This window comes from Clostridium algoriphilum (genome assembly GCF_020443705.1).
Taxonomy (GTDB): domain Bacteria; phylum Bacillota; class Clostridia; order Clostridiales; family Clostridiaceae; genus Clostridium_AD; species Clostridium_AD algoriphilum.
Map to the genome: position 1 here is coordinate 57,672 of NZ_JAIZZK010000012.1, position 51,376 is coordinate 109,047.

Below are 51,376 nucleotides of genomic sequence, written 5' to 3' on the forward strand. Positions count from 1 at the left end.
AATTTTTGACGCATCTTAACTGTATTTTTACTATTGCTTGGTGCGAATAAAGTAATATCTGCAATTGGGGTTATTTTTATAATTAACAATAATGATAATAATATGCCCATAGAACATGATATTTTAAATTTTGCATCTCTCGTTCCTTCTTTTAGACATATAACTACAACGAAGAATATTAAGGCTCCTAGAAGGTAAGTGCTCATATACCTTGAATAAGATGCTAAATGTGTAGCTTCTTCTACTGAAAAAGTAAACACATATAATATTAATAGAGATGCACTGTAAATAATTGCTCCTATAAGTATAGTTACAGTTACTACTTTATATCTATTTTTTTCCCCATCAATACAAACAAATTTAATTAGTATAATAGAGATTGTCAGTAACAACGCTATCCACCCAATATACGATAATCGAATTATAGAGTTAGTTAAAATCTGATCAGATAGAAAATAAAAAAAGTTTTTTATTGTTTCTATTTGATAGTCTGGAGCATTTGCCGTAAATAATCTTTTTATGCTTTGAAATCCAATTACACTTGTATTCCAAGATGAATCTGTTTTTGTAACTTTAAGATAATTAGACCAGGACAATTTTGAAATCAGTGTAAATATTATAGGACATATTACTATAACTGTTCTTATAATTATATGGATTATTTTATCAGACTTAATGTATAACATTAATTCCTTTCTTTGTATGAGTAATATATCTATAGAAATTATTACAATAGCTATAATTGCTAAACCAAAGCCTGAGGCTTTCGTAATTGTTATCGTAAATAATGCTAAACTTATATAAATAAATTTAAAAGCACTCATTTTATTGACATAATAATTAATGAGAATACCTGCAAACATAACTCCAAGTATTGCGTCTACTAATATATTGGTATAAAAATCCTGAAAAAACGCCAAAGGCAAAACTAATACCAATATAAGTCTAATAACTATTATACCAGGGTTTTTCCATCGTACATTCCTAAAAATAGGTAACATTAGTGAAAAATATAATATGTTCATAGCTCTATATAAGTTACCCTCGGCATAACCTTTAGATACTTTTATCCAAAAGTATTCAAATAATGCAGTTGCAGGTGGATACCCCTTAAATACAGTAGTTGATGCTGGGTGATTACTTAGAGCATCAAATATCTGCATATTTTTAACTACAAGACCCCAATGTGTAAATTCATCCCAAGATATAAGCATTCTTCCTCTTTGTGCCCACCATGCTACTACAAAAAATAGAATAAACATTACAAATCCAGGTGTTAAGATATTTCTTATAAATCTTTTCATATTAATACAAATGTATAAGCAACATAAAAAGGCACTAATTATCCCAATTGCAATTACAATGTCTACGCCCCTTTTTAATTCGCCCGATATTCCATAAAAATATAAGATAAAAATTATAAAAAAGATCCATAATGACAAAGTTTCTTCAAATTTTCTGTTAAATATCATGGATAATATCGCAGCGCCAGAGCATAACACTGCAAACATGAATATCAAATACATATATTTATAACTCCTTCCAAATTAAACATATTATAAACTTTCTAAATCATATTTTTTACTGAAAACCCATTCCTTTTGAACTTTGAAACTCATAACAGACAAAACACCATCTATTATAACTTTTATAAAAATTTGAGATCCCTTGAAAACAAACCAAGTAGCAGATACACTTAGTCCAGACATTAACATAAGTACTGAGCATAATACATAATATCTATATATCGCTAATCTATCCGGAGTTTTGTGATTAAATACTGCATTTTTGTTTGCATTATAATTAAATAATGATGATATAATTCGAGCAACAATAGTTGATATTATAATAAAATATTCCGGTGTAAATCTATAAAATAATTTTGTAAACATTGAAAATAAAAAGATATCCAATATAAAAGATAAAAAGGATGATGACATAAATTTAAGAAAAACCCCATAAATCTTCATTGAATCTATAAGTGGATTAAAATGAGATGACTTATTTTCTTCTATATAAATAGTATCAATGAAAACTTCATCAATCTCAATATCTTGATTTCTGCATTCGAGTAACATATTAGTTTCATATTCAAATCTATCTCCATGAACACTCATTAATTTATATGCAAAATTATAGGAAATAGCTCTTAACCCAGTTTGGGTATCACTTATTTTTAAACCAGTAAGGAAACCAAACAATTTTCTTGTTAATATATTCCCAAATCTACTCCTGAAAGGAATGTTTGATTCTGAAAAGTTCCTAGAACCTAATATAAGCTTATGAGGATTTTCTATTAACCTTTGTGAAACTTTTATGATATCAGAAATATTATGTTGACCGTCAGCATCAGCTGTTACTATACCAATGCATCCACTACAATTGTTTAAAAAATAATTAAACCCAGATTTAAGTGCTACCCCTTTTCCCATATTTACAGCATGAACCAATACATGACATTGCTTCTTTAGCTTAAGATGGTTAAAAATCGATCTACATTCCTCACTACTGCCATCATCTACTACGCTAATATTTTGAAAACCTGCTTTTATAAGATCCTCTACTAAGACTGTCAATTTTTTATCTGGATTAAAAGCTGGTATCAGAACTGAAATATTGTTGAATACATCTACTTTGTCCTCATTCATGTCACATTCTCCTTATATATCTTTTGTATTATATAACTAAAACTTTGTACCCGCCAAAAAGACCGAAATACATTTCACTGCAATTCGGTAGTCATCTTATTATTAATTTAGGTGATTTATTATAGCTTGTACTCATTAGTACATTACTATTATTACTATTATTACTATTATTACTATTATTACTATTGTTACTATTGTTACCATAATTCATATTATACCATTAAATTTTAACAATTTTCTAATCATAGCAAAATATTGTGAAACAAACACCCTAAAAAATTTAGACGAAATAAATCCCTACACCTTTGATGTAGGGATTTATATATATATATAATTTAAAGACCACTGCTCGATAATATACTTTTTATTGAAAACTTTATATCGCGGTAATATAACACTCCCGTTAATATAATCATTAATAAGCTATAGTAGGCAATATTTAAGTTAAAGAGACCAATAGCTATACTTATAATCGTATATATTACAAATTTTAGATATATTTTGAGCACATTTTTTATGTATCCTTTGTCTATATCCAATATCCACATATATATTATATACTGAATTATAGAGTACACAACGTTTGTGATTAGCGTTGCCAGGCAAACTCCTATTATACCAAAACCAAGTTTTATGAAAATCAGGTTAAATGCAACTGCAAGTATTACGGTTGCTCCCTGAAGGTAAACTAGGTACATTTGTTTTTTATTAGATACAATAAAAACATTTGCAAAATAAGCTATTTGTGTTGCAACAACCCCAAATACTAAGATTCTATATATGTTGATACTTACAAGATATTTTGGGACTACAATAAGAACGAATGGCTCTATTAATATTGCCCCAACCAAACATAAAACAACGCCAAAAGCTTCTATAAACTTAGTATAATTTAATGTTTTCTTTACTATGTCTGCTTTCTTATAATTATTCTCAATATTTAAAGTCTTTATGGCTTTGGGATAGTATAAAAATAATACTGAGGTAATAAACACCAACGTACCATTAACAATCTGATTTGAAAATGTAAAATATCCTAGATCTGTATATCCTAAAAATTTAATAATTACTACTCTATCTACTGTTGTTAATATATAAAACCCTAAATTATAGATTAGTAGTGGAATTCCAACTATTATTAAGTTCTTAAAGATTTCTGGATTAATCTTTAAATGTATTCTTTTGCTACTAAAATATCCAAAGAAAAAAACTATAAAATCCGCAACAGCCATTGCAAATAGGACTGAATATATTTTAAAGCTTTTTATAAAAATAACAATCAAAACAAAAGCTAACACATTATTTATAAGTTCTATATAATTTATCTTTCTAAACTTGTTAATTAATCTGAAATAATTAATATAAAACATTCTAAACTGCTCGAGTACTCCTATTATAAATACTAATAGTATATAAGTTCCTAATGGATCACGATATACAAATTTGCAGCCAATACCGACGAGTATTAATAATACAGATAATATTAAGAGTGAAGTAAACGAGGTACTAATAACTTCTTTTGCTCTCTTTTGATCATCCCTGCTCTCGTATATTACATACTCTCGATTCATAGAATATAATATTCCTAAACTTGAATATGATATATAAGTTAATACTAGGAGCAAGTTTCCAAGGACTCCTAGAAGTTCCGGTCCAAGGACTCTAGCACTAATAATACCCTTCAAGAATACAATTATTAATGCGATGTATTTAATAGAAGAATATTTTAACAGCATAGATATTTTTTCGTTTTTGAGAATCTGCTTTAATTTCATATTATATAGCCCCCCAACCTTAACTTTTCATAATACTATTAAAACAATTTCTGGATCTCTATACATAACTTTTGGACACCATCTTTATTAATTTGTTTTATGGCGCTATTACTCATGTTATTTCTTAAATCAAACCCACTAATCCTATCAATGGCTTCTAAAACTTCACTTCTTTTTACCTTATCAAACCATCCTAGATTTATCATATAGCCGTTTTTGTGCATTTCTTTTGCGACGTCAACTTGATTATCTGCAAGTATAACCCCGAGTGTTGGTACCCCTAAGGCTCCTAGTTCATATAAAGTACTACCAGCAGCTGTTATTGCGATATCGCATATTTTCATCATCTCAACCATATTAACATTGAAATATAATTTGATGTTATCTTTATTTTTTATTTCTTCTTTTATCTCATCAACTTTTGAGAATGAGGGACCAATAACTACATGAAAATTATAATCTAAATCTTTTATGTATTTTAATAACTTAAATGTAAAATTAGCAGGGTCTGCTCCTCCCATAGTAATTAGTATATCTTTAACATCAGTTTTTATTTTATTAGGTTCACACTCTCTAAACTCATCTCTTAACATAACATAATCAGTTCCTAGAAGGAGTGCTGTATCTTTGTTACATTTATATTTATAATTAAGCGCAGTAACATTCTGGTTAACCACAAAATCAACATTATAAAAGAATGCATTAATGTCATCTATATATCCCGTTTTACTAAACATATCTTTAGTTTCATCAAAATAATCTTCATCAACATCGTAACTGTCAGTAATTAAGCAATCTGCATTGATATTCGCTAATTCATCTATTACATTATCCTCATTGATTAAAATTACTTCAAACCCTTCTTTTCTTACCTTGTTTATTCCATTTATATATTTTTCTGTTAAAGGCTTGTCTTTCCTGCACACATAAAAAACAGTATTAGCCTTAGCTAATTCTCTAGCTAAGACTAATGTTCTCATTATATGTCCCATTCCTATAACAGACCCACCATCAGCACGTATAGCAATTTTCATATTTTATTCCTCACTATTTTATGAATTCCCATTTAAGTGGTGTTCCTTTTTTCATGTCCATTGTTGCTGTTTTTCCAAGTACTTCACTTAAATATTTAGGGTGCAGACCATATCCTGGTCTAATAGATCGTACATTTTTTTCTGTAAAAGCTTCTCCACTCATTACATCATTAACAATAAACAAAGACCTTGAAAATTCTCTGCTCTTCATTGATTTAGCGCTAAGCTCATAAGTAACTTTACCTAATGCTTTTTCAGTGTTTCGAATAGCTTGAATCATAGCTTTTAACTCTTGTGGTTCTAGTGAAAAATCTGAATCCACTCCACCATCACTTCTTTTTAAAGTTACATGTTTCTCAATAACTTTTGCTCCAAGCGCAACAGCTGCTACTGGTATTTCTATACCTAAGCTATGGTCAGATAGACCTGTAACTACATTAAAAGTTTCAGACATATTTTTCATAGTATTTAGGTTTATTTCTTCATATGGTGCAGGATAAGCACTTGTGCATTTAAGAAGAATAACATCTTCATTACCAACTTTTTTGCATGCATTAACAGCTAGTTCTATATCCTTTAATGTTGAAATACCTGTTGACATAATAACTGGTTTGCCTTTTGATGCTATGTATTCAATTAAAGGTATATCTGTTATTTCAAAAGATGCTACCTTATAAGCTTCTACATTCATATCCTCTAAAAAATCTACTGCTGTTTTGTCAAATGGTGATGAAAACAATGTTATTCCCAAATCATCTGCGATTTTCTTGAGTTTTGGTTGCCAATCCCAAGGAGTATATGCTTCCTTGTATAAATCATATAAAACTCTACCGTCCCATAAAGTACCTTGATTTATTTGAAAGTACTTATTATCACAATCTATAGTTATAGTATCAGCAGTATATGTTTGAAGTTTTATTGCATCTGCTCCTGCTTCTTTACATACTTTTATAAGTTCAACTGCACGATCAAAACTACCATTATGGTTACCAGACATCTCTGCAATTACATAACAAGGACTATTTTCTGAAATAATAGTTCCATTTATCTTTATTTCTTTCATTCTTATTCTCCTTACTCAATTATAATTTTTTCATATTTAAAGTTTTCACGAGAAGTGTCCCATTTTTGTTTAAGTATTCCCATTGTGACTACGTTATATTTTTGTTCACCTTTTATTATATGTTCTCTTAGTAATCCTTCAGTTTCTGTTCCAAATTTTTCGTGCATTTTAACTACTCTGCCATTTGTCTCGAAAACTTCACAACATAACTTATTAAACTTTAATGTTTCAAAAACATAATCATAGATATTACACTCAAGTGTTACAGCGATACCTTTTCCACGAAAACTTGTATCTCCAATATAATAAGCCCATGAACATCTTTTATTCTTTTTATCTATATCACAAATGTTCATAACTCCTATAGCAACATTATCATATTCAATTATCCAATATAGAACTTCGGCGCTTTTATTAATATCTTTAAGCCATAATTTTTGTCCTTCTATTGTTAGGGTTGGATCAGTATACATATAACTTGTAACTTCAGGACTCATTCTCCATTTCATTATAAGTTGTAGATCATCTTCTTTAATTTTTCTTAATTTTAGTGACATACTCTTACTCCTTTTTTTGCTAAATCATTACGATGGCTTCTCCTACAATAACTTGCTCATCATGTTGATTTGTACAAATTGTTTTAAGTTTAAGCCTACTCTTCTCATACATTATCTCATCAACTGTAACTTCTGCCTTTATTACATCATTATGCCTTACAGGTTTTACAAAACGGAGTGATTGAGATAAATAAATGGATCCTATTCCTGGCAGTATGTTAGCAATTACTGCGGAAATTAAACTTCCAACTAACATACCATGAGAAATACGTCCTTTAAACCTTGTGGTTTTTGCAAACTCCTCATCTAAGTGTAGTGGGTTTTTATCCTCACTAATTTCTGAGAATTGTATAACCATTTCAGTGGTTATCTTTTTTGTAATACTAGCTTTATCTCCAACTTTATACTTATTTATATCCATAAAACCGCCTCTTAAATATGTTTCTGAATTATATTTTCATTTATTTTTGTAAGTTCTGGTTCAGCGACTAATAGTTTTATAATATCTTCCATATTAAAATTGGGATTAGTCTTATATAATCTATCATAGATGATGCTGATAAGCTCAAAATCTTCCTTTGTATCTAGTGTCCATCTATAATTTGAGTAATCAATTTTATTTTTATAACAACCTAACCTAAATTGGTCTTTGTTAGTATAAATATAAGGTGTAACATGTTCACGCTCACGAGTAAGCTTAGCTTCATTATAAGCCCTTTCAAGCGACGCAAAAGTAAATGCTTCTACGTCAAGACCTCTAGGGAATGTAGCCTCTAGTGTGTTACTAACATAATTGTACTTATCAAGATTATCTATTAAATAGCTAATAGTATTTTCAGTTACTTTACTATCAAGTAAAGGACAATCACTAGTTACTCTTACTACTATTTCTGCATTATTTGCTTTTGCTGCCAAGTAGTATCTTGACAAAACATCATTCTCAGATCCTCTGAAATAATTTACGCCTAATCTTTCTGCCTCTTTTACTATTTCAATGTCTCTGTCCTCAACAGTTGTTGCTATTATTATCTCATCTATGTTTTTAACTAGTCTTAATCTATCTATATCATGTTCTAAAATTGTTTTACCACATATTTTTTTTAGAACCTTTCTTGGCAATCTTGTTGAACCTACTCTTGCCTGCATAATACAAACAACTTTCATAAAACACCCTACTTTCTATAATAAGTAATAACTTTTTTCACAGCTACCAGAACATCATTTATATCATCATTTGTCATACCTGGATGTAATGGAAGTGTTATTATTCTCTCATACATTTTTTCTGCATTTGGGCATAAACCTTCTTTATATCCTAATGATTTATAATATGGGAACAAGTATACTGGATAATAGTGTACATTAACTCCAATATTTTCAGCTTTTAATGCTTCAAACACTTCTTTTCTTGTGCAAGTTAATTTCTCTAGTTCTAATTCAACAACATATATATGCCATCCAGAATTAGAAAACTCAGCTTGGTATGGAGTTATTATTTCGCAAACATCCTTGAATCCTTTATTATACGCAGCTACAATTTCTCTTCTTCTTGCTACGAATTTATCAAGTTTCTTTATTTGTGAAGAACCTAATGCACATTGTATATCAGTTATTCTGTAATTATATCCTAGATCTATTTGTTCGTAATACCATGGGCCATCATTTTTTTCCATAAGACTTGCATCTCTTGTAATACCATGAGTTCTAAATAACATCATTCTATTATATAGTTTTTCATTGTTAGTTACTACGAGTCCGCCTTCTCCTGTTGTTATTGGTTTTACAGGATGGAAACTAAATTCTGTCATGTCAGCAACTGTTCCCACTTTATTACCTTTGTACTCACTGCCTAATGCATGTGCACCATCTTCGATAATAATTAGGTTATGTTTATCTGCAATTTTTCTTATAACATCTATATCAACTGATTGACCTGAGTAATCAACTGGTATAATTGCTTTAGTTTTAGCTGTAATATGCTTCTCAATTTCAGCAGGGTCTAAATTATGAGTTCTAGGGTCAATATCTGCAAATACAGGTGTACCTCCACAATATAATACACAGTTTGCAGATGCTGCAAATGTCATAGGTGCAACAATTACTTCGTCGCCAACTCCTATTTCTGCAGCAAAACATGCCATATGTAGTGCAGCTGTTCCGTTTGAAACTGCAACTGCATATTTAGCTCCAACATATTCTGCTACCTTATCTTCAAACTCTTTTACATAAGGTCCTGTTGTAAGAAAATCACCTCTTAAAACTTCATTAACATAACTAATATCTTCTTCATCAATGCATTGTCTACCATATGCAAGCATAGTTTTTCTTACTTGGTTTCCCCCAAAAATAGCGAGTTTCATTAAAATCAACCTCCCAATATATTTAGTAATTTTATTATCCATATAATTAGATTAGATTAAATTTAATTTAATTTAATCTAATCTAATTAATTATTTATTTATTTAAATTTTATTATTTCTTTAATCCATTAGGTGTATAACAATCATATATGTTGTATTTAAGCATTTCTGCTCTTAACTCTTCAACATTTAACCATTGTGCGTTATTAGCTGAGTTATATTCAAAGCCATTTTCTATAAGCTTGCCGCCTGGTGTAAAGTGAGTGTCAAAGTTCCACCATTCAAAATGAGGATATACGATATAATGTTTATCATACTCATATGTAGTTCTTGAATCATCACTAGTAACCATTACTTCATGAAGTTTTTCGCCTTCTCTTATTCCTACTTCTTTTAGCTCAGCATCATCAAGCATTGCTTTAGCTAAATCTGTTATTTTAAAAGATGGTATTTTAGAGATGTATGTTTCTCCACCTTTTGATTCTTCGAGTGCCTTGAAAACAAGTTCTACTCCTTGTTCAAGAGTAATCCAGAATCTAGTCATTTCGAAATCAGTTATAGGTAAATCTTTTCTTCCATCTTTTATTAATGTATCAAAGAATGGTATTACAGAACCTCGACTTCCTGCAACATTTCCGTAACGCACTGCAGAGAATATAGTTCCCTTATCTGCGGCATAAGCATTAGCTGATATAAATAACTTATCTGATACAAGCTTTGTACCACCATATAAGTTTATTGGGTTTACTGCTTTATCTGTAGATAAGGCAACAACTTTTTTAACTCCACGGTCTATCGCTGCTTCAACTATGTTTTGAGCACCGTGTATGTTTGTTTTAATTGCTTCTACTGGGTTGTATTCACAAGCAGGAACTTGTTTCATTGCTGCTGCATGAATAACAAAATCTACTCCGTCAAAAGCTCTATATAATCTATCTTTATCGCGAACATCACCTATAAAAAATCTAAGTTTACTAACATCCTTTGGGAACCTTCTAGTGAATTCATTATTCATTAGATCCTGTTTGAACTCATCTCTTGAATATATTATTATCTTTTTAGGATTGTATTTTTGTAAGATCATCTCAGTAAATTTCTTTCCAAAAGAACCTGTACCTCCGGTAATTAAAATCGTTTTATTGTTTAACATAATATTCCTCCCTACTATTTCTGTTTCTGCATGAAAACTCTCTTTTAACATCTGTGTTATATTCTTATCTATTTTGAAGTCAAATTTTCTTGCAAATAATTTTTGGTTGTCATTTTTCTTTAAGATATCGTAGTCATCGACTAGCAAAGTCTTAGGACTACTTCCACCAGAAGACCAATCAATATATCTTAAGTTATCATTAACTACATCATTTTTAAAATGTGAATTCATAATAATCATTTGAAAAAAATGTTCATCAGAACATGATGTATGATTAAACTGTTTCTTAAACTCTGGATTATCCTCTAAGTACTGTAGTATATATAACATGCACTCATCAGTTATTGTAAACCAAGTAGAGCCATAATATAACTTCATGTTCTTAAAATTACTTCGTCGTACTAACATCTTTTGTGGATATCTTAGTGCACTGTCTATTACCCTCATATAAAGTTTTCTATTATTTTTATTCTCTCTAAAAAAATTATAACACTTTAGTCTCCAATAATGGTGGGCAATATCTCTAAATTCGATAAACTGTTTGCCTTGGTTCTCTGTTAAGTATCTTTTAATTTGCTCATTTGATTTTAATGGGTAATCTTGACCGCTAATAAAACTGATATAATCATATTTTTTACCAATACCTGAAACCATATTCATTAATTTTAAAGTAGCTTCAACCATACTAAATCCAGACCAATTTACACTGCCTCTATTTTCTTCAAAGAACACATTTGGGGTGTTTACATACCGCTCAAGTAAACTCCAGTAAAGCTCATCATTTTTCTTATCTATGTGCAAGAAAATATCCGTATCTATATCCGATAATTGGCTAATTAGATTTATCAATTGGTCTTCACCTGTATGAGCTTGGATTATATATGCTAGCTTCATGGAACTCCTTCTTTCATTATAATTTATCTCATTCTAGTTTAGGTTCTTTTCCAGATGATAAATACAAAACTAATATATATACGAAAATAGGATTGCCCCTAATGGTGAATATAAAGGTGTTTGTTGAAGCATAAATCAATAAAGCTGATACTACGTAAATCATATATTTATCATTCATATCCTTAAAGTACATCGTTGCAACAACGATAATTATAATATAAGCTATTATTCCTCCAAACTGAAGAAGAAATAAACTAAAGTTGTGCGGATTATTTATAATTGTGTCAGTTCTATGTGAAAACTCTACAAGATCTTTTCTTCCTAAAACCCATAGGGCCGTAGTGTTATGCTCTATTAAACCCCAGTACATATTGAACCATATTCTTGCTCTCCAAGTACTACATACATTCAACACATTTTGTAGCTGAAGAGACCCAAAACCGTACATAATGATAACTATGAATTGATACAGCCATAGCATACCACTATATGTAATCTTTGCCACCTTGTTTTTAGTAAAAGGTAATATAAGAAGTGCACCTATTATACTAACAACTGGAGCAAGACTAGAAGTCCAAAGCAATACTATAATACTCAAGGTAATAAAAATGTACTTGTTTTTAGCTTTATTAAGAAATATATTGCTAAGTAGTACAACTAAAAAAAATATATCTGCACCAGCTGGTGTTCCTTCAATTCCTATAAATCTAAATAATAAATGAGGAAAAAATTTATTTTCAATTTGTCTTGGTCCAAACACAGAAAGAGCATTTAAAGATGTATAACCCAATATAACAGAAAGCACAAAGTATACAATTGCTGTTTTATTGATTAAGGCCAGTAGTTCACTCTTGCTAAACCTAAATTCTTTTATAATCATAAACGTTACAGCCAAGTATATAATGTGTACACTAATTGTTTTTACAAACAATGTATTTAGTAAGATGTAAACACCAAATAGAATTAGGATATACTTTGATGGAAGCTCAAATTCTGTCCTCTTAACCTTCATGTATACAAATACAAATAAATACATAACTAATATTGTTGCTCTTACATAACTTACGAAACTAAAGTTTAAATTACTAATAGTAAACAAAGCAAAATGAATCCAATATAGAATTTCTCTTTTGTTAGATGAATGATTGCAATTTATAACTTCTTTCATAAATCATCTTCCTTGTATAATATTTTAACACTTTTAAATGAGTTAGCCAATTAACGTAACTGGCTAATTCATAATATAACATCCTATCTATTATAACATCTCACTTACTACAACTTCTCATATATTACAATATCTCATCTACTATAACATTACATCTGTTATAACTTCTCATTTATTATAATATCTTACTTATCATAATAACCAATCTATCACAATCTCAATCTATCATTTATAATTACCTATAAAATCTTTTTCAGGTTCATCTCCGGATGCTAAATACGTAACTAATACAAAAATAAAAATAGGATTACCCCTGATAGATAATATAAATGTGTTTGTTGATGCATATATTAATATTGCCGACACTATAAATAGCTTATACTTGTTACGTATATTTTTGAAGTATATCGTTGCAATTACCACAATAATGATAAAAGCTATGATTCCTCCAAACTGTATCAGAAATAAGCTATAGTTGTGCGGATTATTAATATTATAATGTGGACTATGTTCAAAATTCACAAGCCCTTTTCTTCCAAAAATCCATTGAAGAAAAGTTGAGTGTCCTATTAAACTATAATACATATTATACCATATTCTTGCTCTCAGAGTACTTGCCGTATTCAGTAGGTTTCTTATTGTCCCTGAGCCATAACTGTAAATGAAAATAACTATAAATTCATACAGCCATAACAAAACACTATATACTGTTTTGCTTATTTTGCTCTTACTAAAAGGCAATATAATAAGCGCTCCTACAATACTTAAAATTGGAGCTAGACTTGAAGTCCAAACCAACATTAGTAAACTCATTGTAATATAGAAATATTTGTTTCTCTTTTTATTAATAACTATGTTGCTAATTAAGACTAGTACGTAAAATATATCAGGACCTGCAGGACTTCCTTCAACCCCTATAAATCTATACAATAGATCCGGAAAAAATCTATTTACTACAAGTCTTGTATCATATATAGATAGAACCCTTAAAGGAGTATAACTAAGTAACACAGATAGTATTAAGTATACTATTGCTGATTTATTAATTATGGACAGTAATTCTTTATTATTAAACCTAAGCCCTCTTATCATAATAAAAGTTATTACACAATATATAATATGTACACTAAAGGATTTTATAAATATTGCATTTAATATAAGATACAGGCCAAATATAACTATAAGGTAAGTAGGTGGCCTTTTAAAATCAGGATTTTTGTATACCATATAAAGAAGTCCTAATACATACATAGCGAGTATTGATGCTTTTATAACATTTTCACCATGGGTATTTATATTGCTCAGAAAAAACAAAATAAATTGAACCCAGAAAAATGCCTCTTTTTTATTACATGAATGAAACCAATCTACAACTTCTTCTTTCATACATCATCTTCCTTGTACAATATTTTTACTCTTTTGTTTATCAATTTATAAACGAAGTTATAAACTCCGAATTATCGTCGCTTTGCTGTTGCGACCAATCATCAACTTTCTTATCTAATTCTACTGTTTCATCTATTTTGATAATAGAAAGTAGCTCTTCTTCATTTAGCGCAACTTTTATTCCATTTGCTTTAAACAGTTCTAATAAATCATAACATTCTAAAAATTTTGTAGCAAAGTATGGCAAGCTAATACAATTAAACTTAAAACTTGATAAGTTTAAAAGTGCAGATGATATTGGACTTATAATATAATCAAAGTTGTTTGCAGCACATAAAAGTTCTACTGGTATTGATTGATCTTCTATAACTTTTACTTCGCGAAACTTGTCTAAGTATATTCTTATGTCATCTATAGTTTCGTTAGCTGGATGCATTTTAAAGTAAATTTCTATATTGTTTTCAGATAAAATCTCAAAAAGTTTCATGGTACTATCAACTGAATTAGTTTTATCATTATTTTTTAAAATAAACGTTGGTGTAGATATAAACAAACATTTCTTTTTACTTGATTTTATTATTTCAGGTTTAACTTTTAATACATCTATTATCTTAGTGTAATCAAGTTTTGGCATTTGATATATTTTTTTATCCGTGCATTTTACTTTATCAGGGTAGTTAGCATATACTTTCAAAGTTTTTGAATGCTCTCCCATAGAACAACTCTCGTAATCCACGCCGTTTAATAATTTTCTTATTAATTTCCGTGCTAGAGATGACTCGGCAACTGTATTTTTATAATATAATGCTGCTCCCTCGTCCATAACTATGCAGTTATTTGTTACATTTTTATATTTAACAACTAGCTTCTGATACAATTTCCATGTATCACTAAATGTTATTATTCCATCAACCTGCCTATTGTTTTCATATATAGTATTAATACATGAATTTATTTTAATATTATTACTTACTACCTTTGCTACATTAAGTATATTTTTCTCAAAAAACAAGTTAAAAGAATAATATCTCTCGTCAAAAATTTTGTCATAATCGAAAAGATCATCCCAAAATTCATCTTTAGCATTTGATATGTATCCTATGCATTTAGCATCTGGATACTTCTTTTTAATCACTTGGATAATATTGTAGGCCGATATTATATGATACGGTCTAAATACAATAAATATAAAAGTCATAAAATCATCCTTCCCCCTGTAACTATTACACTTTACTAAGCATATTCTAAGCTTTTCCCCTAAGCATTTTAAGGTATAATATTTTTCTAAACTTATTTGGTACTAGTAATCGAGTAACAAATCTAATTGAATTATTATATAGATACTCAAATACATTAATCAATCCATTCTTTAACATATAATCAAATAAACGCTTTTGGGTTACAAAATATTTCCACCCACCACGCCGCAAGTATGTATCGTTCGTTGTCCTCATTTTTAATAAAGGCTCATCAATGTTTCCAAATGTGAAGTTAACTTGCCTCATTCTTATCCATAAATAATAATCTTCATTTAAAAACCAATGCTGGTAACTACCGACCTTCAACACATCACTTTTTTTAAACATTACACTAGGGTGATTAAAAGGATTTCTAAATTTCATTTGCCTTTTAATATCCTGATCACTAATTTTAACACCTTTATAAGCAATACTAACACTGGGATCATCTATAAACTCGGATACTGCAGTCCCAACAACGCAAAGTTTTTCATTATTCCTAAAACTTTCTAATTGTCTCTCGCATCTATTGTTAACTGATAAATCATCTGAATCCATTCTTGCGATTAATTCATTCTTGCAACTTTTAAGACCTATATTAAGAGCTTCACCTAAACCTTTATTTACGTCTAGTGCAATAACTTTAATAATCTCATTATCATGAAATTCTTCAAGAACCGCATTAAGGCCCTCTGTTAGTTTTCCATCCTTAACGATTACGATTTCATCAGGTTTAATAGTTTGTTCTAACATACTATTTATGCTATCCCTAAAAAAGCTTGGATTTTCTTTAAAATAAACAGACATTAAGACTGAATATTTTAATTCTTCCATACTTTTTAATTCTTCCATGCTATCCTTACTTTTTTTCAGTTTTGATTTATCATAAACCAAATTTCCAAAAACTTTGTTTACCATGTTAACTCTTTTACCAACCAATTTAACCATTGAGCCAAGAGCTTTAGACAAATGAATCTTTTTCCCATTGTCCTTTGCAATCTTTTCAACAAGCAAACTTGTATTTACATACTGATCATCTTGTGGTAAAAACAAACCTTCTGCCTCATTATCTATATATCCCTTAACAAACTCACTTAATTTATCTATATGTAGCATACTTCTATGGTTATCAATCATAGGGAAAATTGGCGCACTTACAGCTAATTTTTCAAGCCTTGCATAATTACCAGGACAAAAAGGTCCATAAATCATTGGAGGCCTTAGTATTGCAACCTTAAATTTATCATCATTAAGATTATTAAGTTCATTTTCAGCTAGTAATTTACTCTTACCATAATAAGTTATTGGATTACACTCAGTTTCTTTTTTAATTACAACATCACCGTCAATTTGTCCCTCTGTACCATAAACAGCCATTGTACTTACAAATATAAATTGTTTTGTTCCTTCTTTTTTAGCTTTTGTAGCTATTTCAATAGGTAATACTTTGTTCACTTTATCATACAAACTTTCCATTTCAGGTGTTTGCTTCTTGTGAACCACCGCTGCTACATGATATATAACATCGTATTGAGAAAAATCTTCTTTCTTCCATGCATCATCCCTTACCGAAATGGCATTTATTGTGTATTCATCAGGCCATTTACTTAGATACTTTTTAAGACTTGTACCAACATAACTATTTTGACCTGTAATTAGAATATTTCTCATTTATTTCCCCCTTTTTCAGAGTTATCATTGAATCTTTATTTTTACTATTTTAATTCATATATAGAAGTTTGAAAAGTATCTCTACATACAATAGCATATTATTATTTGCATGTAAATCTTTCGCTCTCCCTAAATACTAATCCACTTTACTAAACTTTCTCATAACTTTTTTTTTTACTTCTATCATCAAGGACGTCTTCTGCCTTTAAAACTTTATACACCGTTAGAAATAGTATTTTCATATCAAGAGCGAATGATTTATTTTCTTTATAATATACGTCATATTCCGTTTTCTCTCTATCATCATTATTATCTCGTCCATTTATTTGAGCCCATCCAGTAACCCCTGGAAGTAGTTTATGAACTCCTGCCTCTGTTCTCATCGCATTAAGCTCGTTCTGGTTATATAGAGCAGGTCTTGGTCCCACAAAAGTCATATCACCTTTAAATGTGTTGATTAATTGAGGAAGTTCATCAATGCTAGTTTTTCTTAATATTTTTCCGATTGCAGTTATATAACTTACTGAATTATCTAGTTTATCAGTCGCTACATTTGGAGTACCTATTTTCATTGTCCTAAATTTATAGAACTTAAAATGTCTATTGTCTCTACCTATTCTCATCTGAGTAAAAAATACTGGTCCTTTTGAATTCAGCTTAATTATTATTCCTAGAATTAAAAATAATGGTGATAAAACCACCAATATTAATAAACTAATTATAATATCCAGAAATCTTCCCATAATGTTCCTCCTGTTTTTCTTAAAATTACTCTGCTACTTTGGCAGGTTCACTATCTCCCACACTTCTATTGTACGTTGGAACTATTTCTTTTATTTTTTCAATTAATAATCCTACATCATCTTTTTTAATAATTTCAGTAAGTTGTTTAAGTCTCTCTTTAATCTCATCTAAATCAGTAAATGTTGGTCTTCCAATAAAAATCTTCTCATGTTTAGTATTTGTAAGTCCTTCTTCACTCATTAAAAGTTCTTCGTAAAGCTTCTCTCCTGGCCTTAATCCTATAATATTTATTTTTATATCTTCATTTGGAACAAACCCTGATAGTTTTATCAAGTCCCAAGCTAAATCATATATCTTAACAGGTTTCCCCATATCGAGCACAAATATTTCTCCACCTTTAGCATATGCTCCTGCTTGAAGCACTAATTGAGCTGCCTCAGGTATTGTCATAAAGAACCTAGTTATATATTTATTAGTAAGTGTAACTGGGCCACCATGAGCAATTTGCTTATTGAATAATGGAATAACTGATCCATTACTTCCGAGTACATTACCAAATCTAACTGCAACAAATTGTGTTTTACTTATGCTGTTCATTGATTGTATAATCATTTCACACATTCTCTTAGTCGCACCCATAACATTAGTTGGGTTTACTGCTTTATCTGTGGAAATCATTACGAACCTATCTGCATTATACTTATGTGCACAGCTTGCCACATTATAGGTTCCAAATACATTGTTTTTTATTGCTTCCATAGGACTCTCTTCCATTAGTGGAACATGTTTATGAGCCGCTGCGTGGAAAATTACATTTGGTTTATAAGTCTCAAATATGCCTTCAAGTCTTTGCACATCTTTAACCGATCCTATTAATACTTTTAAATCTAATTTAGGATATTTGTATTTAAGTTCAATTTGTAAATCATAAGCATTATTTTCATATATATCAAATATAATTAGTTGCTTTGGATCAAACTTTAAAATCTGACGACACAATTCGGACCCAATAGAACCACCACCGCCTGTTACTAATATGACTTTACCTGTAATATAACCTGCTATACCCTCCATATCAAGTGTTACGGCTTTACGCCCTAGTAAGTCTTCAATATCAACTTTCCTAATTTGATTTAAAGAAACTTTTCCATCCATGATTTCATACATTCCCGGGATAATTTCTATTCTACAATCTGTTTTTTTACATATTTCTAAAATTTGTTTTTTATTCTCATCATCTATAGTTGGGATAGCTAAAAGTATAATTTCTACATCTTTTTCTTTTGCTATGGTAAGTATGTCTTTTCTACTTCCAAGAACCTTTACCCCCATAATGCTGTTTCCTTGTTTTCGATCTTGATCATCAATTACAGCTACAGGTCTATATTTACTTTGGTCACTGCTTTTCATTTCTTTTATAACCATAGCAGCCGCCTGCCCTGCACCAACTATCATTACCCTTTTTTTATTACCTTTATTGGCATTCCAACTCATAATGCTTTCGAACCTACCATACACTCTGTAGGACATTCTAAAACCGCCTATAAAAATAATAGTAAATGCACAAGCTACTACACTTGCTCCATAGGCAAAGTTATGTCCAATAAGTCTAGTTGATATAATAGTTATAATATTTGCAGTAAGACAACTACCAATAACCAACATAAATTCATCTATACTTGCGTACCTCCAAAGGCTTCCGTAAATCTTAAAGATAAAAAAGCAAGCAATGTAAATAACAGTTACAATTAATGCTATTGATTTGTAACTGTCGAAATAAAACTCAAAATCTCTATAATTATATCTAAAATAGAAAGCTAACATATATGCTAAGTTTACTAGTACTACATCACTTAGTATTAATATTGGTTTTTCCCATTTTCCTAATGCCTTCATATTAACCACCTCTTATTCGATTTTCCCAAAACTCTTAAATTACTAATTCCTAGTTGCCCACCAATCTATAATCAATTTTGAAACTTCATTTTCTTTTTCTTCATTAATAATCCTGTAATCACCATGTAACCATGCTGTAGTCACCGTGTAATGATTGTTTTATGTATATATATATAGTATTTTCATTTTATCTCTTTCCTTAAATGTCGTTAAAAAGGTTCCTATTCCAATTTAATACATTTACCATTGTGCTCACTGCAATATTAAGTATACCATATTACCTTTCGATAAGTGTTAATATTTTATGAAAGATGTTTTGTTACAATATAAAACATCTTTTTTCGCTATTATATGAGATTACACTTATTATTAAATATAGACCTTTTATACAAAACAAGCTAGTCATAATCATTTCCAGTAAAGGGATACACTAGTGTATTTGCTGTGTTCAATGCGTGACTTCTAATAAGAGGTTGAAACGTGAAATTGAGTTAAGAGATTCTAATCTTTTGAGAATATAAAATTCTCTGACGCTCACATTCGCCTTCCTGGCTCAGGTTCGCTAGACTTCCGTCCTGGAAGTCTCACGACAATTTTATATTTACAAAAGAAGAATCTCTAAATCAATTTCAATGTTTCTGCGCTTCTTATTACAAGTCACTCCCTGTTAATTACATACAAATATATGTCGTTATATATGCGTTGAAAATCTAACATGGTGGAAAAGGATATTTAAATCAATTTGTTTTTATTTCAAGTCACTCTCTTTAAACCTACATATAAAGATATGTAGGTTTCAGACTCGTTAAGAGTTTTATATGGATAAAAAAGAATATCTAATTCAATTTTAATGTTTTTGAGGTTCTTATTGCAAGTTATTCTCTCTAATACATATAAATATGTATTAGAGAGAGTCGTAGTGTTTTGATGCAGTATCTACATTAATACCTCTTACATTTAGGCTTTTCTATTCCATCCCTTTGGAAAGCTAATAAGGCATTCAGTTCCCCACCTAATAAGATTATTATAGAAGTTATATATAACCACACCATGAGCACTATTACTCCTCCTATACTACCATAAATTCCGGAGTAGTTATTATAATTATTTACATAATATGCAAAACCTAAAGAAGATGTTAACCATCCTAAAGTACTAAATGTAGCTCCAGGTAACACTTCTTTCCAGGTTAATCTTCTACAAGGAGTAAAATGATATAATGCTGCAAATGTAAGTGCCATTCCGCTTAGAGATACCAAGTATCTTATAATATCCCAGTTCAATATAAAATTACTTGATAGATTCAAATATGTTGCAATGGTTCTACCTATCATTTGTCCAAATACTACAAGTGCTACTGAGGCAATTATTGCAACAGCAAGCCCTAACATAAATAATATGGATATGGCTAGAATTTTCCAATATGGCCTTGTTTCTTCCTCATCATAAGCTTTGTTTAATCCTTTTATTATTGCTGTGAAACCACTGGACCCTGACCAAATTGTACCTATTAAACTTATTGATAATAAATTTCCAGTCCTTGATTTCGACACACCTATAACTGTAGTATAAATTAAATCAAAAGCACTCTTGGGCATTATTTGGTGTAGATATGTCAAGACATCTGTGTTCTTTAGATCGCTATAACCTAAAATGGTGAGAAGCAGTAATAAAAAAGGAAAAAATGATAATAATAAATAATAAGTGAGTTGAGCTGCTAAAGCAGTAATATCGTCGTCTATAATCCTTGAAGCAAATTGTTTCGCACATTTTAACATATATTCACCACTTTCTCTAATTACATTAAGTTATTGTTATCATTAACTCATAATTATAATTGTCCCAATGAAGGTTCGGCATTTAATCGGCTTAAATAATAGAGCATTCGTTATTTACTCATTATATACTATTTTTAACTACCCTACCTGGTTTCACCTTCATAAAGTGTAATTTATACTCTACTTTAATTCCTATACATTATATTGAAGCATTAATATTTATAACCTTATAGTTGAGTCCCTTGTGATGACTATGTGGGAATTGAGATACGCACCCATTACATCCCCACTCTGATATAATATGTAATATATAGAGATATTATTTATAAAACGTTTAGATTAAATAAGGAGATGATAATATGAAGTTAGCACTTGCTCAATTAGATATTACCTTTGAAGATAAAGATAAGAATAAAGAAACTGTGTTGCAATTCATAAAACAAGCTGTTGATGATAATGTAGATATAATCTTTTTCCCTGAAATGACTTTAACAGGGTTTTCTATGAATACTTCTCTTGTAGGAGAAGATAATAATGAAACTATTAAATTCTTCAAAGAAATGAGTTCTAAATTCAATATTTTTATAGGTTTCGGATATGTAGAAGGCACATCTCACTCCAAAAATAATTACTCTGTAGTGGCGCCTCAGAAAGTGCCTCTAGGCGTACCTCAATGCATAGAGCTTGTTAATTACAGCAAAATCCATCCATTCTCCTTTGGAGATGAAAGTAAATTTTATGAAAGTGGGGATGAAATCAAACTTTTCAATGCTTTTGATTTTACCATTGCCCCTTTTATATGTTACGATTTACGATTTCCAGAAATATTTCAGATAGCTTCAAGAACTGCTACATTAATTACCGTTGCATCTAACTGGCCAATGAAACGCCGTGAACACTGGATTACTCTTCTAAAAGCAAGAGCTATAGAAAATCAATGTTATATTGCGGGGATAAACCGAGTAGGTGTAGTTAGTGGATTAAACTACAGTGGTGACTCAATGATTATTGATCCACTAGGAAATATAATCAGTACCTTATATAATGAAGAGGGATTGGTAATAGCTGATATTAGCCAAGATGAGGTTCTTAATATTAGAAAAATGTTTAAGCTAAAAGATGATAGAAAAGAAGCTTTGTATCGTAGCCTTTATTAATATAACACTTATAAAAAAACATAAGAGTAAAATATCTATAAAATGGTCAAAATTAATATATATGATTAATTAAAGTAACCACTGTGGAGGTATAAGTGAAAAATGAAGCTATTTCAGAAAGACAAGCAATTATATTAATAATACTTTTCATACTTGGAAATTCTCTTTTAGTAGGAAGTGGAGATCAGGCAAAACAAGATGTCTGGCTAGCAATAATTATTTCTATTTTCGTATCGGTTATATTGTATCTTATGCTTTCTAGAATATTATCTTTATATCCTGGAAAAGATTTATTCGATATACTTGAAATTGTTATGGGAAAATATGTAGGAAAAATAATAAGTTTACTAATGATATGGTTTGCCTTTCATACTGGAACTTTAGTCCTTAGAATTATATCAGAATTTACTGTTACCTCAGTGCTTGATGATACACCAGTAGTAGTTCCAATGATTTTTTTTGCTATACTACTTATATGGTGTTTAAAAGCAGGCATTGAAGTCTTAGGAAGATGGTCTGAGTTCTTTGGTGTGATTATAATTTTAATAGTTATAATTGTACCGATGTTATCAGTTCCACAAATGGATATTAACAGATTAAAACCAATACTATATAATGCTGTATCTCCATTGTTAAAAGGTACTTTTGCAAGTTTTTCTTTTCCGTTTGCCCAAGCAATAATTTTTACAATGGTATTTTCAAATATATCTAAAATTAAAAATTACAACAAGACATTTATAGTAGGTTTATTAATAGGAGGAGGGCTTTTATTCTTAACATCGTTAAGAAATCTTTTAGTATTAGGAAGCAATACCATTTCTAATTTATATTTTCATTCTCCCACGGCGGTAGGTCTTATTGACCTGGGTATTCTTCAAAGATTTGAAAGTACAGTAATTATTGTATTTTTAGTGTGTGGATTTGTTAAAGTAAGTATATGCATTTTTGCAGTCTGCAATGGAATTTCAAAAGTTTTTGATTTTAATAATTACAAATTTGTTGCAACACCTGTAACTCTTTTGATGTTAAGCTTCTCTTTTTTTGTTTACAAAAACATCATGGAAATGAAATTCTTCGCTTCCAAGGTATGGCCATATTATTCTTTTCCTTTTCAGGTTATAATACCTTTAATTATTTTCATTATGGCAGAAATAAAGAGTAGAAAAACTACAGCTAAAATTGTAACTAAATAATTGTTTATATCGACTAAAATCATAGTTTTATAAGTACAAAATTGTCGTATGATTGCACAAGAATTTGTTTAGAGAAAATGAGTGAGGGCGCAGGGTTTGAAATATAAATATTTTTAGGTAGGTAAAACGGTTAAATTTTTCAATGAAAATTGTTGTTTTTAGTTAAAATCCAAGATATATAAGAGAAATATTTTAGTCACAATTATAATATATCTTAAAATAATTAAACTTTATCCACAGAATCAAGAAAGTTATCCACTAAAAGAGGATAACTTTCTTAAATTCTTCAATAAATAAACAATATTATGATAATAATGTAATATTTATGAAAATTCATTCTATTTTACAGAAAAGTTATCCACAGGCTTAACTTATTACTAAATTAATTCTGAAATATCATTTCTTATTTTTATTAGTTATTATTTTACCATTTGTCAATCTATCTTTCATTTCTTTAACCTGCAAAATTTATATTAATTTGTAGGTTAATCTCGACCTTCATTATAACCTCATTATATTAAAACTTCAAGGCAAATTGTGAAATTTAAATCACTTTATTTTGTCAATGAAAAATGTAAATATTATTCTTGAAATTATGATTAATTTAACATGATTTGAATAGAAAAGTTGAATTAGATTATTATATTTGGAGAAAACTTTAAGATTTTAGAAATGTAGGCAAATTTGTTTATCATACAAATAGTATTCAGATAATTAAAAATTCATCCACAATTTAAAGAAAGTTATCCACGGAATGAGGATAACTTTGTCTAATAACATGTTACTTAAACCATAATATGCTAATATATACAGTTTTTATAACGATTTATTCAATTTTGAAGTATATTTATCCACAGATATAAAATCTATATTACCTTGTATATGTATCTATAAAATATAAATATCTGTACTATAAGTATAACTGGTATACCTATTACAAACTTATTGTGTTTAGTTTTATGTCTAAACAAACGCATTCCTAAGAAAATACCCAAAGCACCATAAGCAACCGCTATAGTAAAAAGGGTGTTTTCCGGAGTTCTCCAACTTCCCTTTTGTGATTTCTTCTTATCTGAATACATTATAAAAATTCCATATAAATTAATAACCAAAAAATAACATAAGAAATATTTCATGTTTTCTCCTCCATCTAATTTCAAGTGGTTTAATTATATAATAAATACCAGGTGAAAATCAATGATGATATTTATTTAAATCACATAAAGTTCACATAAATATTTGATATTTTTTCTGTTATTCTTTGGTAATATAAATACATAGAAGAAATAAAAAGAAATCAATATTTATTGCAAATAGTGTTACCACTATTTCAATTAGGGGGGATCAATTATGAACATTAAAAAATTAAATTATCTAAAAATTGTATTAGACACCCTTATGGCAGTTGTTTTTGTACTATTATTCAATTATAAGATGCTCGGGATGCTATTTCACGAAGTAGCAGGGTTAGCTATAGGTGCAGTAATTTTACTTCATTGCGGATTAAATTGGAAATGGATAAAAGGTGTAAGTTTAAAAATATGTAATAGCAAATTACCAACAAAAACTAGAATTGGTTATTCCATAAACATACTTTTGTTACTTAACGTTATAATTATAATTATTAGTGGAATATTCATTTCTAAAACGCTATTTCCTGGTTTAGCATTAAGTGGTGGTAAGTCTCTACAGAGTTTACACATAACTTTATCCTATTGTTCCCTTTTGTTAATAGGAATTCATATAGGTCTTCACTGGAATTGGGTAATGATTACTTTCAGAAAAATATTTAAGATAACTGAAAAAAAGAAAATATATTCTCATTTCTCTAAAATTTTGGTGGTTTTACTATTATCCTTTGGCATTTATAGTACTTATTCAGTAAAATTTGTATCTAAAATTTCAATAACTCCAATAATTAGTAGTTTAACCTCAACTAGTAGTTCAACCTCACCTAGTAGTGGTGGTAACGAAATAAAAAAAGGAAATTCAAGACCAATGAAAGGACCCAGTGGTTCAAAACCAACACAAGGATCCAATGGTTCACCACAAGGAAATCATAAACCAAATGGAAGTGGATCAACTAACACAAGTATTTTAGGAGTGATAACTTCATACCTTAGTGTTATATCATTATTTTCTATAATCACATTTTATATAGAAAAACTACTCACCAGAAGGAAGAAGAAGATGGACGAAAAAAGTAGCCTAGATATGCTATAAGAAATTTTGGGTTTTCCATAAAATTATAAAAAAAAGCAGAAGGTTGTGTTTAAACCTTCTGCTTTTTTATATTGATATTCTTTTAATGGAATTTCACGTCTCGAGCTCTTATTGCGAGCACTCCGGAGAACAACAACCTTTTTTTACGTATACTCTAGTTTTACTTTGCTTCCACCTTGACCTTGCTGTGCTGGAGTTACTATTAGTTTTATTGGTACTCTATTACGAAGTTCCTCCACATGACTTATTATCCCTACAGACAATGTGCTTGAGTGTAGTTTTTCAAGTGAGTTCATTACTACATCTAATAGATCCGTATCTAATGTCCCAAATCCCTCGTCTAAAAAGAAGAATTCTAGAGGGGCACTACCCTTTAGTTGAATTTGCGAGGAAAGCGCAAGTGCAAGACATAATGATGTTAAGAAGGTTTCTCCACCAGATAACGTATTGGTTTCACGTCTTGTGCCTCCATTGAAGTCATCTCTCATTATAAATGCCCCATCAGCATCAAGCTCTAATGCATAACGTCCTCTTGTTATATCCTTTAAGCGTTTTGAGGCTTCCATGGATATATATTTTAACTGCTTTGTTGCTACATATTCTACAAATTTATTACCTTGGATTAAAGTATCAAGTTCCCTTAGGAGACTAAGTTTATGTTCTACTTCCTTTTTCTTTGTTAAAAGAGTTTTAATTTCTTTTATCTTTTTTTCCATTTCCTCAAGCGCCCTAATTTGAGCACCTATTGCTCCAGTTTTTTCTTCTAAAATTACTCCAATAGCAGCTCTTTTTTCTTTTAATTCTTCAAAGAGAGCAACATCTATTTCTTTTCCATTGAGTAATTTTTCTACTCTTAACAAATTATCTAGAATGCCACGCTTAACTTCTTCGTACTGCTTAATTTCCTTTTCTAATAACATTAGCGCCGGTCTTTTAATTAAGTAAATAACTACTTCTTCACTAGTTTCAAAATAATTTTCCTTAAGAGATTCTTCTAGCTTCTCTTGTCCCTCACTTAGCATCTTTAAAAGCATCTCTTTTTTGTCCTCTTCACTAGTCTTCTGTGTTTGAACCGATTGCTTTTCTATACTTTCTCTTTCATAAATATCTTTTAAACTAGCTTCTTTGTTAGTTATATTTTTTATTTCATTTCTTACCTTTTCCACTTCAATTATAGGGGTTTGCTGAGCCGTAGGAGTGAATCCACACAGTTCAACTATCTGAAGTGTCAAACGATCTATTTCTGCCCTTTTTTCCTTACCACTAGTTTCTATTTCTGTTTTTGAACTACCAAGGTCCCTTAAATACTTATCTATATCCACTCTTTGCTTTTCAAGGTTTACAAGCTCCACCCTAAATTTACGAGCTGTTCCCGTTAATTTTATAACTTCATTATCTATTACTTTGATTTGCTGTATTTTTTCTTTTATGGACATTAACACTTCAGCATTTGGTTTTTGCTTAAATGATCCCTCTTCTTGTAATAACTCTTCATTTAATAGTCTATACTTCTCCCCTAATAGCTTAAGTTTCTCCTCTGAAGTAGACAACTCTTCTTGTAATGCTAATAATGCTTCGCTTTCTTTTCTTAAACCTTCACCAAGTTTAACCTCATCCATATCTACTTTGCTTTTTTCATCCTTCAATTTAACTAATGATAAATCAAGTTCAATTTTTAGTTTATTGTAAACTTCAAGCTTTTCCTTAAACTGACTTAATGATAATTCACTTGTCTTCTTAGCATTTTGAAGCTCTTCAATATTTATATCCTTAAGCTTTAGCAAGGTTAAATCTAATTGGTTATTTAGATTTTCTTCATCTCTCAAAAGCCCTGCTAATTTTATTTGCTCCTTTTGAAACTCTCCTGATAAACCTTCTAAGTTAAGTTCTTCTATTTGCTTTAAACTTTTCTCCTCATCTAACGTAACATCTTCTATAAGTTCTGCAATTTGAGGATGATGTAGTGACCCACACACTGGGCATAATTTCTCATCTTCCAAACTAGATGCTAAAAATCCCGCCATGCGTCCTTTTTCTATATTTTTTATGTTTTCTTCTATGGCTCTAATCTTAACTTTCTTATTTTCTATAGTTTCTTCGGTATTTTTTAAGTTTAACCTAATTTTTTCACTTTCAATTCTGATAATATTATATTTTCCTGTAAGCTCATCCTTTATTTTATGGTTTTCTACAGCTTTTTCTAGCAGATCTCGTAGTGACCTATAAGCTTCCTGTTTTTCAAGCAACAAATTATTATCTCCCGGGAAATAATTCGCTATTTCCTCGCCTTTTTCTTCTAAAAGGACTAATTTATTCTGTTTACTTTTCTGAAGTATTAAAGCTTCTCTATGTAATAAATCCGAACTAGATATGGCTTTCTTTAAGGCTTCAACTTTATTTTTAAGCTGCTTTTCATTTTTTCCCGCAGCTGTTACTTCTAGCTCGCTGTTGTATGTGTTATAAAGTTTTTCCCTATATTCGGGCAATATTTCTATTTCATTTAACTTTCCCTCAGCTACTCCTAGTTGCTCCTCTATATTTCCCTTATTAGTGTTAACTAAAGCTGCGTTTAAGTTTTTCTCATTAATTAAGCGAGTAAGTTCTTTATGTTTTTTCAGAAGAATATCCTTCTCATTTGCTAGAAAATTTATTTTCTCTTCAATATAAGTAGCTTGCTTTAGGCTTACTTCTTTCTCAATTAAGGTAGGTAGTTTATCATTTTTAATTTTTAATGCTTCTTCATAAGATATTTTGGTAATATCTAGCTTTTTACATATAGCTTCAAAAGAACAAATTAGTTTCACAAGTAGATCTTTGTTTATAAGGAGGCTTTTACTCGCGCTAGTTACATTGTCCATATATGGTTTTACATTTAGTGCTAAGCTACCTTTTGTGAATTTCTCTTTTTTATTTTTTATATCATCCGCTTGCTTATTTAAGTCAACTTGTTTTTTTACGTACTGAGTTTTTTCTTGTTGCAATTCCCAGATAGTTTTATATTCTTCATACTCTTTATCTAGAGCACTTTTTTGAAGTTTTATCTCTTTTTCTTCTTCTTTTAAAGCAACTAATGTCTCTTTTAACCCAGTACGTGCTTCTTCGCCTACATTCTCATAGCCCTTCATTTCTCCCTCGAGCATAGTTTTAGTATTTAAATTTTTATTTCTAACTGTTCTAATTTTTTCATAAAGCTTTGTTCCGTATTTCTCTAGGGCAAATATTCTCTCAAGCATACTTCTTCTATCTTTTCCTGTAAGTTTCAGAAATTCATTGAATTTACCTTGCGGTAATACTACCGACCTTGTAAAATCCTCAACTTTTAGTCCTATAATATTTACTATGTTCTCTTCGACGTCTTTTGGCCCTTCTGCTAAAACCTTATTCTCATCAGGATTTTCCTTATTAACTTCTATAAGCCTTGCATAAGCAGTTTTGAAGTTTCCAAGTTTTAATCTTTTTATGCTTCTCTCTGCTCTATACATTTTACGAGTTTTCCCAAGTCCTATCTCAAAATCAAAACTTATCTCTACCACATTGGTTTCTGTATTTACAAACTCCTTTGTTTCCCTGGATACTTTTCCATAAAGGGCTATAGTTATCCCATCTAAAATAGTTGACTTACCACTAGCTGTTGGACCGAAGATTCCGAAAAGTCCTTTTTCTGTAAGCTTTGAAAATTCAATAGTCTGCTTTTCTACAAATGAATTTAATCCTTTTATTTTAAGATTTACTGGTTTCATCTTTCGGATCTCCCTCCTCGTCTAATGCTATATTTAAGAATAATTCCATTAACTCACTGCTTGGCTCTAGTCCACCTTTGGCGTGTATAAAATATTCTTTGAATAACTCGTCCATAGATTTCTCCCTTAGGATTTCCTTTAATTCGTCTGCGCTTTCAATGTCCTCGATTATTGGCTCAATAGAAACTATGTCAACCCTTAGCCTTTTCATTTCCTTTATGTTCTCTGTGCTTATAACTTCCTTTGTCTTTATTTCAAGGTATACCCAAATACTCTTTTCACCCTCGGCCTTACATTTCTCAAGTGCATCTTCTACGCTGTCACATTTCCATACTTCTATAGGCTTGTAGTTTCTAAATTTGATGTCTGTAATTATAGCATCTTCGCCAGCTTTAACATCTACTATATATGCTCCCTTACTATAATTTATTTCACTTTTACTATACTGAATTGGAGAACCAGAATATCTTATCTTGCCTTTGCTTCCTGGAACCTTTTGTGGTCTGTGAAGATGTCCTAATGCACAATATTGCGCCTTTTGTGGAAATTTAGATGGGGAAACTGAAAGACTTCCCCCCAATTGTATATTTCTTTCTGATCCACTTTCTTCTCCACCCATAACATATAGATGAGACACTACTAGGTTCACAGTATCATCTCTATATTTAACGTCAAGTTCTTCAAATAATTCTCCTATTCTATCTGAATAACTTTTTTGTCTATCCTCATCATTTAATTCCATTGATAGAACTTCATTTAATCTTTTTTCACTTGGATATGGAAGTGTTATTATAACTGTCTTTTCTCCACGTATACTAAGCTCTAAAAAACCTTCGCCGCTTTCTATTATTTCAAAATCATGCTTTTCCTCTGTATTATATTCTCCAAATACCCCTTGCCTTGCTATGCTTTTAGGCTCACCTAATAAAATTACTCCATGTTCATAGGCAAGTGGACTTGCAGCTACTAATCTCTCTGGGTTATCATGGTTCCCTGCAACTACTAGGACTGCAGTTTTCCCGCCACTTGTAATACCTTTAAGTGTGCTATAAAACATTTTTTCTGCTTTTGCTGGTGGATTTCCATTGTCATAGATGTCTCCAGCTATAAGTACTAAATCTATATCGTTTGCTCTAACTATCTCTATAAACTCTTCTAGAAATTCTTCCTGTTCATCCAGCCTACTATATTGCTCTAGGGTCTTGCCTAGATGCCAATCAGAGGTGTGAAGTATTCTCATATTACTTACCCCTTTCTTATTTAACTTCTACTTCTTCATCTGTGCTAAATGCATATAAATATCTTTCTTTAACATCTTTTTCAAGAGTAACCTGGAGTGCCTTTTCATAATAATCAAGCTGAGACTTATATTTATCTATTAAGGAGTTTACATCTCCATTTTTCACAATGTCCGTTTTATAATCTACAAGTATTATCTCACCGTTTTCCTCAAAGTAGCAATCAATTATCCCTTGAAGTATTATTTTTTCCTCTCCATATATATCTATAGGAAGGTTTTTGTATATATCTGTAGAGCTAATTTCCATATGGAAGGGAACTTCTCTTTTTAACATATTTAGAGCATATGCATTTATCATTCTTTGTCCAAGCTTTGTTTTAAACAACTTAACTAACTTATCGAAGCGTACGGCCTTCCCTTCTTCTTTTGAGATTAACAATTTCTCCACAAAAGTTTCAACCTGTGCTTCTATTTCATTTATTGTTGATACTTTAGTTAAATCTAATCTTTGAACTACTGAATGCATGGCCGTTCCTTTTTCTGCAGGCGATAAACCCTTGACTTCTTCTAAAAACTTAGGTTTATTTATAAGTCTTGGCGCATACATACTGCTAGAGTCTTCCTCTGTAAGTTCAACATTGAATTTTCTTTTAAGCTCTGTTACGGTAAGTACTGTAGGCATCTTTGTAGACATATCATATTTATAAATAAATCCTAGCCTTTTTTCTATCTCATCCATAAATTTGTCATCTGTTGGGTTTTCCTTAAGTCCACATAATTTTTCCTCAGTATTTTCAGTAATTTCTTCTATCTCGATTTCACTACTTTTTATGTGATCTCTTGTCCAAAAACGAACTGAAAAACTTGCAGGATGATCTAGCAAATGTACATTTTCATCCTCAATTTCTATACGCTCTCTTAGTGGTTTTCCATCTATATGTCTAATAACCGCTGGTATTATCCATTCTAAATAACTTTTGCCTTTTAGGATTTCATATTCTCCAAGCTTTTCGCTACTTTCATCTAAACTGGAGCTCATTCTAGTTAAATTTTTCTCTATATTTCTCATTGACCCAGTTATAATTAGTTTTTCCTTAGCCCTTGTTAAGGCTACGTATAAAACTCTCATTTCTTCCGCAAGACTCTCTATCTTTATTGTTTTTCTTAGTGCTTGTTTTAAGACTGTTGGATAGGAAATTCTTCTTATTGGATCCACAAAATCTGGACCGTATCCTAACTCATGATGAAACAATATACTCTTATTCATATCCATTAGGTTGAAATTTTTCCCCATTCCGCTTAGAAATACTACAGGGAACTCTAACCCCTTACTTTTGTGAATGCTCATTATCCTAACTACGTTTTCATTTTCTCCTAAGGTTTTAGCACTACCCATGTCTCCACTGCTTACTTTTAACTTATTTATAAAGTTTATAAAATTAAACAGTCCTTTATAGCTAGTCTCTTCATACTGCCTTGCCCTTTGGAAAAGCACTTTTAAATTTGCTTGTCTTTGAGATCCTCCTGGCATTGCACCTATATAACCGTAATAACCTGTGTCTGTGTATAAATACCAGATGAATTCATCAATAGGCATATACGTACAAATCTCTCTGAAGTGGTCTAACTTTTTCAGGAATTTACTTAGCTTTTCTTCGATTGATTTATTATCCATAGATTCCGCTTCATTATTAAGTACCAATTCCTTGTCTTCTTGCTCTGTTTCTTGATTATCCGAATTTGTATCTTTTGAACCTGAAAAGTGTACCATTGCCTCATAAAAGCTTAATTCCCTTTGACCAACTCTTATGTCCACTAGTTCCTCCGAGGTGAACCCCCCTATTGGAGAACGAAGTACGGCTAGCATAGGAATATCCTGTCTTGGGTTGTCGATAATTTGTAGGAGACTCATAATAATTTGTATTTCTATTGTGCTAAAATATCCTGTGCCCGTATCTGCATAAACCGGTATATTCTCAAGTTTTAATTGTTCTAAAAAGGAAGGTGCCCAAGCTGATGTGGCACGAAGTAATATTACAATATCCTTATAGTCTACAAACCTATAGTCCTTAATGTTTTTATCGTAAACTTTAAAAGCGTTATCATCATTATGAACCATTAGTTCTTTTATTCTTTTTGCTACAATTTTAGCTTCAAGCTCAATGTTGGTCGGGGTTTCATCTTCATTTGTTTTGCCCTGTCCCTCGGTTTCTGAACTTTCTTCATCGCTATTATTGTATTCCTCTGTGTTTTCTTCACTTGCATCTTTAACTTCTTTTTCAATTAGATGTAGCTCCACTGGTCCACCTATTATTCCTGGACCTTTAAGTTTATCAAAGTGAGCTCCCAAATTCAATGCTTCCTCATCTGTATAGTCAAGGTCTCCAATGTTTTTACACATTATTTGCTTGAAGATATAGTTCACAACATTGATAACCGTCCCTCTACTTCTAAAGTTTTTATACAGAGTTATCTTTCTTGTTTTTGCTCCCTCGTCTTTAGAATAACTATTATATTTTGCTAAAAAGAGTTCAGGCCTTGCTTGCCTAAATCTATATATACTCTGCTTTACATCTCCTACCATGAATACATTTGGAGCGCCTATTTTCTCTCTTGAAATTATATTTAGTAATGTTTCTTGAACCATGTTGCTATCTTGATATTCATCTATCAAAATTTCTTCATATTTATTTCTGAGTTGAACAGCTACGTCTGATGGTTTTGGTTTTCCATCAGTTTCTAATACTACTTCACCATCATCATCTTTTAGCATTAAAATGTCTAGGCAGTAATGCTCAAAATCGTTAAAATCTATAATTGAGCGTTCCTTTTTCTTTTCTCTATATTTAGCTTGAAGATCTATAACAAGCTGAGATAGCTCCCTCATTTGAAGATATAATTTCTTAATATCTATTAATGAGCTTTCAGAGTTTGCATTCATTAATTGCTTTTGCAATTCTTGTAATTGTTTTTTTACTTTATTTCTTATATCTTGAACAACCTTTTGTTTTTCCTTATCCTTGCAAGCCTTTATAGTTGGAAGTTTTGTAAAGCTTAGAACTTCAAAAGTAGTTGCTAAATTTTCAAAAGAGTTGTTTGCAGCACTTATTAAATCCGCAATTAATGCTAAATCTGATTTAAACACTTCATTATATATAGTTATGGCTTCATTATTTTCTATGATTTTTAATGCCTTTATCATTACTTTTTCAATGCCCGATAGTTCTATTTTAATATCTGCCATTAAAACCTTTGCCCAAGGGGTATCACTAAACCTATACCCATCTTTAATATTAAAATCTTCTGCCGCATCAATTAACCACTTGGTTGGATTTGTAGAACTCATGGCAAAATTATAAAGACTTAAAACTATTCCTTGAAGTCCTAGATCTTCTTTATTATTGCTATAGGCTTCAACTAGATTTATAAAGCTATTTTCTTCTATATTTAAAGTGCTAGGGGTTGCGTCTATATTTGTAATGCTAGAATTTTCATCTTCTTCATTTTTTTCTTCATTAATGGCTACATATCTATCTTCAAAGAGTTCTTCTAGAGCTTCTTGTTTTAATAGCACTGCTTCTGTCGTATCTGCTATTCGAAAATTAGGATCTAAATCTACAACATGATAATTATTACGAATAACCTCAAGGCAGAAGGAGTGAATAGTTGTAATGCTGGATTTATTTAATAGGGTTAACTGTCTTTGAAGTAATTTACTTTGTGGATTTTTATGAAGTTCCTTTGAAATTGCGGCAGCTATTCTCTCCCTCATCTCAGATGCAGCAGCGTTTGTAAATGTAACTACTAGGAGCTTGTCTATATCTGTTGGCCTCTCCTCGTCTGTTACTATCTTTATTATTCTCTCAACTAAAACTGCCGTTTTACCTGATCCCGCAGCTGCGGCTACTAGAATATTGCAGTCACGAGTTAAGATAGCCTTTTGTTGGTCCTCGGTCCATGAGACCGCTACTTCTGTTGGTTTGATTTCCTTTTCTCCTTTTATCATTACTCCTTGTCCACCCCACTTTCCTTGATATCTATATTTTCTATTTTATCAGGTTCATTAGTCTCATTAAATTCCTTAGATAAGATCTCCCATATTTCTTTGTCTCTCTTATCTTTTATTATTTTATAGGTATTTTCCTTTAACGTAGGGTCAAATTGGCAAATAGATGTGTACTCACAATAAGCACATGGGGTAGCATCCTTTTTCTTGTATGGTTTTATGTCTATCTCCCCACTTAGCATTCCCTCACATGTTTTTATTAAATTTTCTTTTACATGATTAAGTAGCATATCAAACTGATCCTTAGTTGCTACTGATGATCTTGATCCTAAATCACCATTTTTCTTAATAGATGCTGGTACAACTAGGGATGCACCTTCTATATTTCTATCCATTTCTCTTATTATCTTAGTATCAGCTAGAAGTAGCCCCTTCATTTTTAAAGCCTTCATTATTGCTTTTTCAAGTTCTTCTTCATCTAAATTGTTTTTAGCTTTTATAACTGGGTCGTCTATTTTAAAATACAGTATACCTGCTGGAAAAATTGGCTCATCAGTTACTGCACTTTCATTTCTAAGCATAGCATCTAAATAGGTAAGTAGCTGTATTTGAAGTCCATAATATACATCTGATAGTTTAAAGTCCTTATTTCCAGATTTATAATCTATTATCCGATAAAATTCTTCACCCTCATTTATTAGCTTATCCACCCTATCTATCCTACCAACTAGGTTTACCATTTCGCCTGTGGATAGTTTTATTTTAATTGGTGGATAATCTCCCTGTTCAAACCCAAATGATACTTCGTAGCCAAAAGGCTCAAAGCCACTATTCTTCATTTGCTCAACTATAACATATATAGTTTTCTTTAAAACTCTTTTTAATCTCTCTGTAAAGTACTTGTACCTAGGGGTGCTGTTTAATATATATCCACTAGAACCAACCGATGCTTCTTTTTCTACGATACTTGCTATGTTTTGCTCGCACCAGGATTTATCAAGATTAGCCCATTTTATCTCACTTTTATCCACAAGCTTTGAAAAATTATCAAGCACGCTGTGCATAAAACTACCTAAGTCTGGTGATGAAAATGTAAATGTTTTTCTCTCCTTTGCTTTTAAGCCATATTGAACAAAGTATGCAAAGGGACATTCTTCATATTTTTCTATTCTAGATACACTAAAATAATTTTTATCTCCATAAAGAAGTTTCACTTTTTCTTTTTCTAGCATTTTAACTTCATTTTTATAGTCAAACCCCTCAAACATAGTGTTGCTCTTTTCTCTCCATAAAGGGTTCTTTTGGTACCATTTGTAAACTGAAATCCAAAGAGGTGATATATGTCCTTCCTCTAGATATCTCCTTAATGCAAATATTAAATCATTAAAAGTTGGGACTTTAGCACATACTTGTCTCATTTCATGAGTCCCTTCTATATCACTTAACTCATCACTATATTGCGAAATATTACTTTCTTCTATTAAGCCTTTAAATAGTGATTTAAATCTTGTTATTATAATAGAAGGTCTTAATGTTTTCCCCTCATAATCCGCTATAGGATAACTAATATTTAAGTATTTACTTGGGATAGTAATGGTGGCATAAATTAAATACTGCTCATTAAACACCTCAGTTTTTGTGTCATTTGCTAGTTCTACGCCCTTTTCTTTGAGTATTATCCTATCATTATCTGTGAATATTCCCTCTTCCTTGCTTGCCTTTGGGAACACTCCATCATTTACGCCTATAATGTATAATGCCTTTATTTCATGACTTTTTATACGCTCAACGCTGCTGATTGTAACTCCATCAAGTGCCGGTGGGATAAGTCCCATTTGATGTTTGCTAAAGCCTATAGACATAACCTTTACAAACTCCTCAAGAGATAAGGTTTCATTTCCAATGACCTCAACCATCTGGTCTAATAACTCCATAACTAGGTTCCATATTTTACTGTACTCGGTAACAAGCTCCTGTTCACCTTGACTTTTGAAAGTCTCTATCCACTTTTCTAGTGTTTTATATACATTTATGGTTTCTAGAAATTCGAATAAAGTTGTGCAGATTTTCGTGGTAGTTTTGCCTCCACCCTTTAACTTTTCTTTGAATTGTATTAGTGGTGTTATTATAGTTTCCCTAGTATCATTTAAGATTTTAATGGTCTCTTCCACTCTTTGATTTTCCTTAGCAGATTTTTCTGAAATTTCGCCTTGTGCAGTTTTTAAATTGTCATAGTAATCTCTAAAATAATATTCTATTTTTTCCTGCCACAAATCAAGCTCTGTCCACTTGCGTTTACCCTTTATTCCTGCTGCAATAATGAAGTTTTCTAAAATGTCTATATGTTGCTTATCTATGTCTAAAAGCCCTGTCTTAAGATACCTAAACATTGACTCATAGCTAAAGTTCTTGGTAAATATCTCAACAACTCCTGTTATTAAAACTATTAAGGGGTTACTTGTTATATCTTTTTTCTTATCTATGAATAAAGGAATGTTGTATTCCGTAAATATAGCCTTAATTAACTTCTCATAAGTTGGTAAATCTCTAGTTACTACTGCTATTTTATTAAATCTTATATTTTCATCTCGGCATAATCTTAATATATCTTTTGCCACATGTTCAACTTCCGAATAACCATTAAAAGCTTTAAATATCTTTATATTTTCACATTTTTTAGTTGCTTGCGTGTATGGGAAAGCAAAATAATTTCTCTCAAGAAAAGAAAGCTCCCCATTGTTTTTGAATTTATATTCCTTGTTCTCTTGAAGCTGTATTGGTGATTCTATGCTTGTCCCACAGTCCTCGGCTAAACTTAAAAGCTTATCTTCTGTAAACTTTATAGAATAAAAAGCGTCAGAGTCTTCCATAGATTTTGAATGCTCTGGGCTCTTTAAGGGCAATGTTATATTTATTCTTTTAACCTTTTTATATAACTTTTCTAGTATTCCATACTGCTGCGGTGTAAAGCCAGTAAACTCATCCAGCCAGAACTCTGCTCCATCAAATATAGTACATTCGTCGAGTGCACTATTTAAACGGGTCAAATCATCATCAGGATCCACGTAGTTTAAATTTAGAATATTATTAAATTCACCATATATAAGGGATAAATCAGTTATTTTATCTATAAGTAATGGACTTTCCCCTAAATTATCTTTTACCTTATTTAGATCTTCCGCAGAAATACTATATTTCTTAAACTCTGTGATTGCACTTGCAACATTATCCACAAAGCCTTTTTGCCTGGATGCTCCTTTAAATACCTTGAATTCCTCTTGTTCCTTTTGAAGTATACTGTGAATAAGCATTGCCTTTCCTGATGAATCCATAGGTTTACGGGTTATGCCCCCTACAACACTTAATACTTTATATGCTAATCTATTAAAACTAAGTACTTGGACGTTTTTTATCCCTGTAGATCCAACTACTTTTATAAGATTTTTCTCAGCTTGAAAGGAAAATTGTTCTGGAACCAAAAGTACTAGAGGTTTTTCAAGTTCGCTGGTGCTTCTTGATTTTATATCCTTTAAGCAAAAAGTACTTTTCCCTTTTCCAGCTCCTCCGTAAATAAATCTCAAACTCACAAAAACACGTCCTTTCTCTTTTAAATAGACCTATTTAAATAAATATACTAGCATATTAACTCCATATTTATTTGTTTGCGTCCGTATATATATTATACCATGTATGATTTTACATTATAGAGAATGAAGTATGTATAATTGTAAATTTATGGTTTAATCCATAGGATGGAGAAATTTCGTAAATCGCATAAATTATATATGATACATAGGAATGATTTGAAGTTTAGTAATCTTATAAATAAAAAATGTTGTTAAATTTTATGATATAATATTAAAAATACATTTGTTATAACGTATTGAAATTCAATTAGGTTATAATTTCAAACATTTCATTTTAACAGGAGGAATCTAATATTATGATTAAAGAAATTAAAATGCGTAGAAGTATAAGAAAATATATTAATAAATTGGTTGAAGATGAGAAAATAATTAAATTGATCGAAAGTGCAAGACTTGCTCCATCTGGCAGTAACACACAGCCTTGGCATTTCATTATAGTAAAATCAGAATTAAATAGACAGAAATTAGCTGAAGTATCTCATAATCAAAAATGGATGATTTCGGCTCCCGTTTTTATTGTATGTATAGCAGATATACGTAGTAGAATAGAAAAAAATGTAGATATATCATTAAATGAAGATAGTCCACAAGAAGAACTTAAACAGATAATTAGAGATACATCAATTTCCATAGAACATATATTACTTGAAGCAACCAACTTAGAGTTAGGTACTTGCGTGGTTGCATGGTTTATCCAAGAAGAAATTAGACCAGTTTTAAACATACCTGCTGATAAATATGTAGTTGGAATAATCACCCTAGGTTATGCAGATGAAACACCTAAAGATCGTCCACGAAAAAAGATTGAGGAAGTAATACATTATGAAAACTGGTAAAATTAATATATATTTATAACTTAACACTATTCTTAAATAATTAATAAAAAAGCATACAACATAATTAGTTAAATAAACCCACGACAATATTTATATAAGTATTGTCGTGGGTTATTTTAGTTTGTAGACATTTGAAAAGGTTTCATATTTTAAATCTCTATATGGTTATTTTTTTACATTCGGTTAAAAATTTCGCACATTATCAGAACAATACTCCAATAGATTTTCTAAATTAAGTATAATAATTTTATTACGAGAAGTTTCTAAAACTTTTTCATCCCTTAATTCTTTTAAAGCTCGCTCAATTTGTGCTCTTGATGCCCCTACAATATTAGATAGGAAATTTTGAGATATTTTGATAATATTATTTTCTATATGGGTACTGACTAAATAAAGATAAAGCACATCACATAGTCTTGTTATACAAGGATCAAAGGCTTGACTTACTGAATCATGAAATAAATAACTTGTAAAATCACAATCTTCTTCCAATAAATCTATAGCCAAATTATGATTATCACAAGCCATTTTACGCAATGTTAGGTATGAAAATTTATAAACATCTAAATCAGAGAAAGCTCTAAGAATTATTTCAAAATCCATTTTATATTTATGATTAGTTAACCCAATTGGAAATATTGATCCAGGACCAAATAAAGCAAGTGATTTTTCGCCACCTTTTTCATGAGCTAATGAAAGAAGTAGTATTCCACTATTTATATAATATGCGGTGTTATTTATTTTTCCATAGTTTGTAAGTAGAGAATCTTTAGGAAACTTAACTTTTTGTACATCATATTTTTGTATTATATCTTTATAATGAAAAAATTTATTTGAAAAATAAAAACTGGGTATAATTGTATTATTCATAAAGTATTCCTTTCAATAGATTAACAAACATGCAATATATATTAAACTAAAATGAGGTTAATATATACAATTATTATTAGTTTTCAGTGTAACATAATTAATATTAAGCATCAATAAGTTAATTCTAAATTGTCTTCCAAGTAATAGGAGAGTGTAATATTTATAAATGTGATTGTAAAAATAATAACTAAGTGTAGTGAGCATATTTTTTGTTATCCCTCATAAGAGGTATTCATGTAAGAAAAATATTAGTATGATTAGTTTAATATAAATGCTTATAGGATAAGAAAAATATAAATACTTAATACTAAAAGACAGATGTGAATAAATGGTTCAATTGATCAATCATCACCATGGAGTGAAGGTTGGTTTAAATAGAAGGAACAATAATAGGAAAGAAAGGAGAATTTTATGAAATATTCAGGTCCAGTTGTAAGACCACCTCATGAAGCAAATAGCGTTCTACTCGAAGTTACAGTAGGATGCACTCATAATCAATGCAGATTTTGTACGTTTTACCGAGGCACAAAATTTAAAATTGCACCAATGTCGCAAATTGAAAGAGATTTAAAACAAGTAAGTAGGAAAAATAATAAGGCAAAGCGAGTTTTTGCGGTTGGTGGAGACCCGTTTAGTCTGAGTGTGTCAAAATTACAGGAGATTGGAAGCAAGATTAAGGAATATCTGCCTAAAGCCAATATTGGGATGTACGCAAGAATTACGAGTATCAAAAACAAGAGCGTGGAAGAGTTAAAAGTGTTAAGAGCTATTGGAATCAATGATCTTGTCATTGGAGTAGAAAGTGGCGATGATGATGTTCTGAAGAGTGTCAACAAGGGTTACACATCAGATGAAATCATACAAGAATGTACCAAGCTTGAGGCAGCAGGTATATCTTATATAGTTATCTATCTTGGCGGACTTGCAGGGCAGGGGAAAGGTGAGGAAAATGCAATTAAGACTGCAAATGTATTCAATCAACTTAACCCTACATTTCTTTATCTGACTACCGTAACTATTTTTGAGGATTCAGATATGTACAAAGATGTCATAGCTGGTCGTTTTACAGAGTCCACCGAACAGGAACGCATACAGGAGATGTTGACTCTTATTAAGAATTTGAAAAAAAGCATCATTGTTGATGGACGAAGCGTATCAAACCCTATACAGTTCAGTGGAGAACTTCCTAGAGATAAAGGTGCAATTACAGAAATGCTTGAAGAAGTAATAAATAATTTTACAAAAGAAGATGAGTTAGCTTTAAGGCATCTCCGTGACAGCATAAATGTAATTTAATTTTGGTATGAGGTTAATATATACAATTATTTTTTGTTATCCCTCATAAGAGGTATTCATATAAGAAAAATCTTAGTATCATAAATGTATCATAAATGTTTTTATACTAAGGAAAAGGAAAATATAAAGGTTTAATGTTTAAAAAAGTTATGTGAATCAATGCTTATGGAATTCAGTAAGTAATTAATTGGGAGGAAAAAAACTATGAACAATCAAAAATTAGAAGTTGAACAACGTCTTAATCAATTAGAAGATTTGGAGGCTATTAAAAAACTTAAGTATACTTATGCATTATGTCTTGATGAAGGGTACGATGGAGATAAGGTTGCGGAGTTATTTATTACTGATAGTCTTTGGAGTATAACAGGCGTAGGCGGTACTGCAAAAGGCAGGGATGGAATAAGACAACACACTAATAATTTAGCTAGAGATATTATATGGGGGCAGCACAATATTTTAGCTCCTGTAATTGATATTGCTCCAGATGGTTTAAGTGCAGTGGGAAAATTTAAATTAATTTGTCTATTAACTATGGTGACTCCAGAGGATAAAAATAAAAGTGAAGCTTATATTCTTTCTGGAAAATATAAGGACAAGTTTGTAAAGGTTGATGGAAAGTGGTATTTTGAAGAACTTACTGGTTCAATTGATCAGTCAGCACCTTGGAGTGAAGGGTGGGTTAAACATCCATTTAAAAAGGAAACTTGGTAGAAGTATAAGTTCGTTATTAACAGATTTTAAATCGATAATTAAATATTTGGAATAAGTAACAGAAAGAAGGAGAGTATTATGTTTGATAAACTTTTTGAACCAATGAAAATAGGAAAACTTGAAATTAAAAATCGTTTAGTAGTTCCACCAATGCATAGTGGCTCAGCGACTAAAGAACATCTTTTTTCAGAGCAATCTTTTAATTACTTTGCTGCAAGAGCTAAGGGTGGTTTTGGCTTAGTTATTACAGAATTTTTATGTGTTAGCAAAGAAGGATTAGCAGATGAAACTCAAGTAGGAATATATGATGATTCATTTATACCTAATTTAACAGAGCTTACAAAAAGAATTCATGACAATGGGGCAGTTTGTTTTGCTCAAATCCATCATGCAGGAATTCAAAGTGATTTTAAAGCAACAAACCAAATATCAGTAGGTGCATCTAGTATTCCTGCCGAAAACAAATTACAACCAGTTCACGAATTAACTACAGATGAAGTTTGGACGCTAGTTGGAAAATTCGGGGATGCTGCAGTAAGAGCTAAAAAGGCTGGCTTTGATGGAGTTGAAATTCATGGAGCACATGGTTATCTTGTAGCACAATTTTTATCAAAATCAACTAATAAACGTATTGATGAATTTGGTGGTTCCACTACCGCTCGGGCTAGATTTGCTTGTGAAATAATTAAGGATATTAAGAATAAATGTGGAGAAGATTATCCGGTAACTGTGAGAATTAGTGGAGTTGAAGATATAGAAAATGGGAATACTATCATTGATTCTGCAGCACAAGCAATAGTATTAGAAAAAGCTGGAGCAGATGCAATTCACGTATCTATTGGAACAATTGTTTCAGGAACTATTATATTACCTAATTATGTTCAACCAGGATTTAATAGTATAAATTCAGAAAAAATTAAAGCTAGTATTAATATTCCAGTAATATGCGTTGGAAGAATTAATGATCCAGCAATTGCAGAAAGCATAATTCTTTCTGGGGCAGCAGATTTTGTTGCAATTGGACGTCAATCAATTTGTGATTCGGAATTTCCTAATAAAATTAAAGAAAATAGATTAGATGAAATTTTTTATTGCTCGGCATGTATGCAAAGATGTTTTGGTGGCTCAAAGTGCGAAGAAGGCGAAGTAGGCGTTTCTTGTATGATTAATCCTTTCAGTGGAAAAGAAGGAAATTGGAAGATTAAAAAAGCAGAAAAAACTAAAAAAGTAGTCGTAGTAGGGGCAGGTCCAACAGGACTACAAGCCGCATGGATTCTTGCTAAAAGAGGACATGATGTTACTGTAATAGAAAAAGAGAAATATGCTGGTGGACAGTTGAAATTAGCAAGTATTCCACCAATGAAGCAAGATTTAGCAAGAACCATTCACACATATGAAACTCTATGCAATAAATATGGTGCAAAAATCAAGTATGGAATAGAAGCAACAAAGGAATTTTTAGAAGCATATAATGTTGATACTATTATTCTGGCAACTGGCTCAACACCTATTATTCCACCAATTAAAGGAATTGATGGAGATAATGTATTTAAGGCTAATGATATATTAAAGGGTGATAAAATCATTGGAAATCAAAAGGTATTAGTAATCGGTGCAGGACTTGTTGGATGTGAGACAGCAGAATTTTTAAGTCTGTATAATAATGATGTAACAATTGTAGATATGATTAAAGAAATGGCTCCTTTACTTGGGAAAACTCCAAGAAAATATCTTTTATCACGATTAAATGATAGCAATGTCAAATTTTATCCAGAATCCAAAGTATTGGAATTTGTTTCTGATGGAATAAAATATGAACATAAAGAGGAACAAGGAACACTGTCAGGGTTTGATGCTATTGTACTTTCAATTGGCTCTAGAAGCTTTAATCCATTATTACAGGTTTCAGAGGAAATATGTAATGAAGTATATTCTATTGGAGATGCTAAAAAGGCAGGCGATGCTAAGATAGGAATATATGAGACTACAAAGATTGCAATGAAGATTTAATAAGTATAAATATTTATGAAGGAGCAAAGTTGGGAATTAACCTATAAATGAAATATTAATGAACGGGGTCTGTAGTAATGGAACGGAAAATAGACCCCTAAATATAAACTTCTTTATTTCTGTTGAAAATGTTTCAACTATAAAATAGAAAACATCTAAAAAAAATTTCTAATTTCAATAATATCATCTAAGGTGTGGATACTAGGAGCTAATTTTATTTCGACGATTATAAAGAAGGAGCTAAAAATATGAAAAGACTTGTATCAGAATCAAAATTAATTATTAGTGAAGTAATGCTACCTAATCAAGCTAATGTTGCAGGGAATATCCATGGTGGAGAAATCATGAAGTTAATGGATTTAGCAGCATATGCTGTAGCTAGAAGATTTGCTCATACAAATGTTGTTACAGCTCGAGTTGATGAGTTAGAATTTCATTTACCTATATTTATTGGTGATTTAGTTATTTGTACTGCACAGGTTGCTTACGCAGGCAAATCATCTATGGAAATAGTCGTAACTGTTGAAGTTGAAGATTTAGATTGTTATGATCGAAAAAAAGCATTAACTGCATTTTTTACGATGGTATCTCTAGATAAAAAAGGAAAAACCAATTTAGTACCGGAACTTATTTTAAATACCCCTGAAGAAATAACTGCCTTCGATGAGGGTAAAAAAAGATATGAATGGTATAAATCGAAAAGGAAGCAAAAAACAGATAATATGACAGATAAGCAAGTTAATAATTAACTGAATGTTTAATGTGTATTTGTATCATTTGGATTATAAATAGGACAAAAGTCATACATCATAAGATTAGTTATCTTGAATGAATGACTTTTGTCTTGCTTACATGACATCATTGAATCATATACGTTTTTGAAAGCGCTTTTTACAATGATCTATAATGATTGATAATAAATCTGTTTTTTTTACAATCATTGAATCAGTATTATCAAATAAAATTTCATTCTGATCTTTATAGGCGTTTTGAAGCCCTGCAATTCTTTTTATATTTTCTTCCATAGTTCCAATTTTTATAGAATGCTTTCTTAATTCTATTTCAATTCTTGACTGTCCTTCTAATATTTTAACTAACATAGCTTCTATTTCATTGTCCAATGCACTCACCTCATTATTTTAATAATATCATATTAACCAATTATATTAATAGTAAAAATTATATCCAATAATGGAATAGGTAAGGGGGTTTACCTACTATTATATAAGGAATAAACTGGTGTATCTATACTTTTTATAATAAAAGTATGCCTTTTCCTTAAATCTTAAACTTCTGTACCAATTCATTAAGTTTTTGTGCAAGCTCTGCCTGAATTTGTGATGTTTGTGCTACTTGCACCATAGCTTTTGAAGTTTCATCAATATTAATTTGAATATCTCCTGTATGTTCTGCAGAAAGCTGTGAATTTTGTGCTAAAGTTTGAGCTGCCATACTAACTTCATTTACTGTAGCTTCCACTTCTTCTGACATAGCTGCTATTTCTTCTGACATAGCGCTTATAAATTCTCCGTCCTCACCATATTGCTTTCCTGATGCAACATACTGTTCTAATACAGGTTTAATATCTTCTATAACGAATTTAAGTATATCATTGCTGTTTCCAGATAAATTTTTAAATGCATCTTGAACTTTAACTATGGTACTTTGAATGGTGTTAACAGTTTCTGATGATTGTTCTGCAAGTTTTCTTACTTCATCTGCAACTACTGCAAATCCTTTTCCATGCTCTCCTGCCCTCGCTGCTTCAATGGCTGCATTTAATGCTAGCAAATTAGTTTGTGATGCAATTGCCGCAATTCCATCCGCCATAACTTTAATTTCATCTACAACCTTTCCATCTTCTATAGCTTTTAATATTCTTTTTTCTTTTTCTTTATAAATACTTTCACTTTGTTCCAATGCTTTATTAGCCGCTGTCCTAACTTCTTCAGCTTTTTCTTTAATTTGTGTAGCATTACCGCTACCTTCCATAGCCTTAGAAGATAGTTCTTCCATGCTTGAATTAACCTCCTCAACAGATGCGGTTATTTCCTCTGATGTAGCACTAGCTTCTTGAACAGCTTTATTTATTTCCTCTGTTGAACTGTCTATGATTTCTATTTTAGAGGTTATTTCCTCAACGGTAGCTGAAAGTTCTTCGGAGGAGGCACTCATATCAGAAGAATTGAACAATATTTCTTTTATTAACTCTTTAACATTCTCTTGCGCAGTATTTAACGCAATTCCTGTTTGTCCAAATTCATCTTTTCTTGTAATGGTCATTATTTCAGAAAAATTATAACTTGATAATCGCCCTGCTAAATCTTTTATTTTATTTAATGGGTACATTATATTTTTACCTAATATGTAACCCATAAAGATTATAATCAAAAATGCTATAACTGTGTATAGTATTATTGTATTCCTTGCATTTTTAAATTGAGCTATATTATCTGAATTTGCCTGCTTCGCTGATTGACTATTAACAGTAATACATTCGTCTAATTTTTCGGCCATAGAACTTCTTATTGTTAACACATCTGTATTATAAATCTTAACTGCATCCGCATAGTTATTAGCTTTCACAAGTTCAATTACCTTCGTTGTTCCCTCAGTATATTTTAATAAATCACTCTTAAAATCAGCATAAGCTTTGTCCTCTTCTTTTGATGTAGAAGGTAGACTGTCATATTCCTTATCCAATTTTATATCTTTATTGGTTAAATCATTTATGCTTTTTATCTGCTCATCTAAATTTGCTTTATCAATTTGAAAAGCAATTGTAGTCATATTAGCGCTAACTTCATTGATATTTCCTTTAATTTCCTCTAAGTCTTTAATGGATGTTAAATAATTACTATATATAGTCTTAGAACCCTCATTTATCTTTGCTGAACTTAATATACCCTCCACTCCTATTAAAATCATGAAAATACAAATTACTGAAAATACTGATACAAGTTTTTTCTTTACACTCAAATTTACAAAAAACTTCATTTTACCGCTTCCCTTCCCTTTTCAAAATTATAGTCATTTATCATCTTTCAAACGTGAATGTATGAGCCTCACATGAAACAGATCTATGCTAAACAATTTATGCAATTGTTAAATAAAAATAGTTATATATATTATCATCGGTCAAATTACTATTTTCTTTACATAAATTTATACAACTGTATACTTATTTTTATATTTGTCCCATAAAGCGAACTTATACTGGACAAAACGTGAACTTATGTGTGAACGAGTAGGCTTACAATGCATAAAGTAGTTTCGGATAGAGTATACCGTAGACGAACGCGAACTAATAGCCTTGAAAGTGGCATTATATCGTGGTGGTAAATATACACATAAACCGTTCATGTAATATATGTACTTTAAACGAACGATTCAATATAATAAGTATATAGAGGTGATTAGATGCAAACATACTTTTATATAAGGCTAAGTTCAAAGGAACAAAATACTATTAGGCAAGAAATAAAGGCTAAAGAATATAGCATACCGATGGAGTGTGTTTATATAGAGAAAGTAAGTGGTAAGAACGTAACAGATAGACCAGTGTTAACTAATCTAATGGCATCATTAAAGAACGGTGATAAGCTCATAGTAGATAGTATAAGTAGGTTTGCTCGTAACACTAAAGATTTGTTGGAACTTGTAGAACAATTAAATAGTAAGGGAGTTATTTTTATATCATTAAAGGAAGCCATAGATACTACAACACCTACGGGAGTATTTATGCTTACAGTATTTGGAGCGGTTGCACAACTTGAACGGGACTACCTAAAGGATAGACAGATGGAAGGCATAGCAGTTGCAGTAACAGCAGGGAAATATAAAGGACGTAAGTCTATTGAAGTACCGAAGCTATGGGATAAGTATTACAAGATGTATAAGGACAACACTATAAAAGCGGTTGATGTTATGAAAATATTGGAATTAAAGAAAACTACATTCTATAAATTAATTAATCAATATAAAGAGAGCAATTAATGCGGAGCTGCTGCAAGCATTTGATATTTAGGACATCATTTATAGTACATTCAAAGTAAAGTGTCAACTCATTATGTTACATTCAAAATAAAATTTTTAAGGAATAGCCAATAGACCCAATGTGAAAGTAACACAATTATAGTTGTGTTACTTTCTTTTCTCATACTCTGTATGTTTAATCAAATAAGTAAAAGAATAGCTATCCCAATGACATTTGCTAAAAAATGTGAAATAGTGCAAGAGTAAATATTCTTAGTCTTTTGATAAATCATGCCGTAAATAATACTATCTATAAAAATAAAAAATAAATCATAAATAATAACTGAAATGGAGCCAGCCGAAAAATGTCCTATGGCAAAAAATAATGAAGTAATGATGATAGCCCAAATTGGTTTTGTAATATTGCAAAGCTTAGTCTGGAAAAACCCTCTAAATGCTATTTCCTCACCAAATGGTAAAATCAATAATTGAGGTATCAGTAAAAACAATTTATCAAATGATAACATCGGTTTTGTGCGTTCTAAAACATGCAAATAGAACTCTGGCAACACAAGTTTAGACAAACTAATTGATACAATACCCGAAACAACAGGAATCAAAATTAACCACCAATATTTTTTTATATCAGATAAAATGTTTTTTGGAATAAAACCGATGTCTTCCATTTCCCCTTTGTTCCTTTTGTTTTCAATAAATAAATACAATATTGAAAAAAGAATAGTTAATCCAGCAACATTAGTCAAACCTATACTTGTTAAGCATAGAAATCCAAAAATTGCAATTGGAATATAAGTTTTTGATAATTCATTTCTTTTTTTCATTTAAATACTCCTTTTCACATTATTTATAATCTTTACTTCGTCATATTTTACAATGTTGAATAAATCGTATTTTTAGGATACATTGTCGAGTAGGTAGGGAGCCTTACGGCTCCTTTCCCCTCTAAAAACCGTACTTGTGTGTTTCCACACATACGGCTCAAGCCTTCTTTTTACCTCAAACAAGTTGGTATTTAAACTTCTTAAATGCCTTCTTAATCAACTCGTATCCTTCTTTGCTGTTAAGTTCTACTTGATTATTCTTGAAGTGAGTGACAATTTTGGATAAATCTCTTCCTCCTCCATATTTCTCAAGTAGTATACGATGATATCGCTGACAACTTTTATGCAACAATTCCAAGTTGTCATCGTTCATCACCGCCTAATTTAGCAGGTACAATATGGTTAATATTTAAAGACTCTTCTCCAACTAATGATTGTTTACATACTCTACATTTGTAATTACTGAGTTTTGCTAACTTCCTTATGCTCGAAACATTATCCTTTATGAAATCTTTCTTATCTCTTTTTTCAAAATAATCTACTAAACTATCATCATCAGGGCTATTCCTATATTTCACTACAGCATGCCTCACTATTGGTATCCAGTTCATTTTGAATAGCTGGGTCTTTTTATCATGAGGGTCTGTTAGTATCCATTTATCTTTACTAACTCCTGTATAATCCGCTTTGAAATACTTTCTGTAAATCCATTTAAATGGTTTGTTGTTGTGTAGAATTTTCAGATGTTTTCTTGTCTTAATCCATATATAACTGTCGAGTTTTTCATACACCACAAGCAAGGCACAAAATCTTTAATTCCTTTAAATTCACACTAAAATTTTATTTTTCATATATGGCATTTTACCCCGTATTAACTATTTTTATTTTTTACTGGTATTGGAACATATTTCATAGTCATATATCTCTTTATTGTTAATTTCTAATAATACATCAAAAAATAATTGAGGCTGATCCATCATTGTCATATGTCCAGCATTAGGTATTAAATATAAATTTTTATGTGGAGCATTAATTCTACTAAAGTATTCTTGTGCAATAACATAGGGTGTTTGCCAGTCATTTCCGCCTAAAATATAATAAATTGGTACTTTATATTCACCTGATTCAGCATTCAAATCAAAAGGAAATAAAAATTCTAGTATTTCTTCGTTTACTTTAGGCCCTTTTATTAGTGCTAAAATATCTGACAACTTAAAAATAGGACTTTTAAGAGCAGCTATGATCATGGAGAGACCTATCTTCATAGCTAAATTATATTTTCCTTGAAGTCTGCGTATTTTCCCGCATTTTTTCATAAATTCACTATCAAATTTATCTCCAGGATAATCACCTAAAACTTGAAGTTTTTTTAGAGATTTTTTATCGTTAGACTGTAAAATCAATTCCTTAACTTTTTCGTAGCCAACACGCTCATTTTCAATCATACTAATAACTTGTCCAACCCCAATATAATAAGCTACTTCATCAGGATATTTCTTTATAAACGTGCTTCCTAAAACACTCCCCCAAGAATGACCAAGTATAATTATTTTTTGTTTATTATATTTTTTCTTTAAGTATTGAATAATTTCGAACAGATCCTTTAGCATCAAATCAATTGTAGGATATTTATCTGGATTGTTAGTAAGAGTTTTTCCAGAGCCACGTTGGTCCCAATGAACTACGGTAAAAATATCTTCCCATTTTTGTTGAAAAACATGTGCAAATAGTGATTCAGCACTGCCAGGGCCACCATGTAAAAATAACAATACTTGATTATCATATTTAGTACCAGAATGAAACAAATATTGGTTGATACCATTAATTAATACATATTCTTCAATATAAATTAACCTCTTTGACTTATTTTTCATAATTCAATTCTCCTTTTCTCCTTGTGACACTAAATTCGGCTCTAATCCTTTTATCTTATTAATCATTTATACAATATTTTACTTATTGTTATTCAAAATCTACACAAAATATAACCTAATATCAATATATAAACATCATGGAGACTACGTGATCTATTGTTAAATAAACCATTGATTTTAATTATAATAGTTAATATTAATTTAACATAACGTATCGAATTGTATAACTAAATTTATCTTTTACTATACTAATCAATGATATTAAAAAATGTCATGAAATTTACTTTTCACGACATTTAACTATATTATAGCTTTTCTAATAAAAATCGAAGCAATCAACATTGTGGCTTAATACAATTTTTTTTATAATTTTATCATGTAAATCTTCAAAAAA

Annotated in this window: 37 protein-coding genes and 1 pseudogene (1 of these 38 running past the window's edge); 9 read left to right on the forward strand and 29 right to left on the reverse strand. The window is 30.5% G+C overall.

The genetic code is table 11. The features are described 5' to 3' along the window. The 18 genes and pseudogenes from LGK95_RS10610 to LGK95_RS10695 all read right to left on the reverse strand — a co-directional run. Window positions 1-1,304, reverse strand: partial view of a hypothetical protein gene (locus LGK95_RS10610; RefSeq protein WP_226124759.1) — the 5' portion only. It extends 376 nt beyond the left edge of the window; only the first 1,304 of its 1,680 coding nucleotides appear in the window; it begins with the start codon at window positions 1,302-1,304; the stop codon falls past the left edge of the window. A gap of 252 nt (window positions 1,305-1,556) precedes the next feature. After that, complete coding sequence (locus LGK95_RS10615; protein WP_226124760.1) at window positions 1,557-2,648, reverse strand: glycosyltransferase; 1,092 nt, start codon at window positions 2,646-2,648, stop codon at window positions 1,557-1,559. 335 nt (window positions 2,649-2,983) lie between these two features. After that, on the reverse strand, window positions 2,984-4,423 hold the full coding sequence (locus LGK95_RS10620; RefSeq protein WP_226124761.1) for a lipopolysaccharide biosynthesis protein: 1,440 nt from the start codon (window positions 4,421-4,423) through the stop codon (window positions 2,984-2,986). A gap of 38 nt (window positions 4,424-4,461) precedes the next feature. Beyond that, a complete protein-coding gene (pseG, locus tag LGK95_RS10625; protein ID WP_226124762.1) occupies window positions 4,462-5,457 on the reverse strand; it encodes a UDP-2,4-diacetamido-2,4,6-trideoxy-beta-L-altropyranose hydrolase in 996 nt (331 codons plus the stop codon). Window positions 5,458-5,470: 13 nt separating this feature from the next. Next, window positions 5,471-6,520 (reverse strand): pseudaminic acid synthase, encoded by a 1,050-nt coding sequence (gene pseI, locus LGK95_RS10630; RefSeq protein ID WP_226124763.1) that lies wholly within the window; start codon window positions 6,518-6,520, stop codon window positions 5,471-5,473. Window positions 6,521-6,531: 11 nt separating this feature from the next. Next, the gene (gene pseH / locus LGK95_RS10635) at window positions 6,532-7,077 is read right to left on the reverse strand and encodes a UDP-4-amino-4,6-dideoxy-N-acetyl-beta-L-altrosamine N-acetyltransferase (protein WP_226124764.1); all 546 of its coding nucleotides are present in this window, start codon (window positions 7,075-7,077) and stop codon (window positions 6,532-6,534) included. 19 nt (window positions 7,078-7,096) lie between these two features. After that, on the reverse strand, window positions 7,097-7,498 hold the full coding sequence (locus tag LGK95_RS10640) for a MaoC family dehydratase (protein ID WP_226124765.1): 402 nt from the start codon (window positions 7,496-7,498) through the stop codon (window positions 7,097-7,099). Window positions 7,499-7,509: 11 nt separating this feature from the next. Continuing rightward, window positions 7,510-8,241, reverse strand: a complete 732-nt coding sequence (locus LGK95_RS10645; protein ID WP_226124766.1) for a glycosyltransferase family protein — start codon at window positions 8,239-8,241, stop codon at window positions 7,510-7,512. A gap of 8 nt (window positions 8,242-8,249) precedes the next feature. Continuing rightward, window positions 8,250-9,437 carry a UDP-4-amino-4,6-dideoxy-N-acetyl-beta-L-altrosamine transaminase gene (pseC, locus tag LGK95_RS10650; RefSeq protein ID WP_226124767.1) on the reverse strand — a complete coding sequence of 396 codons (1,188 nt, stop codon included), beginning with the start codon at window positions 9,435-9,437 and terminating at the stop codon, window positions 8,250-8,252. Window positions 9,438-9,549: 112 nt separating this feature from the next. After that, window positions 9,550-10,587 carry a UDP-N-acetylglucosamine 4,6-dehydratase (inverting) gene (gene pseB / locus LGK95_RS10655; RefSeq protein WP_226124799.1) on the reverse strand — a complete coding sequence of 346 codons (1,038 nt, stop codon included), beginning with the start codon at window positions 10,585-10,587 and terminating at the stop codon, window positions 9,550-9,552. A gap of 150 nt (window positions 10,588-10,737) precedes the next feature. Continuing rightward, window positions 10,738-11,481, reverse strand: a pseudogene (locus tag LGK95_RS10660) (beta-1,6-N-acetylglucosaminyltransferase); the annotation flags it as partial. Window positions 11,482-11,509: 28 nt separating this feature from the next. Further along, window positions 11,510-12,649: a hypothetical protein gene (locus tag LGK95_RS10665; protein WP_226124768.1), complete on the reverse strand. Its 1,140-nt coding sequence runs from the start codon at window positions 12,647-12,649 to the stop codon at window positions 11,510-11,512. Between the two features lie 225 nt (window positions 12,650-12,874). Beyond that, window positions 12,875-14,035, reverse strand: coding sequence for a hypothetical protein (locus LGK95_RS10670; protein ID WP_226124769.1), 1,161 nt, complete (start codon window positions 14,033-14,035; stop codon window positions 12,875-12,877). Between the two features lie 40 nt (window positions 14,036-14,075). Beyond that, a complete protein-coding gene (locus tag LGK95_RS10675; protein ID WP_226124770.1) occupies window positions 14,076-15,233 on the reverse strand; it encodes an alpha-2,8-polysialyltransferase family protein in 1,158 nt (385 codons plus the stop codon). 46 nt (window positions 15,234-15,279) lie between these two features. Then, entirely contained in the window at window positions 15,280-16,944 is a 1,665-nt protein-coding gene (locus tag LGK95_RS10680; RefSeq protein WP_226124771.1) for a glycosyltransferase, read from the reverse strand. Window positions 16,945-17,093: 149 nt separating this feature from the next. Continuing rightward, a complete protein-coding gene (locus tag LGK95_RS10685) occupies window positions 17,094-17,687 on the reverse strand; it encodes a sugar transferase (protein WP_226124772.1) in 594 nt (197 codons plus the stop codon). 25 nt (window positions 17,688-17,712) lie between these two features. After that, window positions 17,713-19,584, reverse strand: a complete 1,872-nt coding sequence (locus LGK95_RS10690; protein WP_226124773.1) for a polysaccharide biosynthesis protein — start codon at window positions 19,582-19,584, stop codon at window positions 17,713-17,715. Between the two features lie 941 nt (window positions 19,585-20,525). Next, window positions 20,526-21,362 carry a YihY/virulence factor BrkB family protein gene (locus tag LGK95_RS10695; RefSeq protein ID WP_226124774.1) on the reverse strand — a complete coding sequence of 279 codons (837 nt, stop codon included), beginning with the start codon at window positions 21,360-21,362 and terminating at the stop codon, window positions 20,526-20,528. A gap of 359 nt (window positions 21,363-21,721) precedes the next feature. On the opposite strand from LGK95_RS10695, the gene LGK95_RS10700 reads away from it, so the two are divergent. Together LGK95_RS10700 and LGK95_RS10705 are read left to right on the forward strand one after the other, a co-directional pair. After that, window positions 21,722-22,519, forward strand: coding sequence for a nitrilase-related carbon-nitrogen hydrolase (locus tag LGK95_RS10700; protein WP_226124775.1), 798 nt, complete (start codon window positions 21,722-21,724; stop codon window positions 22,517-22,519). Window positions 22,520-22,614: 95 nt separating this feature from the next. Beyond that, window positions 22,615-23,712, forward strand: coding sequence for a GerAB/ArcD/ProY family transporter (locus tag LGK95_RS10705; protein ID WP_226124776.1), 1,098 nt, complete (start codon window positions 22,615-22,617; stop codon window positions 23,710-23,712). 866 nt (window positions 23,713-24,578) lie between these two features. Here LGK95_RS10705 and LGK95_RS10710 read toward each other — a convergent pair. Then, complete coding sequence (locus LGK95_RS10710) at window positions 24,579-24,848, reverse strand: DUF1294 domain-containing protein (protein WP_226124777.1); 270 nt, start codon at window positions 24,846-24,848, stop codon at window positions 24,579-24,581. A 214-nt stretch (window positions 24,849-25,062) separates the two neighbouring features. Here LGK95_RS10710 and LGK95_RS10715 point away from each other — a divergent pair, with 214 nt between their 5' ends. After that, window positions 25,063-25,935, forward strand: coding sequence for a DUF4405 domain-containing protein (locus LGK95_RS10715; protein ID WP_226124778.1), 873 nt, complete (start codon window positions 25,063-25,065; stop codon window positions 25,933-25,935). 143 nt (window positions 25,936-26,078) lie between these two features. Here LGK95_RS10715 and LGK95_RS10720 read toward each other — a convergent pair whose 3' ends face one another. Genes LGK95_RS10720 through addB form a run of 4 tightly spaced genes read right to left on the reverse strand, consistent with a single transcriptional unit; the run spans window position 26,079 to window position 38,508 of the window. After that, window positions 26,079-29,675, reverse strand: a complete 3,597-nt coding sequence (locus LGK95_RS10720) for an AAA family ATPase (RefSeq protein WP_226124779.1) — start codon at window positions 29,673-29,675, stop codon at window positions 26,079-26,081. Beyond that, a complete protein-coding gene (locus tag LGK95_RS10725; RefSeq protein ID WP_226124780.1) occupies window positions 29,656-30,915 on the reverse strand; it encodes an exonuclease SbcCD subunit D in 1,260 nt (419 codons plus the stop codon). The genes LGK95_RS10720 and LGK95_RS10725 overlap by 20 nt, the downstream gene beginning before the upstream one ends. Window positions 30,916-30,931: 16 nt before the next feature. After that, window positions 30,932-34,921, reverse strand: coding sequence for a helicase-exonuclease AddAB subunit AddA (gene addA / locus LGK95_RS10730; protein WP_226124781.1), 3,990 nt, complete (start codon window positions 34,919-34,921; stop codon window positions 30,932-30,934). Continuing rightward, the gene (addB, locus tag LGK95_RS10735) at window positions 34,921-38,508 is read right to left on the reverse strand and encodes a helicase-exonuclease AddAB subunit AddB (protein ID WP_226124782.1); all 3,588 of its coding nucleotides are present in this window, start codon (window positions 38,506-38,508) and stop codon (window positions 34,921-34,923) included. Before addB ends, addA begins: the two co-directional genes overlap by 1 nt. A gap of 356 nt (window positions 38,509-38,864) precedes the next feature. On the opposite strand from addB, the gene LGK95_RS10740 reads away from it, so the two are divergent. Beyond that, window positions 38,865-39,404 (forward strand): nitroreductase family protein, encoded by a 540-nt coding sequence (locus tag LGK95_RS10740; RefSeq protein ID WP_226124783.1) that lies wholly within the window; start codon window positions 38,865-38,867, stop codon window positions 39,402-39,404. Between the two features lie 183 nt (window positions 39,405-39,587). Here the strand turns inward: LGK95_RS10740 and LGK95_RS10745 are convergent, their stop codons facing one another. Continuing rightward, window positions 39,588-40,274: a Crp/Fnr family transcriptional regulator gene (locus LGK95_RS10745; protein WP_226124784.1), complete on the reverse strand. Its 687-nt coding sequence runs from the start codon at window positions 40,272-40,274 to the stop codon at window positions 39,588-39,590. A 411-nt stretch (window positions 40,275-40,685) separates the two neighbouring features. Between LGK95_RS10745 and LGK95_RS10750 the strand changes: the two genes are divergently transcribed. The 4 genes from LGK95_RS10750 (at window position 40,686) to LGK95_RS10765 (ending at window position 45,040) form a co-directional block, all read left to right on the forward strand. After that, window positions 40,686-41,570: a radical SAM protein gene (locus LGK95_RS10750; RefSeq protein WP_226124785.1), complete on the forward strand. Its 885-nt coding sequence runs from the start codon at window positions 40,686-40,688 to the stop codon at window positions 41,568-41,570. A gap of 204 nt (window positions 41,571-41,774) precedes the next feature. Beyond that, window positions 41,775-42,281, forward strand: coding sequence for a nuclear transport factor 2 family protein (locus LGK95_RS10755; protein ID WP_226124786.1), 507 nt, complete (start codon window positions 41,775-41,777; stop codon window positions 42,279-42,281). Between the two features lie 78 nt (window positions 42,282-42,359). After that, entirely contained in the window at window positions 42,360-44,291 is a 1,932-nt protein-coding gene (locus tag LGK95_RS10760; RefSeq protein WP_226124787.1) for an NAD(P)/FAD-dependent oxidoreductase, read from the forward strand. A 248-nt stretch (window positions 44,292-44,539) separates the two neighbouring features. Then, window positions 44,540-45,040: an acyl-CoA thioesterase gene (locus LGK95_RS10765; protein WP_226124788.1), complete on the forward strand. Its 501-nt coding sequence runs from the start codon at window positions 44,540-44,542 to the stop codon at window positions 45,038-45,040. Between the two features lie 117 nt (window positions 45,041-45,157). Here LGK95_RS10765 and LGK95_RS10770 read toward each other — a convergent pair whose 3' ends face one another. Together LGK95_RS10770 and LGK95_RS10775 are read right to left on the reverse strand one after the other, a co-directional pair. Continuing rightward, entirely contained in the window at window positions 45,158-45,412 is a 255-nt protein-coding gene (locus LGK95_RS10770; protein ID WP_226124789.1) for a hypothetical protein, read from the reverse strand. Window positions 45,413-45,569: 157 nt separating this feature from the next. After that, on the reverse strand, window positions 45,570-47,288 hold the full coding sequence (locus tag LGK95_RS10775) for a methyl-accepting chemotaxis protein (RefSeq protein WP_226124790.1): 1,719 nt from the start codon (window positions 47,286-47,288) through the stop codon (window positions 45,570-45,572). 423 nt (window positions 47,289-47,711) lie between these two features. On the opposite strand from LGK95_RS10775, the gene LGK95_RS10780 reads away from it, so the two are divergent. Further along, complete coding sequence (locus LGK95_RS10780; RefSeq protein ID WP_226124791.1) at window positions 47,712-48,287, forward strand: recombinase family protein; 576 nt, start codon at window positions 47,712-47,714, stop codon at window positions 48,285-48,287. 179 nt (window positions 48,288-48,466) lie between these two features. Here the strand turns inward: LGK95_RS10780 and LGK95_RS10785 are convergent, their stop codons facing one another. The 3 genes from LGK95_RS10785 to LGK95_RS10795 form a co-directional block, all read right to left on the reverse strand. Further along, window positions 48,467-49,108 (reverse strand): CPBP family intramembrane glutamic endopeptidase, encoded by a 642-nt coding sequence (locus LGK95_RS10785; RefSeq protein ID WP_226124792.1) that lies wholly within the window; start codon window positions 49,106-49,108, stop codon window positions 48,467-48,469. Window positions 49,109-49,470: 362 nt separating this feature from the next. Further along, window positions 49,471-49,902 carry a hypothetical protein gene (locus LGK95_RS10790; protein WP_226124793.1) on the reverse strand — a complete coding sequence of 144 codons (432 nt, stop codon included), beginning with the start codon at window positions 49,900-49,902 and terminating at the stop codon, window positions 49,471-49,473. An 87-nt stretch (window positions 49,903-49,989) separates the two neighbouring features. Beyond that, window positions 49,990-50,982 (reverse strand): alpha/beta fold hydrolase, encoded by a 993-nt coding sequence (locus tag LGK95_RS10795; protein WP_226124794.1) that lies wholly within the window; start codon window positions 50,980-50,982, stop codon window positions 49,990-49,992. Window positions 50,983-51,376: the final 394 nt, after the last annotated feature.

What these genes read in the sequence shown, in the direction of transcription:
- LGK95_RS10615 (WP_226124760.1), bottom strand. Translation starts at nt 2,648, where the DNA reads ATGAATGAGGACAAAGTAGATGTATTCAACAATATTTCAGTTCTGATA.
- LGK95_RS10620 (WP_226124761.1), bottom strand. Translation starts at nt 4,423, where the DNA reads ATGAAATTAAAGCAGATTCTCAAAAACGAAAAAATATCTATGCTGTTA.
- pseG (WP_226124762.1), bottom strand. Translation starts at nt 5,457, where the DNA reads ATGAAAATTGCTATACGTGCTGATGGTGGGTCTGTTATAGGAATGGGA.
- pseI (WP_226124763.1), bottom strand. Translation starts at nt 6,520, where the DNA reads ATGAAAGAAATAAAGATAAATGGAACTATTATTTCAGAAAATAGTCCT.
- pseH (WP_226124764.1), bottom strand. Translation starts at nt 7,077, where the DNA reads ATGTCACTAAAATTAAGAAAAATTAAAGAAGATGATCTACAACTTATA.
- LGK95_RS10640 (WP_226124765.1), bottom strand. Translation starts at nt 7,498, where the DNA reads ATGGATATAAATAAGTATAAAGTTGGAGATAAAGCTAGTATTACAAAA.
- LGK95_RS10645 (WP_226124766.1), bottom strand. Translation starts at nt 8,241, where the DNA reads ATGAAAGTTGTTTGTATTATGCAGGCAAGAGTAGGTTCAACAAGATTG.
- pseC (WP_226124767.1), bottom strand. Translation starts at nt 9,437, where the DNA reads ATGAAACTCGCTATTTTTGGGGGAAACCAAGTAAGAAAAACTATGCTT.
- pseB (WP_226124799.1), bottom strand. Translation starts at nt 10,587, where the DNA reads ATGTTAAACAATAAAACGATTTTAATTACCGGAGGTACAGGTTCTTTT.
- LGK95_RS10665 (WP_226124768.1), bottom strand. Translation starts at nt 12,649, where the DNA reads ATGAAAGAAGTTATAAATTGCAATCATTCATCTAACAAAAGAGAAATT.
- LGK95_RS10670 (WP_226124769.1), bottom strand. Translation starts at nt 14,035, where the DNA reads ATGAAAGAAGAAGTTGTAGATTGGTTTCATTCATGTAATAAAAAAGAG.
- LGK95_RS10675 (WP_226124770.1), bottom strand. Translation starts at nt 15,233, where the DNA reads ATGACTTTTATATTTATTGTATTTAGACCGTATCATATAATATCGGCC.
- LGK95_RS10680 (WP_226124771.1), bottom strand. Translation starts at nt 16,944, where the DNA reads ATGAGAAATATTCTAATTACAGGTCAAAATAGTTATGTTGGTACAAGT.
- LGK95_RS10685 (WP_226124772.1), bottom strand. Translation starts at nt 17,687, where the DNA reads ATGGGAAGATTTCTGGATATTATAATTAGTTTATTAATATTGGTGGTT.
- LGK95_RS10690 (WP_226124773.1), bottom strand. Translation starts at nt 19,584, where the DNA reads ATGAAGGCATTAGGAAAATGGGAAAAACCAATATTAATACTAAGTGAT.
- LGK95_RS10695 (WP_226124774.1), bottom strand. Translation starts at nt 21,362, where the DNA reads ATGTTAAAATGTGCGAAACAATTTGCTTCAAGGATTATAGACGACGAT.
- LGK95_RS10700 (WP_226124775.1), top strand. Translation starts at nt 21,722, where the DNA reads ATGAAGTTAGCACTTGCTCAATTAGATATTACCTTTGAAGATAAAGAT.
- LGK95_RS10710 (WP_226124777.1), bottom strand. Translation starts at nt 24,848, where the DNA reads ATGAAATATTTCTTATGTTATTTTTTGGTTATTAATTTATATGGAATT.
- LGK95_RS10715 (WP_226124778.1), top strand. Translation starts at nt 25,063, where the DNA reads ATGAACATTAAAAAATTAAATTATCTAAAAATTGTATTAGACACCCTT.
- LGK95_RS10720 (WP_226124779.1), bottom strand. Translation starts at nt 29,675, where the DNA reads ATGAAACCAGTAAATCTTAAAATAAAAGGATTAAATTCATTTGTAGAA.
- LGK95_RS10725 (WP_226124780.1), bottom strand. Translation starts at nt 30,915, where the DNA reads ATGAGAATACTTCACACCTCTGATTGGCATCTAGGCAAGACCCTAGAG.
- addA (WP_226124781.1), bottom strand. Translation starts at nt 34,921, where the DNA reads ATGATAAAAGGAGAAAAGGAAATCAAACCAACAGAAGTAGCGGTCTCA.
- LGK95_RS10740 (WP_226124783.1), top strand. Translation starts at nt 38,865, where the DNA reads ATGATTAAAGAAATTAAAATGCGTAGAAGTATAAGAAAATATATTAAT.
- LGK95_RS10745 (WP_226124784.1), bottom strand. Translation starts at nt 40,274, where the DNA reads ATGAATAATACAATTATACCCAGTTTTTATTTTTCAAATAAATTTTTT.
- LGK95_RS10750 (WP_226124785.1), top strand. Translation starts at nt 40,686, where the DNA reads ATGAAATATTCAGGTCCAGTTGTAAGACCACCTCATGAAGCAAATAGC.
- LGK95_RS10755 (WP_226124786.1), top strand. Translation starts at nt 41,775, where the DNA reads ATGAACAATCAAAAATTAGAAGTTGAACAACGTCTTAATCAATTAGAA.
- LGK95_RS10760 (WP_226124787.1), top strand. Translation starts at nt 42,360, where the DNA reads ATGTTTGATAAACTTTTTGAACCAATGAAAATAGGAAAACTTGAAATT.
- LGK95_RS10765 (WP_226124788.1), top strand. Translation starts at nt 44,540, where the DNA reads ATGAAAAGACTTGTATCAGAATCAAAATTAATTATTAGTGAAGTAATG.
- LGK95_RS10775 (WP_226124790.1), bottom strand. Translation starts at nt 47,288, where the DNA reads ATGAAGTTTTTTGTAAATTTGAGTGTAAAGAAAAAACTTGTATCAGTA.
- LGK95_RS10780 (WP_226124791.1), top strand. Translation starts at nt 47,712, where the DNA reads ATGCAAACATACTTTTATATAAGGCTAAGTTCAAAGGAACAAAATACT.
- LGK95_RS10785 (WP_226124792.1), bottom strand. Translation starts at nt 49,108, where the DNA reads ATGAAAAAAAGAAATGAATTATCAAAAACTTATATTCCAATTGCAATT.
- LGK95_RS10795 (WP_226124794.1), bottom strand. Translation starts at nt 50,982, where the DNA reads ATGAAAAATAAGTCAAAGAGGTTAATTTATATTGAAGAATATGTATTA.